This window comes from Rummeliibacillus suwonensis (genome assembly GCF_007896435.1).
Taxonomy (GTDB): domain Bacteria; phylum Bacillota; class Bacilli; order Bacillales_A; family Planococcaceae; genus Rummeliibacillus; species Rummeliibacillus suwonensis.
Map to the genome: position 1 here is coordinate 2448778 of NZ_VCBL01000001.1, position 57671 is coordinate 2506448.

Below are 57671 nucleotides of genomic sequence, written 5' to 3' on the forward strand. Positions count from 1 at the left end.
TATCTCCCATAAATACTTTTGCCGGGTTTGCATTAAAGATTAAGAACCCTAGTAAAGCACCTACAACTGCAAATGCAAAAATAGCAACATCCATTTGGTCATTTAAAAGTGCCAGCACACCATATGCAGCAAAAGCAATGGAAGCAGTCCCTGAAACTAGACCATCCAGTCCATCCGTTAAATTGACGGCATTTGAGAAACCAACTAGCCAAAATACCAAAAACAGTACATAGGCTAATCCTAGATGTATTGCAAAATCTGTAAACGGTATTTGAACTGTATTATGAAACGTGCCTAATTTCAATAAGAAATAGGCCGCAATCGAAATAACAATTTGTGCGATTAGTTTTTGTAAAGATGTTAATCCCAAATTACGTTTGAAGATGATTTTAAGTCCATCATCCAAAAAACCAACTACTCCGAAACCGATAAGTACAAGTACTAAAATAATGGTTTGAGATGTAAAGGCTCCCTTTACTAAACTCATCATAACGGTTGTTGCAATAATTGAAAGTAAGAAAATGACACCCCCCATCGTTGGGGTACCTGCCTTTTTCATATGTGATTTTGGCCCTTCTTCACGAATACTTTGACCAAATTTAAAGCGTCTTAATAATGGAATAACAATCGGACCTAGTATGACCGAAATAATAAATGAAATTGCTAAAATAATTAGCATTGTTGCGATTGACATGAAAAGATTCTCCTTCTATCCTTCTTTAGTACATGTACTATCATAGTAGTTTCGAATTCATTTTTAAAGACTAATATTACTGTTTTTCTAAATAAACGTGAATAGTCCCATCTTTAACAATTTGTGCATCTGCTTTTGGAAGTTGAGAAGCAATTTTTTCGCCTTCTCCATGCCACTCGATTCGGAAAGGATACAATAATTCTGTAATTTCTTCTTTCGTTTTGCCTACTAAGTTAGGGACTCGAACTTTTTCAACATCCCCCCAGCGATATTCTTTCTCCATCTGCTCTTTACGATCTGTAATCCCCACAGTCGTATGAATATCTTCAATAATCTGCCCAACAATTGGAGCTGCAATTACACCCCCGAATTGCGAGCCATGCTTAGGATTATCCACTGCTACATATACAACAACTTTTGGATCATCTGCTGGCGCAAAGCCGATAAAAGAAACAATATACTCGCCACTTTTGTAACGTCCATTTTCCGCCTTTTGGGCGGTTCCCGTTTTTCCACCAATTCTTAGGTGATCTTGATAAGCACCTCTCCCTGAACCATTTGCCACAACAGATTCTAATGCATTGCGAACTTTTGCGGATGTTTCTGGACGTATAACTTGACGCTTTAGAGTAGGCTCATATGTTTTTAAAGTTTTTCCATTTTCACTATTAATCACTTTCTTTACAATATAGGGGGTCATCAATTTTCCACCATTCACTGCTGCAGAAACAGCCTGTACTTGTTGAATAGGGGTTACAGATATTCCCTGACCAAATGAGGTCGTTGCATGCTCCACAGGGCCATAATTTTTAGGAGAAAATAGAATTCCTGTTGATTCTCCTGCCATATTAGAGCCTGTCACCTGTCCAAATCCGAAATCACGGATATACTGTTGAAGCTTCGTTGGACCAACACGTCGCCCTAACTCGATAAAACCAGGATTACATGAGTTCTCAACGACCTCAAGGAAGGTTTCTTGACCATGTCCTTCTCGTTTCCAGCATCGAAGTGTAGCTCCTTCTACATTGGCGTACCCCGGGTCAAAAAATTGATCTTTTTCCAAATCGACTACATTTTCTTCTAATGCCGCACTTAACGTGATGATCTTAAACGTTGAGCCTGGTTCGTATGTCATCCAAACTGGTAAATTCCGATTATAGATCTTAGAATCTACTTTTTGATACTCTGTTGGATTATATGTAGGAAATGAAGCTAATCCAAGTATCTCACCAGTTTTGGGATTCATAGCGATTCCTATTGCCTGATCCGCTTCATACTTCTCCATCGCCTGTGCTAACTCTCTTTCAATTACCTTTTGAACATCTACATCTATTGTAAGTTCTAACGTTGCCCCATCTTGCCCTTCTCTCCATCCATCTTCAACATGAGGTAAATTAGCCCCTTTCGCATCTGTAAATAAGCGAATGGCAGATTGCTTCCCTAATAACAAATCGTTATATTGATATTCTAACCCTGCTAAGCCCTGCATGTCACTTCCGGTAAATCCTAATAATCTCGATAATAAAACACCATATGGATAATCCCTGACGTAGTCTAACCCAGTGTAAAGCCCAGCAATTTGTAATTTCTGTATTTTTTCAGCTAACTCATAGGAAATATTTTTTCCTTCTGGTGCAATTTTTATAATGGTCACTTTTTTCTTCAATTGTTCTTCTAATTTTTTTTCGTCCATTTGTAACATAGGTGCTAACTGTGCCGCCACTTTTTCTGGTTCTCTATTTTGAGCAGGCATAAAATAAAGCGTAGGGGCTAATCGATTGCCCACTAAAAGCTTACCGCTTCGATCCACGATATTCCCACGTAAGCTTTTCATAGGTACTTCACGATCCCAATTTTCTTCCGCCTTCTTTGTTAAAAAATCATGTTGAAAAAATTGAACAGTAATCAATTTCCCAATAAGCAAACATCCTAAACAGATAAATATCATCATGACAAATTTTAATCTAACACTTACTTGTTTAGTTACCCACATTGTTCGACAATTCACACCTTTTTACATTCAAAATATGATTGTAAAAAGGTGGCTATGCTTGATCCTGGATATTCTTTTCTAACTATTTATATTGTTCTTGTGGTTTGACCATTTTTAAGATTAGCCTTTGATTTCCCTCATAGATCGTACCAGCCTTGATGTTTTGCTTTTCTACATAACCATCGCCTTGTACATCTATCTTAATCCCTGAAAGAGATTGATAGGTCAAAATATCCCGTAATGACCATCCACTGAAATCGGGTATTTTAATATTTCCTGATGTTTTGATAAAAGCATGGCTAGTAGCCAACACTGTTTGATCTTTTTTCGGATATTGATCTGTAATTTTACCGTCTGAACCGATTAAGACTGTTTGGATCTTTTTAGAAGTTAAATTGGCGATAGCGTCATTCGAATCACTTCCTACCAAATCATCCATTACAATTGTCTTCTCAGTCGTTGTTTTGGAAGGTGTAATATTTAAGTACTTTAAACTACTTTCCATTACGGTATTAAATACTTTGGATGTAGGTTCTGAACCAACTTCTGTGACACCTAAATGTGGTTTCTTAATCGCAATATACATAATTAGTTTTGGGTTTTTGGCAGGAGCCATTCCTAAAAAGGAATAAAGGAAATTATTTTTCCCCCAATAATATCCCCCTGTAGATTTTGGGATTTGGGCAGTACCTGTTTTACCAGCCACCTCATAGTCCTTACTTGCAAAGTTTTGTGCAGTTCCTTTTTCAGAGGTAACAGTTGTTGCTAAAATTTCTCTTACTTGTTTAGCTGTATCTGCCGAAATAGGACTGCCTTTTACAACAGGTTTATGTTCTTTCACTATTTTACCTGTGTTGGGATCTACAATCTTGTCAATGACATATGGTTGCATCATTTTCCCGTCATTTGCAACTGCAGTCAATGCCTGTATTAATTGAATTGGCGTCACAGTAGATCCTTGTCCATACGTTGTTGTCACACGATTGATCGGATAATCATCTAAAATTTTCCCTGTTGCTTCGTTTGGCAAATCGATTCCTGTTTTTTGTCCGAATCCAAATTTTTTCATATACTGGATGAACGTCTTATCGCCAATTTTTTTCAATAGATTCGCCATCCCAACATTGGAGGAACGTTGGATTCCTTCTAAATATGTGATCCTCCCCCAACCCACTTGATTGGCATCACGAATCGTCCGATCATATACTTTGTATTGACCCGATTGATAGGTATCATTGGGATTCCATTTACCTTCTTGAATGGCTGTAGAAAGTGTAAATGTTTTCATTGTCGATCCTGGTTCTAATGTTGTTTCTGTCATTTCGTTCATCCAGCTAGTATCTAATCCCTCACCAGTTTGCGGATTAAAAGTAGGACGTTGTGATGCTCCCAATATTTCTCCAGTTTTAGGATTAGCAACAATAGCAACCATCGATTCTGGATTATATTGTTTGTACACTTTACTCATTGAATCTTCTAAGAAATTCTGAATCGTCTTATCAAGAGTCAAGTAGACATTATCACCATTTTTAGCTGGTTGAACCATCTCTTTGCTATTGGGTAATAGATAACCAAATAAGTCACTTTTATATTGAATATGACCGTTTACACCCGAAAGCTCTTTATTATAAGTTGCTTCTAAACCCATTTTACCTACAGTCGGAGCTTGGGCCTCATCCTCATCTTCTTCTCGAGCAATGCCGATTAAATTAGATGCAAAAGTGCCATTTGGATAAAATCTTTTTTTATCTTCCATAAAATTAATCCCTGGTAATTTCTCGGCCTTTATCTTTTTCATAGTAGCATGACTGATATTACGACCTGCAGTCCCAAATTCAACTTGATATATATCCTTTTTTTCAGGTATGAGTCTCTTATAGATTTCTTCTTCATCCATGTTAATGTATTTAGCTAAAATAACGGCTGTTTTTTTAGGATTCACAACATGCATTTTCTTTTTGGTTCCATCAGATGCACTTGGATCAACAACAGCTATTAAGCGATAGCTAATGGCGTCTTTAGCAATGACTTGTCCTTGCTTATCAAAAATATACCCTCTATTTGCTGTAATTGTTTTTGTTTTTTCATATCTTGCTGCTGCTTTTGCAGCTAATTTTTGTCCTTCCGCTTGCCCAGTTACTTGAATATAAAAAATTCTAAAAAACATTAAAAAAAATAGGAGCCCATAGATGATTAGCATCATAGAGGCCCCCCATTGAAATTTACTCTTTTTCATTGTCCTGACACTACTTTCACGTTTTTTTCGTTCAGTTTTAAGCCCATCGCTTTAGCTTTTTTCCAAATACGATCATATGTTGAAAGTTCGCTTACTTCCATTGACAATTCAGAGTTTTGCTTTTTGATCTCATCTATATTGTTTTCAGTCTTTTGCATTTCAACTGAAGCACTATTAATAGATGATTGAACGTTTAAATTCATGACAGCAATCCCGGTAATTACTGTAACCATGCCAATCATCAGTATTTTTTCGATTTTTGTGACTCTATTTTTAAATGGTTTTTGGGTAGCCCTTTTTTCAATTTTTTCAGGCGCAATTGGTTGCTGTTGTATATATACATGCTGTTCACTTCGATCTTGTAATGCCATACTTATCAACTCCTTTTAGTCTTTAATTCTCTCTATAATGCGAAGTTTTGCAGATCGCGCACGATTATTTGTTGCTAACTCTTCATCTGTTGGTAATATTGGTTTTCTCGTAACCAATTTAATAGCTGGCATTAATTCTTTGGGAATTACAGGTAAACCCGGTGGTAGTTCCGGCAAGGAAGAAGCTTCTTTAAAAATAGTCTTGCACAAACGGTCCTCAAGGGAATGAAATGTAATCACACTAACTCGTCCACCAACACGAATGACTTCTATCGCTTGTTGCAAGGATTCTTCTGTTGCTCCTAGCTCATCATTTACAGCGATTCGAATGGCTTGAAAGACACGTTTTGCAGGATGCCCACCTTTTCTTCTTGCAGCTGCTGGAATCCCCTCTTTAATAAGTTCTACCAACTCCCCAGTTGTTTGGATCGGCTTCTTTTTTCTAGCCTCTTCAATTTTCCGAGCAATCTGTTTAGAAAATTTTTCTTCACCATAACGGTAAAAAATTCTTACTAAATCGTTGTACTCCCATTCATTAACAACGTGAAAGGCAGTTAGTTCTGCTGTTGTATCCATCCTCATATCAAGAGGTGCATCTTGGTGATAGCTAAAACCTCTTTCAGCGTTATCTAATTGTGGGGATGAAACCCCTAAATCATATAAAACCCCGTCCACTTTAGATATTCCTAGATTTTCTAGTTGTTCTTTTAAATAACGGAAATTCGAATGGACAAACGTTACACGATCTATGTAAGGGGCTAATCGAACTTTTGCATTGTCAATAGCAGATAAATCTTGATCAAAGCAGATGAGGCGTCCTTCATCAGACAATTGACTGACGAGGTACTCACTATGTCCTGCACCACCCAATGTACAGTCCACATATATACCGTCAGGACGAATGTTCAATCCATTAACGGTTTCTTTCAGTAATACGGTCGTATGATTGAACAACTGAAATCCTCCTCTTTGTTGTTATATATCAAAGTCAATCATATTCTCAGCAATCTCATTAAACGAATCTTCAGATGTTGTAAAATACGCTTGCCAAGATTGCTGTGCCCAAATTTCAATTCTATTGGAAACACCGAGAATGACGCATTCTTTATCTAGCTGGGCATATGAGAGCAGACTCATGGGAATATTAATACGACCTTGCTTATCAAACTCTACTTCAGTTGCACCTGAAAAGAAAAATCGTGTAAATGCACGAGCATCTTTTTTAGTAACAGGCAACTTTTTCAACTTTTCCTCAAGTTTTCTCCATTCTTCCATAGGATATCCAAATAAACATTGATCTAACCCACGTGTAATGACAAAACCTTCTTGGAAGTGTTCGCGAAATTTTGCTGGTATGATTAAGCGGCCCTTGGCATCGATGTTATGTTGATATTCCCCCATGAACATGGCTCTCACCCCACTATATGAAAATAGATTACCACATTCCCCCACATTCCTCCACTAATTCATGAACATTTCAAAGCCAAATTAAAAAAATACGCAAATTGTCCTTATAATCTTGTTCTAATCTACATTTTTAAATGAGATTATCTAATTTACGCAACTCTATCATTTCTACAGAGCTTATTTTTTTAAAACGCAAGAAAACTTCTATTACTTTTTTCACACAAAAAGGATATCTCAATGAGATATCCTTTTTGTTTTTAGTATTTTTTTGTGTTGAACATTCTGATTCATATAAAGTAAAGCTTCCATCAGTGGAGGTTTTCTTCATCCCTCACTGAACTAGAGGAACGGAAGTGAAAAGCACCACGTCCTGTGGCAACACCTGAGTGACCAACATCTTGTTGACCCGAACCAATCGGGCGCATGCGGTGTTGTTCCCGACTCTTTATCCTCTGCTTGTACTCGGGACTTAATGTAGAAACTTACTGCCTTTTTATGCGGGAAAAAGTGAATTGATTTTGATCAAGCAATACTACAAATAGATGACATTATGTTGACCATTTATTTTGAATGGTAATGTTATCATATCCTTTATTAGCTCTTCTCCGTATTCATTCATAAATTGAAATGGATTGAAGACTCTTTCTTGCAGCCCTCCGCCTGGCAAAATCCGATCTTCAATCGTACGGTATTTCCTTAGTTCTACATCATGTTTTAACAAAACTTCCTGTTCAATCTTACGCATTAGGAAATCTAGTTGTGTTTCATGGATCGATAAGTTTTTATCTACTAATTTTTCTAAATGAATATTTAATTTATACAAATGTCCTTGTATAACATCATATTGCGATTGTAGTAATTGCCTTGTTTGTTCCACCATTTCTTTTGATTTTTCATCATATACTTTTTCTTCAAAAGAAGTTTTATACGTGGTAGTTTTCCCTACAATAGCGTCTGTGACAGAAATCTGTATTTCTTTAAGTAAAGTCTGAACTTGTCGATCGATAATGGTCATATTCATACGTGGTACAAATACTGGTATTTTCATACCTAACGTTTCAAAGGCACCCTTTAATGTAGACCAATACGCTAATTCACCAGGGCCTCCAACAAATGCAAGAACAGGGAATACCATATCCTGCATCAATGGTCGAGTAATCACATTATTGCTTAAACAAGTAGGTTTTTTCCTAGCTAGTTCTAACATGTCGCTTTTCGTAAATTGAACATTTGCCATACGATTGATAAATTTACCGTCATGACGTTCCAATAAGAAACGTTCACCATCTCTTATGTAGAAAAGATTAGCTGCTTCCTTCGTTGCACCAACAGGCATACCATATCCTAATTCAGCTAAATCCGCTTCACGAATAGTTACAATATCCGCAATTTTTTCTGCATTTTGAACCAATTGCTCAAAATAGGGTGATTCATATTCACGTAAACTTGAATACGCCGCATCAATAAATAACAGACCTTCCTCTTTAAACAACCAGTTCATAAGTCGCACAAAAAAATCTGTATATGTTTTGCTCTTTAACAATATAGTATCAATTTTCGCCAATAATTTTTCTGTATGAGCTGTTTCTCCATATTGTTTAAATATCTCATAGATAAATTGTCTTGTAGCGTCAACATCAAGTGGTGTCGTAGAAGCCATCGTTTTCTTTTTTGAACGCTTGCCATAAATATGTTTTTCCAAACGACCATTAACTGCTGTAAATGTATGATTAATCTCATCAATATCATGGTCTTCTCCAGCGATCCAAAAAATAGGCACAACGGGAACCTGTAAACTCTCACGTTGTTGTTTTGCTAACAAAATAACAGAAATCGCTTTATGTACTGAATATAAAGGACCTGTTAGCAACCCTGATTGTTGTCCACCAATCACAACAACCGCGTTATTTTCTAATTCTCGAAGATGTTCTTCTGCCTTTTCAGAGATTTCTAAAGGCTCCATAAACTTACGAATAACCATTACTAATTGTTCACGACGTATAGGATGATTTTGTAAATCTTCTAATCTTCTTGTAAATGATTCTTCCCTATTCGGATAATGAAAAAATGATAAAATTGACGATTTTTCATTTCTGTAATCTTCCAGTAAAGGATTCGTTATAGGAATCTCGATTTGTTCCAATTTCATAATATTGTAAACTCCTCTATGATAGTTAACTATATTGAAGTATAACATTTACCCTACGTTTATTTGAAAAAATACGCTCATTTAACGATAAGTTCGATTATTTTCAAAATCAATGCTGTAAACCATATGGCTATGTATGTAAATGATAGAACTAAAAATAGAAAGCGCCATATTTTACGAAATAACGGCTTTAACTCGATTTCCTTCGTTGTTCTCCATTCAATAGTAGTAAAGATGATCGCTGTTACACTAGCGATGATTAAAACGATGAACCCTATATCAAAAGACCATATAAATTTTAACGATGCTGGTATCGAAAAAAACAATAGGATGGTCGTTATATCTGCCGCTTTACTAAATATGTCTTTTTTCTTTTTAGAAAACTTTTTTAAAAATAGATAGATGATACCTAACAATAAAAAAGGACATAAGATGAAAATTTTTGTAATAATTGATAGAATCCCCATCAATTACTTCCACCACCTTCTTGCATTGCTTGTAATAATGAATAACAAGTTGATAGCATGGGTACAGTATAGCCTCTTTGTTGAGCTAATTCTATGATGCCACCTATAATTGTATCAATCTCCATCACTCTTCCATTCATATAGTCTGCAAGCATTGAAGAAGTATTTTGTGCCGTATTTTTACATACATTTTCCACATCTTCAAAGGTTAATTGAGACTTTTGCTCAGGAAAGGCGGTCATGACTTCTTGATATAATTGTCGCAAAATTTTTACACAATATGGATGACGAATGAGTTCTCCATTTTTTACTCTTAGTATAGTAGTTAACGTATTCACAAAGCAATTTAATAGTGCTTTTCGTACTAACATTTTACTGTAATCATCCATTATGGCAACAGGAAAATATTCAGTTGCTATGTTCGTAAGCTTTTCAATAGCAGATGGATGTCCTTTAAAACGAGCTATTTTTAAAGGTCCAATTCCACGATGAATGACCGTATTAAGATTCTTTTTTTCAGCACCAAATTCTACAGAACCCAAAAAAATAGTACGTTGTTTGAGGGCAGTCGCAAATTTTATATGTTGAATGCCATTTTGGATAAATAACAGCTCTGTATCTTCTGGTAGTTTTTCAAATACTGATTGCAATCCATTTAAATGATGATATTTTACAGCAATGATCCAAATGGCTTTATGTTCCAAATCTTCTGCACTTGTACTTACTTTAAAAGGGACAACACTTTTTTGCCCAAGATGATTGATAAAATTTACGCCGCTAGTTTGGATTTTCCTTTTTTGTTGTTCAGAATGGACAAGGAGTTCAACTAAGTGACCTTGTCGAGCTAGGCAATTAGCCATTACTAGTCCAACAGCTCCTCCTCCAATGATTACGAAATGCATTTCTACACCTTCTTTGTATTCTACACTTAAAGTCCCTACCATAATGGACAGATTACGCATCATCATTATTATACTGAATATATTGGTCATTTTCGATATAGAACATAAGTCTAGATGTTAGGAGGAGGTTTCTGCTCGTTCATGCTGGATAAAAAATGGTGTAGTTGTTTAAGGACCTTTGTCATAGAAAACCTAGCCATACAAAGAGCACAGAATGTTATTAAAACGGTATTCTGTGCTCTAATTTTTCACAGGATGAAGCTGAATCTCTATTTTTCGGATACTTTCTTTAAGAATCCCAAAAACATTTATTCAGATATATCCTTTTTTAAAAATTGCGTTCCTGTTTCAATCCAATGGATCAGTTCCAAATAATTTTGTTGGAGTTGATCATATTCATCTTTTAACTCATAATAGGCTTCTGATAATTGGTCAAAACTTGTTAACGCTTGCTTCAGATGCGTTCTCATCATTTGTTTAGGCTGAGATTTTGCATTTTCTAAATCTTTTTCATATATTTTGCGTAATGTTTTATTCCATCTAAATCCGCATGCTTGTTTAGTCCTACCTAAAGCTTCTGCCGCCTCTTGAAAGCCTGCTAATTGCGAGCGTCCCTCACTGACTGCTTGCAGCACAATTTGCGCAAGACGGTCATCATCTTGTTGTAACCATTGATCTTTACGTTTTTTTACTTCCATACATATCACCTCGCATTTTTTACTAATATATGCGAGTTTTTTAAGTTTAGAAGTTATTTTGTTTTTGATAGAAACTGTTTAACAGCTTGCTGGTGTTCTTCACTTTCCCATAATTTTGCACAGGTTTTGACTTCATCCATTACACGATCAAATAGATGTCGTTCACGCCATTTGCGTAATTCCATTTCCTTATATGCCTTATGGACATTTGGATGGATTTTTTTCATATCTTCTATAAATTCAGCTAATGCTTGTTCTTTATCATTTTCAAAGATGCGCATAGCAAAGCCAATCTCGTATAGTAAATCTGCAGGATACGCCTTTGCATCTATCAACATTTTCAAGGCTCTATCGTGACGTAATCCTCGTTCAAATAGGTAAGTTCCGCCGCCCCATCCAGAAGTAATCCCTAGAGTTCCTTGTATAAAGCCGCATTTTGCTCCTTTTTTAACTAATCGGAAGTCACAAGCGGTCGCTATCTCGCATCCCCCACCAACTGCTGTTCCATTTACTAATGCAATTGTAGGTACTGGTAAAGTTGCAAGCTCATATAAAATTTTGGCCATTTTACTCAGCATACCAAAAGCTTGCTCCTCCGTATGAAGATTATGAAATTCAGCTAAATCTCCCCCCGAGCAAAAAGCCTTCTCCCCTTCACCAGTAACGACTAGAAAGCGTACAGAAGCATGATTATGTACGTACGTAATAACTTCTTTAAATCCTTCCATAACGGCGTCATTGATAGCATTACGCTTTTCTGGACGGTTAATAGTAAATGTTAATACCCCATCAGTTTCTGAAAAATAATATGACATATCATAGTCCCCTTTGTGTAATAGTTGAAATTATCAATTATTTTATCATAAACGTAAACATTACGCCCTAAAAAAAGGACTACTAGAGAGCCATGGTCTCTCTAGTAGTCTCTTTTAGAACAAATACTGAATTATTTGTTCACAACTTCTTTACCTTTGTATTGTCCACATGCTTTACATACATGGTGAGCCAATTTTAGTTCACCACAGTTAGGGCAAGTAACCATACCTGGTACAGCTAATTTAAAATGTGTGCGACGTTGACGTTTCGCAGTTTTAGAAGTTCTTCTAAATGGTACAGCCATTGATGGCACCTCCTTACAGATCGGTTATTCGTCTGTTTGATCAAAATACTTAGCTAAAGCAGCCAGTCTTGGATCCGTCTTTTGTATGTCTTTTTCTTTTTGACTTAAAAACTCATCTTCCGTTAGATAAGACCAATCGGCATTATTTGGGGGAGCTGGCTTTTCGACACCTTCTTTGAACACTTGCATAGGAATTTCTAATAGGATGAGTTCCTCTAATACAGGATCAACATCGATAACCTCACCTTTTACAGGATGAACATTATCGTATTCATCTGCATTGATAGTATCTGACCAGCTGAATACTTCATCTGATTCAATATCATAAGGAAACTCAACATCTTCCCAAGTTCGCGAACAAGGAAGTACAATCGTGCCTGTCAAATGAAAATGACAGTTCATTCGTTCTGCACCAAACGTGCAGAATCCTTCTACATGAACGGGTGTACTACGGCGAATATCCGTATTACGACGCATAAGTCCATCCAATTGAACAATTTCGTCAATTGGCATCCCGTTTTGGCGATATTTAGATAATTGTGGGATTGCCCATTTCATACATTTATCACCTCAAGACAACAAAGTTGATTATATAATGCGAATTTACAGATGTCAAGATATTTTCTTGTCACCAGGCGAAAGTACTCGTATAATCATATTACTAAGTATAAAGTGAAGCTTCCATCAGTGAAGGGGTTTTCTTCATCCCCCACTGATGGTTAGCTGAACCAATCGGACTTTTACGGGCAGTTCATCCCCCACCTACTTTTTTTCGTTTCTCTCTCAATCTTGAGGTGGGGGTCTTACTGCCCGTTAAAGCGGGATAAACGGGGTGAAGATTTGATTGCAACAGGTGTAGTCGTTGAGTACAATCCATTTCATAATGGACATCTCTATCATATCAAACAATCAAAGAAACATACAGATGCAGATGTAATGATTGCAGTTATGAGTGGTCATTTCTTACAGCGCGGCGAACCAGCATTTATCGATAAATGGACAAGAACGAAAATTGCGTTAGCAAATGGTGCCGATCTAGTCATTGAATTACCCTATAGTTATGCAACAGCTCAAGCAAGCGATTTTGCAAAGGGTGGCGTTCTGTTATTAGAAGCCTTACAATGTGACTTTTTATCTTTCGGTAGTGAACAAGGGGAAATTACACCCTTTTTGGATACCTACAAACTATTGGAAGACCATAACAACGAATTACAACAGAATGTGAAGCAATTGGTTCAAAGGGGTTTAAGCTACCCTCAAGCATTAAATACAGCTTATCAACGGCTTATTCCTAATAACCAGCTTACATACGCGGATTTAACAAAGCCCAACAATATTCTTGGCTATCACTACGTAGAAGCTGTTCAAAAATATCACACAAATGTGAAACCAATTACCATTCAACGAGTTCAAGCTGGTTACCATGATGCGATTCAAAATGGTACAACAATTGCCAGTGCCACAGGAATACGTCAAGCGATTCAAGAGCACCATTCCCTACAAAATGTTTCTTCTTTTTTACCTAAGGCAACTTTCCATGCATTGACAGAGTGGTATGATGAACACCATCATTTTGCTAGTTGGGAACTTTTTTGGCCATTTTTACGATTCTCTATACTTCGTCTATCGCCAAAAGAAATTGCATCATATGCTGAAGTTACGGAAGGAATTGAATTTTTGATTATACAGGCGGCAAAGGAATGTCCTGATTTTAATGATTTTATGCAAAAAGTAAAATCGAAACGATATACATGGACAAGAATACAACGGATGTTAACGCATATTTTCACCAATTTTACATGGCAGCAACTAAAATCATCGGATCTTCCTAACTATATTCGCTTACTTGGTATGACCCAAAACGGACAACAATATTTATCTGAACGAAAAAAATTATTTACGCTTCCTGTGATTAGCAGAGCCGCAAGCTCGAATGATCCGATGTTATTACAAGATATTCATGCCACAGATTTATATATGCTAGCACTTGGGAAAAATAAAATAGGGATGGACTATAAAATCCCGCCCATCCGCATCTAATTATTTCTTTTCTGGAAGCTTTTCTAAGTAATTCAAAGCATCATCTATATTTTTTACAGGTACGATCTTCATCTTCGTACCTATTTTTTTGGCTTCTTGTACAGCTTCTTGATAATTTGTTTGAATACCAGGATTCTTTTTCTTTACAGCTTCGGGTAATGTATCGTTGGGTGCAAAAAAGATTTCCACTCCTGCATCATTTGCAGCAATGACTTTTTTATCAATTCCTCCAATCCTACCAACATCTCCTGTTTCAAGCATTTCGCCTGTTCCAGCAATATTGTAGCCTTTTGTTAAATCACCTTTTGTCAATTGATCAATAATCTCTAAAGTAAACATCAAACCAGCCGAGGGTCCACCAATATCTTCAGCATCAATCTTCACTTTAGGCTCTGTAGTAATAGATGTACTGTCAGCAAATGTGATACCAAGACCAATTTTCCCGCCTGTTCCAGGTATTTTTTTTAATTTTATCTTTTTCACCATCGTTTGATGATCACGCTTAATTTTTACTTTAACTTGATCACCCTTTTTCTTATTAGCTAAGTAATCAACAAGTTCTTTATGTTTATGAACTTCTTTCCCATCTATTCCAATCACTTCGTCACCTGTATTTAAAATATGATCGGCTGCACCGTTTGCTACGACGTAGTAAACGTAGACTCCATTGTAATGGATCTTATAGTTAAGGTTTGCTTTTTTAAAAGCAACATATTTTGCATTAAATTGTGAGTCCGTCATCAGTTTGAGCTGACGGTTATTATAATCCTTATCACTTTCGTTTGGATTACGTACTTGATTATCTTTTAAAATTTCCTTTTCATCGCTGAAATGGGCTAGAGCATAAGTAAATGGTGTAGCAACAGACATAGAAACTGTCATCATATTTAGTTTTCCTTTACTAGGTTGATCCGCATTTTCAACTTTTACATAATCACCTAAATCATATGCACCGCCTGGTTGCATAATATAATAATGCATTGGATAAACAAAACCTAATATGATAAGCACTATTAACATAGTTAATGTAAAAAATTTTTTTAATTTCACCGTGACACCTCCAAAATAACAACCATCTATTGACATATGATATGACGCAATTACAGTAAAATTGTTCTCCAACAATTGTTCAATTAGTTTATCACTAGTTTCTTTTTTCATAAAGTGTGAAACTTCCCCTAGTGGAGTTCTTTTTCCCACTAGGGGTTAGTTGAACCAATCGGGCTTTTACAGACAGTCTTTCCCGCACTTAAACTCTGCTTGTTGGTGAGTTTACTGCCTGTTTAAGCGGGATAAAGTGAAACTTCTCCTAGTGGAGTTCTTCATCCCACTAGTAGTTAGTTGAACCAATCGGGCTTTTACAGGCAGTCTTTCCCGCACTTAAACTCTGCTTGTTGGTGAGTTTACTGCCTGTTTAAGCGGGACAAAATAATAAGAATGGATGATGTGCATCGTATTACATTACAGCAATATATTGTTATGCTGGCTTTTTATACTACTATTATTGTTGCAACCCGGACTAGCCCATGAAGGTGCCGATACGGGAATAAAAATTTTCATTGATCATTTATTTCCATATTTACTTCCATATCTCATATTAACTCAATGGTTATTACGATTAACAAACGTATCTAGTATACCACAGCATACAAAATGGAAATTTTACTTACAAGTTTATTTTCTAAGTGCATTGGGTGGATTTCCGACAGGTGCTGCCACAATTAACTTTTTACTAAAATCCCAACAAATCACTAAAAGAGAAGCACCACTATTATTAGCAATCTGTCATGCGCCAAGCCCACTCTTCGTGGTTGGTTTTGTAGGAGTTGAAATATTAAAGAATCCAACGAGTGGATGGTATATGCTTTCTTTGATCCATTTTGTTAATATAGTCATGCTCTTTATATTTATGCTTAAATTTCGAAAAACAAATACAAAACCAATCGTCACTCATCAATCAGAGGTACTTTCGACATCTCCACTAATAGAAAGTATCAAAAATAGTTTGCCTACTGTTCTTCTCGTAGCTGCTACAGTTATTTTCTTTACGACAATTAGTTTTGTGATGACAGAAACTATATTACGTTTTGTTCATCAGTTACCAGATATCGTTATGCTAGCACTTTATAGTGTTCTTGAAATGACTTCAGGCTTAGCTGTTTCCCAAAACTTATTTACACATTCAAAATGGTTAGAGCTCATTGTGATAACCATTTTAACGCTACAGGGCCTAAGTATACATTTACAAGTTGCGGTATTAGCAAAAGAGGCAAAAATTTCGATGGTTCCATATGCATATACAAGAATTTTCCAAACATTTCTAATTCCACTCTTGTATTGGTTAATCTTTCTCCCCCACCGCTAACGTTTATACTAGAACTGCCAACTATAAAGTAAAACTTTCATCAGTGGAGTTTTTCTTCATCCCCACTGATGGTTAGCAAAACCAATCGGGCGCATATGGACAGTTGTTCCCCCACCTATCTTTCTCGTTTCTCTCTAAAACTTGAGGTGGGGATCTTACTGCCCGTTCATGCGGGATAAAATTAAAAGAGTACAATTCAGCTCAACGCTAAATCGTACTCTTCTTATTTGCTATGCTATTTTCCTATCATTTTCTATCTAATTTTTGTTTATATTTCTCTTTTAAAGCATCTTCGACAAGATCGGGTACTAACCCATGGATATTTCCACCATATTGCGAAACTTCTTTTACAATACTAGAACTTAAAAAAGAATGTTTATTTTGTGTCATAATAAAAAATGTCTCAATATGCTCATCTAAGAATCGATTCATCGCAGTGATTTGCATCTCATATTCAAAGTCTGATACTGCTCGCAACCCTCGAATAATCGCATTTGCATTTTTAGACTTTGCATAGTTGATGAGTAACCCTGATGAAGATTCTACTTTTACATTTGATAAGGAATTCGTCACTTCTTTAATCAAATCCATTCGTTCTTGTACATCAAATAGCGGACGTTTGCTTGAATTATTCATAACAGCCACATAAACAATATCAAAAATATCCGCAGCACGTCTAATAATATCTAAATGGCCATTCGTAATCGGATCAAAACTCCCTGGTACTACAGCAACTTTATTCAACACAATCTCCTTCTTCCTCAACTAGACGATAGAATGTAATAATGGTGCCACCATATTTTTCTTCCCGAACTTTATGAAAATTAATAAATGCATCCGGTAATACAGTTTCTGTGTCATGTTCGCAAACAATCGTACCATCTTTTGAAATTATCCCATTTGCGACAATGTCTTTCACCATCTCATAATATTGATGCTTTTTATAAGGAGGATCTAGAAAAATCAAATCTGCTTGTGTTTCTTTTTTCATCAATATTTTTAAAGCACGTGATGCATCGTTGCGATACGCTTCCGTACATTCTTCGTAACGACATTTTGCGATATTTTCTTTTAAGTTTTGGAATGCACGTCCATCTTTTTCAATGAAAATAGCCTTGTCCATTCCTCTACTCAAAGCTTCAATACCTAGGCCACCACTTCCTGCAAATAAATCCAGCACAATTCCTCCATCAAAATAGGGACCTAAAATATTAAATAGAGATTCCTTTACTTTATCTGTTGTCGGACGTGTTGTCATACCACTTACAGCCCTTAACGGCATACCTTTACGTTCACCTGAAATGACTCTCATTAATATATCAAACCTTTATATATCTTAATATTGGCGTACCTTATGATTCGTTTTTAGTTGTTTTTATATCGATGCGCTTATCTGATTTTTCAACATTTACAAGGAATAATCGAACTAACCATGCCTCTTCAATGTAGTATTGGTTTCCATATTTCTCAATTGGCTGAGAAACAATATCGTATCGATGCTCGTTGTAAACATAAAACGGTTCATCCATTGGAAATCTAAATGAACGAGTCTCACTTGTAATGTAGAAGCCATGTGGTCCTACTTTTGAAGTATACCCAAGTTTCTTCAAGATTGGCTTAATAGAATATAAAATACGCCCATCTTTAAATATAACTTGCACGTTATTTTGTTGCAATCCATTTATATAGATTGGACGATTATCTTCAAATAACAAAGGTGCTATATTCTTTCCGTTATTGGCATTCATATCAAAGAATGATGTTTTTAAGCTTAGGGAATCTGATAAAAGATTATCCAGTTTTGTTGTCGTCACTTCTTTACCCTGCATATCTTCTAAACCTTTTTTCCATTCTGCCAATTGATCTTGATTCATGTAATTCTTTAATATACCTATCATTTTCTGTGCCTTGGCAGTACCTAAAGTACGCTCTGTTAGGAATGATGCCACAACCTCTGGTACCCATGATGGAGTCGTATTAAATTTATACTTTTGGTGAATTTGAGATAGGATCACTTTTTGCTCTAATGTTTTTTCATTGATTTCGGAGGTAAACAAAATACGTCCCGCAGAATGTCTCTTTTGATTTGTTTCTATAATCGCTACATGTTCAAAATCTTCTAATTCTAATCCTTTTAATGATTTACTTAAATCACCAGATATATTATTTTTACCATAGAGTGTCATTTGATCATTTGTGAATACTTTTTTCATTTTATTTTTTTGCCAATATAAAGAAGTTACAGGACCATTTCCACTAAACATCGTATATTGGACTAAAACCATTTTCTTACTATCTATTTCTGGTAAACCTGTTATCCATTGTCCCCCTGTATGTGTTTCATCCGTAATATGTACTGTCGTATGCACAGGTGTCCCTTTTGGCAATGTTAAGAAAATATTCCGCAAAATTTGTCCGGATTTTAAACCCTTTTTTGAGACAGGAATAACATAGGATAATGTCTGTTCTTCCGTTTTTCCTTTTTGTAAACCAGTTAGTGTTTTATTTAATCGATTACAATTATTTTTGTCATCCGAAGAACAAGCTTTTTTGATACTTTTAGCAGGCCATATAAGCTTTATACTTTCTTCAGGTAAAGAACTAAGATGATGATGAACGATCAGCTTTCCTTTTTGATAAACAACATCTATGTCCTGATTATAATGAAGGGACTCATCTTCTGATAACTGATCCGAATAAACATGGTACTGAAAAGCCAACATAACACCATTTATTACTAACAATATGGAAAATAAACTGGCTGCAAATTTCATGTGCTAATCCCCCAAATCATGATACTATGTGTAAAGAAAGGACGTGTATGATAATGATTCAACAATTTATAGAGCTTGGAGAAGGCTATGGTGACGTTTACGAACTTTGCGAACTTATGAAAACAAATAAGCATCGTATTCATCGTACTTTTGTATTTACCGCAACTGGTAACGAGCAAAAAGTCGCATCTATTGCAGTAGTATTGAAGCCAGTTGGAGACAGTAAGTTTACACCCATTTATATTTGTCGAGAAGGAATTCCTTACTCAACTGAAAAGCCTTCAAAACGATTAGAACTATTTGAGGAAACCGCAAAAGAGCTAAATCAATTACTGATTACATTAGATGTAAAACATTCCTCAATTTATGCTGAAAAAGAGCTATATTATCAATATTTGATTGGAATATTACGCCTTTATCACTATATCCCGTCATTGCACTAATTACTTATTTTCGCAACAAAATTATATTGTTACTAGATATAAATTACTATCTTTTTTTATATCGACAGGGATCATCAATACTTTACTTAGAGACCTGTTTTATAATCATACTCTTTTGCTTTATCTGGTTTGGCATTTTCAAACACAGTTGAAACAAATGGGCGATAAGATGGTAAGACTTCTCGCACATAAGGGAGACGGGTCAATTTTGCAATAGTATTTTCAATATCTTCTTGATTGCAATATAAAACGACATATTTAAGTTTTCTTGAAATATAATGTACATGACCATATCGTCGCAAAGATTTTGCCTGTTTTAAGTGATGTACATATACGATTAAGCCTTGTCGGTCTTTCATATAGATTCCCTCTTTTCTTATCTTAAAGATAACATAGCAATGAATTTACACGCAACCAAGTTTAGCTGACAGGCTGGAGGGTAATCCGTTATAATAAAGTGAAACTCCATCAGTGAGGGTTTTCTTCATCCCCACTGGACTAGAGGAACTCAGTTTAGTAGCGCCACATCCTGTGGCAACACCTGAGGGACCAACATCTTGTTGGCCCGAACCAATCGAACTTTTATGGGCAGTTAATCCCACATCTATCTTTATCGTTTCTCTCTAAATCTTAAGATGGGGGGCTTACTGCTCATTAAAGCGGGATAAAAGAACAAGTCTGCATTTAGAGGAGGACTACTATGGGAAAGAAAACGAAAGTGGCAATCGCAATTGCTGCTGCAAGTGCTGCAGCTTGGGCAGGTTCTAAAGCCCTTTCTAAGCCACAAAAGCGCGACAGTAAAGATGCTTTAAGCTATGAGCATCCTGTAGTGTTAGCGCATCGTGGTGGATCACAATTAGCGCCGGAGCATACTATGGCCGCATTTCGCAAGGCCGCAGAATTAGGTGTAGACGGTTTTGAAATTGATATTCGCTTGACAAAAGATGAAGAAATTGTTGTGTTTCATGATGATTATATCGATCGTACTAGTGATGGCACAGGTCGTGTAGCTGATTTAACTTTAGAAGAATTACAAAAATTTAATTTTGGCTATCAGTTTGTTGATCTAGATGGCTATCTCTCTTATCGTGATGATTTTGAATCGATCGTCACATTACGCGAGTTGTTAACTGAATTTCCGAATATGTTTGTAAATATGGATATGAAAGATGCGCCCGATACATACGAAGGTGGTCTTATGCCTTCTAAACTATGGCGTTTAATCGAAGAATTGAATGCTGCTAATCGTATTGTCGTAACAAGTTTTTATGATGAACAAATTGATCGTTTCAATCTTTATGCACAAAATAAGGTAGCTTTAGGCGCTGGACAAGCTGAAGTACGAAGGGCTTATACATCATTTACAAGTCAATTTGGGCATTTGTATCATCCAAAGGTTGATGTGTTCCAAATTCCAGAAAAACACGGTGTTTTTACTTTAAATAGCCAAGGCTTTATACACTTTTTAAGTGACTTAAATATTCCAGTCCACTATTGGACAATTAATGACGTATTGTCGATGAAAAAATTAATCGATATAGGTGCACGAGGGATTGTCACAGACCGACCAGATCTGGCAGTTCAAGTGATCAATAACAATAAGTAAGCGAGGTTTCATACAGTGAGATCTTCTGAATGTTAATGAGAGCTTATAGCCAACTTGATTATTAGAAGAGAAGATCAAACTCTTTTGTTCATTCAAATATCTATTTCAGCCAAAAATAGATTTCGATCGCTAGCAATAGAGATGGCGATTTCTCTTAAAAGAATTTTAAAGTATAAATTCATCCTATGAAAAAGAGAGCACAGAATGCTGTTCCATCAGCATCTGTGCTCTTTGTATTAGCATAACCCTAACTATTTGATATAAATTCTAACATCATGCTGAACATGAACAACTACCACCCGATCCACATCCACCACTACTACAAGATGATTCAGAATGGAAAAATGGATTACTTACTGGCACTTTGACGGATTCAGAAACAGTCTTTCCGATTAAAAGGCCAATTTTGTCCAATAAATCTTGATAATCATTTTCTGCCAATCTAAGAGCAGAAACTTTATCGTCAATGTCTAGTTCACGTTTTTTGGCGCGAATTGATTGCATGATTGTTTGATAATCTGGGTGGTATTTTCCAAATCGTTGAACATCTTCATACTGATCCTTCATCCGTTGAAAATCATGAATTTTACGAACAAGGCTGGCATCTGTATAAACCGCCGTATGCGCCTTTTGTAGATTCGTAAATTGCTCGGAGGAACGGATCATCGCATTCAATACTTCCACTTCTTCAAGAATCAAAGCCCAGTCAGAAGTCATCATCATCGGTAATTCCCCCAATCTACTCTTATCATAACAGATTTATCTCCATTTTGTATGATTGGAGGATTAAAAGAATTACTTATTTTCATTTTTCATATCGGATAATATTTCTTTTATAACTTTTTCATCTGAAAAAGGAAGTATCTTGCCTGCTACAATTTGCCCTTCTTCATGACCCTTTCCAGCAATCACTAAAATATCTCCTGATTTGCAACTATTGATCGCATTCTGAATGGCTTTTTTTCGATTGGGTTCTATTTTATACGGCTTCATATGAATGCCTTTTACAATAGAATTTAAAATAGCTCTTGATGATTCACCTCTAGGATTATCATCCGTAATCCAAATTTTATCGGCATAAGTATCTGCTATGATTCCCATTTCAACTCTTTTCCCTTGATCTCGATCACCACCACATCCAAACACAACGACCAAATCTTCTTTAGCCTGCAACCGTAATGCATTTAATAATGCTTCTAATGCACTTGGGGTATGTGCATAATCAATAAAAATTCGAAAGCCAAGAGAATTCGGAATTTCTTGCATTCTTCCTGCTGGCAATGTCAATGTATCCGTATGTTTAGCTATTTCTTGCAAGGAAAAACCTAATTCTGTAATAGCTGTAACAGCCGCAAGGACATTATATTGTAAATATTCACCTTGAAAAGGAATAAGGACATCAGTTGGTATGTCATCATTTTGTATTAATAGCTGCGTGCCGTTGTCGATGTTCTGTTCGTGAATAATACTACAATCTGCTAATAGACTTTTGCCAAAACTTTTTACGCTAGGATATTCTAATCGTAATTGCTTACAAAATGGATCATCAATATTAACAATAATTTGTTCAGATAAGAGACACAATCTCTTTTTAGCTGCTAAATAATACTTTTCACCACCATGTTCTTCATAATGATCTCTACTAACATTTAAATAAACGCCAATATTTATATTACAATCGTCAAGACGATGTTCAGATAATGCAAGTGATGATGCTTCCATCACAATATGAGTAACCCCCTTGCTGATACAATAAGCAAAAATCTGATATAATTCTGTCGCCAAAGGAGTTGTTAATGGCTCTAGTCTTATGTTTTGTTTTTCTCCATTTATAAATAATCCAACGGTTCCAATAACCGCCACATTCGTATTTAATGATTGCAGTAATTGACCGATAAAATGAGTCACTGTCGTTTTTCCATTCGTCCCCGTTACTGCAACAATTGTCAATTTTTCATCGTAAGCACCATATATCTTTTTACTAGCATATGATAGAAAAGTTGAACAATTTGGAACCCAGATAACTGGAATCTGTAGATTGACTTTGGCTTCGTATCTATTATGTACGATAGCTACAGCCCCATTTTGTATAGCAAGATCCTTATAATCCCATCCATCAAATTTTTTTCCTTTACGGGCTACATATAGGTCACCCGGTTTTACATCGCTCGCTCTATCTGTTATTCCTTTAATCTCAGTACGAATCGAACCGTATTCTAATTCACATGGCCATTCTTTTAACAGTTCTGCCAAGATCAACTATGTTCCTCCTGCACCTTTTAGTTAATTATGAATACATTACTATAACCCCTTCACCACTTGTATCGTATGAAAAACATGCGGAATATGTCACGAGGAGATAGGAGTCACAAAATGATTATTCAAAAATTTGGTGGAATTGCTATGCAATCAAAAGCTTCGCGTAAGCATTGCCTTCTCCATATTAAAAGGGCTCTGAAAAAACACGGTAAAACTGTAGTTGTTGTTTCTGCAATGGGAAGAGTTGGTGATGCTTACGCTACTGATACTTTATTGGATATAACAGATGCATTAGGCACTTCAGCAAAAGCAAAAGATTTAGTTGCTGCATGCGGAGAACTAATTGCTGCTGCGGTTCTATCATCAGAGCTAAAGCAATCCGGAATAGATAATCTGTTGCTTTACGGAGCTCCACTTGGAATAATAACAGACGATAACTTTGGAGATGCTGAAATTATCGATATTCGCAAGGAAACACTCTTATCCGCTCTAGAATGTCATGACTGTCTAGTTATTCCTGGATTTCAAGGAATAACGGAGGATGGAGAAATAGCCACTCTTGGTAGAGGTGGGAGTGATTTAACTGCCGCTATTTTGGGTGCGACCTTACCCACTGTAGCAATAGAGTATTACAAGGATGTCCCTGGTGTTATGACTGGCGACCCTCATCTCGAAAATGATGTAGAACTTATTAGGGCCATTCCTTATTCTAAGTTTCTAGCAATGTTAAATAATGTACGTCCTTTAATTCAAAAAAAAGCAGCTGAAATGGCACAACAGCACCATCTCAAGCTGCATATTCGAAACGTTTTTTCTCTCGAATCAGGAACTTTTGTATTTCCTGATGAAGATCAATAATTCTCGGTTTCATTACGTTGGATAAAAACTTGTGTGAAATGTTTACCAAAAGCACCCGTACCAATTTGATTGAATTGCTCATTCAATAAAGTGTTGCGATGCTTTTCAGAATTCAAAAGTCCATTAATTGCTTCTGGCGCATCCAAATAATCCTCTGTAACATTTTCTCCTGCAGAATCAAATTGAATCTCCGCATTTTTTAGTCGATCTTTAAATGCATCACTTTCCTGTTCTTCTTTTGAGATTTTATTGACTGCAAGCTTTTCACTATGCGCCATTGCCAGCTTATTTAAATCTTCCGCAGATAGTAATGCCGGTAAACCCTTTTGAACTCGATATACATTCGTTAGTTCAAGCAATTGTTTTTGATTTTCCAAATCGATTTCTTCCTGCTTATATGAAGATGGAACAGATGGAGTAATCAAATCCCCCACATATGTCATGTCGTATGGATGCTGTTTAACAAGTGTTGGGCCATCAATATACCGTACTGCTTCTAATGTCTTGTCAATTGCATCAAAATACAATTGTGCATACAGCCCATCATACATGACCAAAATACGCGTCTGTAAATCGTCTTCATTTAAGATAAAGGTATAAATATTATGTTGGATCTTCACCGTTACTTCCGTATCTGTAATTGTGTTACGATACAATTCATCAATCCCTTGTCCGATTTTAAAAGGAGATGCATCGGCTTCAGAACCTGCCATATAAACTTGCTTGATCTTATGATTTTTCACCCCAACCAGCAAATAATTACTTGGTGATTTCTGATAGACCCACCAATCAAAATCATATGCTGATGGACTTTTTCGGTCAGGGTTTCCTAATTTTTTTGTCAATTTTCTAGTCGACTGACCAACTAAAGTTGATAATCCTTTAGTTGGTCTTTCAACGGCTGAATCATTTACATCAGGTGCCACTTTTTGAGGAATGACCCTTCCTTCTGAATTAGGCGCTTTAAGGGGTTCATTTTCTTTCACAGGCTGATTCAGATAGAAGAAAACAACTAATAACACTGCTAAAATAATTAAAACTCTATATAAGACTTTCACATTAATCTCTCTCCATTTTTTTATTAGTTTTATTATACCAACTACATAAAAGGATTCACAATGTTGTCATTGCAACCGGTGCCATTTTGCTCTATTATAAAATGGAACGTATTTGTACGAAAGTGTCGAAGGAGGATTATTAGAATGTATTTCGAAAATACTGGACTTGAAAACAAAATTGCTCATATTACTTTACTTGATGACCTTATGGGCAAACATGGCTTAATCCGTGCCACTGGATGGGATTATGAACGTATCACATGGGATAGAAGATTCGATGTTAACGAAGGTACTTATTATCTACGAGTTTTTGGCTATACAAAAGATGGAGATAATGGAACAAATGATGCTAACATCACACTTCTAAAACCTGTTCTTGGAAAACATTATTTTCCACATGGCGTTGAATATGGTGAAGACGAAATCTATCCAGCTCAATTAGTAAAAAATTGCCAAAATATTTTAGACTCCATTTCAAAAGAACTAGATCAATTTCATCAATAAGATTCATGCACTAATACTTGGAAGTCATACAAAGGTTAAATAAACTTTTTGTATGGCTTTTTTGTTAGCCCTCTTCCAATCACGTCGTTAGCCTTTAAACACTAAAAGCTAATCTGTGACTCACCATTGAAAACCCACCTCCACTAAAGCATATAAATATCTTTATAGTCATTCATGAAGAATAAATGAAACTTCATCCTTACTGTGTATAAGTTAGACCAAAAAGGCCTTTACAGATCAGATAACTGTTCTTCACACTTTTTTACCGGAATCCTGATGTGGAGGATTTGATGTTTGCTTATGCGGGATAAAGTAAAACTTCTCACAATGGTTGTTTTCTTTTTCCCCCGCTACGTTCATCGAACCAAGCGAGGAATAAATATAGAAAAAATTTTTTATCTAGCATGATTTTCAAAAAACTCCTCATACTATCACTGTCAAATATATATGGGTGATTAGGATGACTTTACATCGAATTTTTTCAAAATTTTTACCTTGGTTTATTTTTGCTTTATGTTTACTATTTTCAGTGTTCTATGCAAAGCCAATACTTTTAGCGTTTCTTACCGCTCTTTGCTTTAATCCTCTTATTATTAAATATGAAAAACAATGGAGTAAATCGCGTCGCTTTATCGTCCTTGTTTTTTTCTCTACTTTTAGTATTATTGTACTCCTAAGCTGCTATTTGTTATACATGTTACTATTATTAAAATTCAGTGATTTTTCTCAGTGGGTTCCCCATCTTATCGATACCATGAATGAAAGATGGATTTATTTTCAATCGAAGTTAACCAATATTACACATGATTTACCACGCTCCATTATCCTTTCCATACAACAATGGATTGAAGATATGTTAACTGGTTTACAAAAAGTTGGAACTACATATTTTCAAGCTGACTATCTTCTCAATCTATTTCAAAAAATACCTTCAGCAATTTTTAAACTATTCATTTATTTTTTAGCTCTCTATTATGCGATGCTAGAAATTCCGAGTATATTGAAATCACTTAGTAAATGGCTACACTTCGAAAATAATTCTACAGTTAAAGTGTTTCTTCAACATTTAAAAAAAGGGACCCTTGATTTTTTAAAAGCGCAATTGATCGTTAGTATCTTTATTTTTTGTATTACATTATTTACTCTACTATGGATTACACCGCGTTATGCGTTTCCAATGGCTTTGTTAGTTTGGTTTGTCGATTTACTTCCTGTGTTAGGAGGAATGATGGTTTTAATTCCTTGGGCAATTGTCAGTTGGATTAGCGGGCAAAATTTCGAAGGAACGATATTATTTATTTTAGCCATTGTGGTCATTCTTGCACGTCAGATTTTAGAAACAAGAGTAACTAGTAATCATCTTGGACTTCCGCCACTTACAACGCTCATTTGTATGTATGCCGGATTTGAAATGTTTGGATTTGTTGGATTTCTTATAGGCCCACTTGTTGCCATTTTAATCGTCGTCATTGGACAATTTAGAAAAAGCTGGGTTGAGATCAATAAAAAAAGCTAATTCCTACCTGAGAGGAATTAGCCTTTTTATTAATGATTATTTAATATCGCTTTTATAACAGAAGTTGTAGGACCACCACTGTAAAATACATAAAGTAATAAATAGACAGCAACACCTGTAATCGCAACAAAGAACCAAATAATACTAGTAATTGGTGCTATTTTACGATGTCGTTCTAATTTATTTGTAAAACCTGCAATCAAAGTAACAATTCCAAATACGGCTCCAACAGTTGCTAAAATAATATGGAATACAAGGAAAATTGTATAATATACCTTTAAGTCGTCAGGACCACCGAAAGCTGTATTTCCAATAAACACTGTTCTTGAAATATAAATAAGGAAGAAAAGCAATGCCGAGATAGCTGCAGCAATCATCGTTTTTTTATGTGCTGCAATTTTCTTTTGTTTTATAAGCCCCCAACCAATCGCTATTAGTATTGCACTAAGAACGATGAAGGATGTACTAATTGTAGGTAAGATAGGTACATTCATACTTTTTACTCCTAACACTCTAATCTAGTTTCGTTAACGATATTGGTTTTGCGACAAACGTTGTCTTTCCTTTAGTGCTTCTTCTGTCATTCTATCTGCGTTTTTTTGATCATTTCTATACCACATGATAAATACGCGACCCAAAATGACTGCGAAAATAATTTCTTGTATGATTTTCATGATGACACCACCAAGCTGCTGATCTTCAAGTGGTGTCATATCTGTAAATAATTCTGGACCTGATAATGTTAATCCTTGTAAAGTAGAACTAGGAACGCAAAGTGCCATCGCTTTCATCCATGTTTCTCCATCTGTATATGTTGCATATAATGGATGAGAAGAAAACATGATTAACGCGCAAGAAGGCGTAATAAGTATTGCATTGGCAATAATATAAAAGAACTTTTGCAAATCTTTCATGCGCGGCTCGCCTTCAACTGTATTCAGCAAAGGCCAGTACATAAATAAAGCTGACATAAACAAAACAAACGTATAAATACCATGTGCAGTCTCATCTAGTTTAATATAATCTAATACAACGGGTATATGATAAACCGAAAACATAAATACAAAAAAGAAAATGGCAAATATCGGCCTTGTCATAAAATGAAAGAAAGGTTTCACATAGGGCAAGTTAATGGTCGTTTTCCATAACCAATTTGGAATACCTATGATCAAGAAAATGGGAATAAACAATAGTAAGAAAGCCATTTGAACCATGTGCATTGTAAACATGATATGAGACATCAAGTCAATGGGTGATCCAATAATGACATATATCATAATCATCGCAAAGACAAATGATATTGCCTCTCCCTTTTTTAAAGGTTCACTATATTTAAAGTCTTTTCTCCATGTTGTTGTGATTAAAAAATATAAAACAGTAAAGAACGCCAGAACTCCCATTAATCCGGGGCTCCACATAGCTCGAAATCCGAAAATACTTAAAGGCATTGAAATTCGCTCCTAACTTACATCAATACCAACATTATAAATGGATTCTCGCAAAACTACAATGAACGAATCTTGACATTTAAGTTATGTCATTTTCAATGGATATAAAAGTCCTGTTGATTTGAAAAAATAGGAGCTGATCATAAGCCTTGACCACCCATATGAGATAAAGTGAAACTCCATCAGTGGGGGTTTTCTTCATCCTCCACTGAACTAGAGGAACTCAGGTTAAAAGCGCCACGTCCTGTGGCAACACCTGAGGAACCAACATCTTGCCCGCCCGAACCAATCGGACTTTTACGGACAGTTTAATCCCCCACCTATCTTTCTTGTTTCTTTCTAAACCTTGAGGTGGTGTGGGTTTTACTGCCCGTTAATAATAAGGAATTAAAAAACCGAGCCTATTTTAAATAGACTCGGTTTTTTCCTTTTTGGTACTAAATCCAAACGATTGTAACAAATCCAAGCACCATTGTAAACGCAACAAGTGCACCTGAATAAATAAAGAATTGCATAATTCCTGTACCTTTTTCGCTTAGATGCATGAAATAATACAATTGAAGCCCTACTTGAACACCAGCGAACAATAAAACCAATGGTACAACAAGGTAAGCTGAAAATCCAGCTTGAACCGCTGCAAATGCGATAAATGTCAAGAAAATCATGACCGCAAAAACAGTCACTTGATTGCGCATTGCCTGACCAGCTTTGCGGCGAGAATGTTGATATTCTGCCTCATTTCTAGCTTCTACGTGTACGTCATGTGACATTATTTTATCACTCCCATCAAGTAAACTACAGTGAAGATAAATACCCATACAACGTCGATAAAGTGCCAATATAAAGACGCGATGAAGAATTTAGGTGCATTATAAAGGTTTAAACCACGCTTAGCATTACGTAACATTAATAGGATGATCCATCCAAGACCAATGACTACGTGCAAACCATGTGTTCCTACTAATGTGTAGAAAGAAGAACCAAATGCACTTTGTGTAAAAGTAAATCCTTCATGAATATAGTGTGTAAATTCATAGATTTCAAACCCTAAGAATCCAAGACCTAAAAGAACGGTAATGAATAACCATCCTTGCATTGCTTTAAAGTTATAGTTTTTCATGTGGTACATTGCATACACACTTGTTAAAGAAGAAGTTAACAATAACATTGTCATTATGAATGCAAGTGGTAATTCAAATAGATTTTGCGTAGAGAATTCCATACCACTTGGCCCTTTATTTTTAAGAGCTAAGAATGTTGCAAACAAAGATGCGAATAAAACTGTTTCACCGCCAAGGAAAATCCAGAAACCAAGAACTTTATTTTTGCCTTCTACAGTTGCTGCCTCTGGATGTTCTGGCCATGATTGTGGGGTAAATTTAGTTTTTAAATCCATTATTCGTTACCCCCTTTTTCATTCATTAATTCTTCTTTAGAAATATGATAACCTAAATCATCTTTAAGTGAACGTACAATCATAGATCCAAAAGTGATTGCTAAGCCAATAATCAATACAGCTAGCGCCCATGGTTTATCTGCATCTGGATTATATAATGCACCAAAACCAGCTACGAATAAACCAAATACCATGACAAATGGAATAATAGAATTATTTGGCATATGGATATCTGAAATAGGTTCAGCATATGACATTCCTTCTTTATTCCCTTCCATCTTTTCAATCCAATAAGTATCTAGACCACGAACAAGTGGTGTTTGTTTAAAGTTATAATATGGTACTGGTTGTGGAATTGCCCATTCAAGAGTACGTCCATCTCCCCATGGATCGCGTCCACATGGTTTGTTTTGAATAGTTGTAATAATAACATTGACAACTAACAGCACAACACCGATTGCCATTAAGAAAGCACCGATTGTTGAAATAAGGTTATACGTATCCAAACCTTGGTTTGGTAAGTAAGTGAATACACGGCGAGGCATACCCATTAGTCCTAAGAAATGTTGTACAAAGAATGTCATGTGGAAACCAATAAAGAAGACTACAAATGTAATTTTTCCTAATGTTTCATTTAACATTCTATTAAACATAATTGGCCAATAGAAGTGTGCACCAGCAAATAATGCTAATACGATACCACCAACAATAACGTAGTGGAAGTGAGCAACGATGAAATATGAATCATGTAATTGGTAGTCAAGTGGAGCTGATGCTTGCATAACCCCAGTAACACCACCGGCTACAAATGATGGGATGAAACCAAGTGCATAAAGCATTGGTGTCGTTACTTTAATCGAACCGCCCCACATTGTACATAACCAGTTAAATACTTTCATACCTGTTGGAACAGCGATTGCCATTGTTGCAACGGCAAAGATAGCATTGGCAGTTGCACCTAGACCTACAGTGAACATATGGTGAGCCCATACCATGAAGCCAAGGAAACCAATTAAGATTGTTGCAAATACCATTGAAGAGTAACCAAATAAACGTTTACGAGCAAATGTCGGAATGATTTCCGAATAAAGACCAAATGCAGGAAGTACTAAAATATATACTTCTGGGTGTCCAAAAATCCAGAATAAATGTTCCCAAATAATTGTATTACCACCCATAGTATGATCAAAGAAGTTTGATCCAAACATACGGTCGAAAATCATAAAGAATAATCCCACTGTTAATGGAGGGAATGCAAATAAGATTAATGAACTTGATACAAATGTAGTCCATGTAAATAATGGCATACGCATAAATGTCATACCAGGAGCGCGCATATTAATAATCGTAACGATAAAGTTAATACCTGAAATTAACGTACCAGCACCTGAGATTTGTAAGCCAATTGCATAAAAGTCAATACCATGACCAGGTGATGCTAAAGATAGTGATGCATAAGAAGTCCAACCAGCATCAGGAGCTCCACCTAAAAGCCATGAAAGATTGAGGAAAATTCCTCCCCAGAAGAATAACCAAAAGCCAAGTGAATTTAAAAATGGAAATGCAACGTCACGTGCACCAATTTGTAATGGTACAACGGCATTCATAAAAGCGAATAGCAATGGCATAGCAGCAAGGAAAATCATCGTTGTACCATGCATTGTTATTATTTCATTAAAGAGTCCCGCACTTACAAAATCATTGTTTGGTTTTGCAAGTTGGATACGAATGAGCATTGCTTCAATACCACCGATAACAAAGAACAATGTACCGGCAATAAGGTATAAAATGGCGATTTTTTTATGGTCTACTGTTGTTAAATAGTCCCAAATAGTTGCGCCAAAACCTTTTTTCTTTGCAGTTGAGCTCAAAACCTTAACCTCCTTCAAAATGTTTCAAATCAAATTTACTTTATTTTTCTACAGATAGACCCATTAAGTAAGCTGCTAATGCATCAAGCTCTTGATCTGTGAATTTTTTACCTTTATTAATTTTTTCAGGTTGAGGCATTGTATTACCTGGTTTAACGGATTGTGGATCATTTATCCATTTTTTGATATTTTCAGTATTGTGATCTAGCACGCCAGCAACGCGATTACGATCGCCAAATGTAGCAAGGTTAGGCGCTAATCCTGATCCTTTACCTACACCAGATGTAGCATGGCATGAAATACAGCTAGTTTTAAAAAGTTGTTCCCCTTGTTTTTCAAGGTCACCTGTAGCAACTTGTTTATCAGAAGCTTTCATTTCTTTAACCCAATTGTCAAAGTCTGATCTACTTAACGTTTTAACTTTAAAGTCCATCAATGCGTGTGAAGGACCACACAATTCAGCACATTTACCATAGAATACGCCGTCTTTAAGATCTTTTGATTCTTTGTCGAAAGTTAAGTAAAATTTATTAACATTGTCGACATTTGTGTCCATTTTACCGCCAATAGCAGGAATCCAGAATGAGTGTTTTACATCCCCAGCAGTTAAATTGAAGTATACTTTTTCACCTGTTGGCACTACCAATTCTTGAGATGTAACAATTCCTTCATTTTTGTATTCAAATTGCCACCAATATAATTTAGCAGTTACATTAACTGTAACAGGTTTTTCCTGTCCTTCAGCAACTTTTGCGTCCATCGCCTTTGTATCAGCGAATTTATAAGTAAGAGCAACTGTTGGTACAGCTAAAATTAGAAGTAGGACAATTGGAATAACCGTCCATAAAACTTCTAGTGCAGTACTACCTTCTACTTGTTTAGGGATCACGTCTTCCCCAACTTTTTTGCGTCGGAATTTGACAATTGCAAGTACATAGATAATTACTACTACCAAAATAACTAGCGTCATAATAGCAACCGCTAATAACATTAGGTTATGCTGTTCTTTACCAACTTCACCCGCTGGAGTTAAGGTTGATAAATAATTTTTACCACAACCAGAAAGGAAAACGATAAGTGCTGTTAGCAATGCAAATAGACGCCACTTTTTAAGCCCTTTCATCATAGCTTAATTAAACCCCTCTTTCTTTGTTGTATTTCATGTGTAACCAGGACTGTGGTTGTTCTATATGAATTCTTTAAAAGAAAGAATCCCCAAATTAGCTTAAGACGGAGAAAATAATCATTGAAACAAATAAAATAGTCATATAATTCAATGAATATATGAACATTCTGTTTGCCCATTTTAGATCGTCTTTCGCTTTAAAACCTTTCAATGCAAGCATGAGCCAACCAAGGTTCAATACAGTTGCAAGAATAATAAATCCTAATCCCAACTTCGTTAATAAAAATGGAAGTGGGCACAACAGCACTACCCAAAATAGCATAGACTTTTTCGTTCTGTCAAAACCTTTTACAACAGGTAACATCGGGATACCTGCTTTACGGTATTCTTTTGTTCGCTTCATCGCAAGCGCATAAAAATGCGGAGGTTGCCAAGCAAACATAATACAAAATAATGCTAAAGGTTCAACACCTAGAGAAGGATCGACAGCAGCCCAACCAATAAGTGGAGGAATTGCACCGGAGATACTCCCTACAATTGTGTTACTTACATATTTTCTCTTTGACCACATTGAATACAAGACTACATAGCTTATAATTCCCGCAAGTCCCCAAACACCGGCAGCAAATGATGCCATAAATAACAAAATTTCACCCACAAATAAAAGGAGGAGGGCAACTGTCATGACAAACCGAGGCGAAAATCTACCAGTAACTGTTGGTCTTGACTTTGTACGCAACATGACAGGATCAATATCTTGATCAATATAATTATTCATCGCTCCTGATCCAGCAATAATAAACATTGCACCTACAAGGGCATAGAACATTGTATCTAAATCCTGTAAAAAATGCCTACCTGTAAATTGATATGCTAACCAAAGTCCCGTAAAAGTAGTCACTAAATTTGAATTAACAATTCCAATTTTAATAAGTGCTAAGAAATCTTTTACGAAAGAAGTTGCTTGTGGTCCATTATCTCTACTGGCAGATAATACCCGACTATTAGACATTATACCCCTCCTTTCAATTTGATAAGCATAATCTGTTACCCTTACTATAACTAAAAACTATGATTATTTCTAGACGAAATATGAAATAAATATGAAATTTTGGGTTCACAACTATAGGGAACTTCTAACCTCTAATACAACATATATATAGTAAATCATTTTTTCTGTCGAATTGTGAAGGTTATAATACGAAATTATGAACAATTTGTGAAATGGTTTTCACGCACGAACATCCATACTTATTACAAGTTGTTTTTTCGCTCTATTTTCGATATCATCAAAACTGCAGGTATCACAAAAAGTGATTACTATATTCAAAGTAGGTGCAATTATTTATGCAACAAAGTAAATACATGAAATGGTTTGCTGTTGCTGCAACAATTGGAATGGTGCTCATTTTATTGGGTGGGGCACTCGTCACAAAAACTGATAGCGGTATGGGCTGTGGTAGAAATTGGCCTGATTGTAACGGTTCTTTAATACCAAAACATATTACTCCTGAAGTATTTATAGAGTTTTCTCATCGTGTGGTGACTGGCTCTGTATCTATTTTAATCTTAATCTTGTCAGTTTGGTCTTGGAGAAAACTTGGGGCTGTCCGTGAAGTGAAATTTCTTTCCTTTATGGCATTATTCTTCTTAGTAGCTCAAGCACTAATAGGTGCTGCACAAGTTTTATGGGGACAAGGCGACTTCATCTTAGCACTGCATTTTGGTATTTCTCTAATTTCTTTTGCAGCAGTATTTTTACTAACTTTAATTATTTTTGAGGTTGACCAGAAATTTAATGCAAACAATGTACATATTGGTCGTACATTAAAATGGCATACAATTGGTGTTACGATATACTCCTATCTCGTAGTATATACAGGAGCACTTGTACGTCATACAAATTCAAGCTTAATTTGTCGAGATTGGCCGTTTTGTAGAAATGATGATATAGGACTGCCGGAGAATTTTTATGAATGGGTGCAAATGGGTCATAGATTTGCTGCTGGTATCATCTTCATTTGGATATTGATCATCACAATCCATGTAATCAAACATTACAAATCCCAAAAAGTCCTTTATTGGGGATGGATTATAGCACTAATAATTGTTTCGCTACAAGTAATAGCAGGTATGGGCATCGTTTTGTTACGCTTAAATATTGTTGTTGCCTTGCTGCACACTTTCTTTATATCATTACTATTTGGTCTGCTATGTTATATGATTATGCTCATTTCTAGAAGCGATCAGAATCAAAAAAAATAGGAAGTGAACCAAATAACTTAAAGACAATCCCAACAAAAGTAAAAATAGTATGCGTGGAAATGATCCAAGCATACTATTTTTTATATACCAGATAAAGTGAAGCTCCATCAATGGGGGTTTTCTTCATCCCCCACTGATGGTTAGCTAAACCAATCGGACTTTTACGGGCAGTTCATCCCCCATCTTTCTCTCTATATCTTGAGATGGGGGTCTTACTGCCCGTTAAAGCGGGATAAAAACTCATGTGAATTTCTATAGAAAAAAGCAAGAAATCGTCCCAGTTTTTCATTTATTCCATTTCAATCAATAAATCCCCTGTTGAAATAGCATCTCCTGATTCAACAAATATTTTTTTAATGACGCCATCTTTTGGAGCCTGCACAGTTGTTTCCATTTTCATCGCTTCCGTGATTAATAGATGTTCCCCTCGTTTGACTGGGCTTCCCGGTGAAATAACTACTTTCAATACAGTACCCGGCATTGTTGCACCAATCTGATTGGCATTCGATGGATCCGCTTTTGGTTTACGTTCCCCAGCCACTTCAACTGTCATGTCTTGGATCACAATTTCACGAGGTTGTCCATTTAATTCAAAATAAAGGACGCGTGTACCATCATGCTGTGGTTCCCCAATCGATACTAATTTAATGATCAGCGTTTTTCCTTTTTCAATTTCAACTTCGATTTCTTCACCAAGTCTTAACCCATATAAGAAAGTAAGCGTATCCAAAACTGACACATTATCGAATTTTTTGATGGTTTCCATATACTCTTCAAAAACTTTTGGATATAAAGCGTATGCCAAAATTTCATGGCTCGTAATCGGCCTATTATATTTGTTAAACAATTGATCTCGAATCGCTTTTATATCTATCGGCTCTAATAATTCGCCAGGTCTTACTGTAATCGGCTTACGACCTTTTAACACGACTTTTTGCAATTCTTTAGGAAAACCACCATATGGTTGTCCCAAGTAGCCCTGGAAGAATTCAATCACAGAGTCTGGAAAGTCAATCGTTTTTCCACGTTCTAATACAGATTCTTCATCCAAATCATTTTGGACCATAAACAATGCCATGTCCCCTACAACTTTTGATGATGGTGTTACTTTGACGATATCACCAAACAATAGATTCACTCGTGAATACATCTTTTTGACTTCTTCCCAACGGTCTCCTAGCCCAACGCCTTTTGCCTGTTGTTGCAAATTGCTGTATTGACCACCCGGCATCTCATGAACATAAATTTCTGAATGTGGACTTATCATGCCGCTTTCGAAATCTTTATAATATTTTCGAACATCCTCCCAATAATAGGACAACTTTTCTAACCCTTCAATATTCGCTCGAACCTGACGCTTGTTCCCTTTCATAGCATAGTACAAACTATTTGAACTTGGTTGAGAGGTTAAGCCAGCCATTGAGCCTAATGCTGTATCAACAATATCTACTCCCGCTTCTGCTGCCTTTGCATATAAGTAAATACCATTGCCACTCGTATCATGTGAATGTAAATGAATCGGTAAATCTACAGATTCTTTTAATTCGGATATCAATCGATAGGCTGCTTCTGGTTTTAGTAAGCCGGCCATATCTTTTATGGCAAGAATATGGGCTCCAGCTGCTTCTAATTCCTTCGCCATATCTTTATAGTACTTTACAGTATACTTTGCTCTACTATCATCTAGAATATCTCCTGTATAGCAAATAGCCGCTTCTGCTATCTTTCCAGCGTTTCTTGTAGCATCGATGGCTACCTCCATCCCTTTGATCCAGTTTAAACTATCGAAAATTCGGAAGACATCGATCCCTGCATCTGCAGATTTTTGAATAAACTCTCTAATCAGATTATCTGGGTAGTTTTTATAACCTACTGCATTTGCTCCTCGTAATAACATCTGGAACAATACATTTGGAATTTGTTCACGCAGTTTAAGTAATCGTTCCCATGGATTTTCTTTTAAAAAGCGATAGGCAACATCAAACGTTGCACCTCCCCACATTTCAAGAGAAAAGTAATTACTCATAATACGAGCTGTATCATCAGCGATGTCATGCATATCATATGAACGGACACGTGTAGCAAGTAATGATTGATGTGCATCGCGCATGGTTGTATCCGTTAACAATAGATCATCTTGTGCTCGAATCCATTTCACTAAACCTTCAGGACCTTCTTTATCCAAAATCTGTTTTGTCCCAAAAGGAATGGCTTGAGAACGATCGATTTGCGGTTTATGTGACTTCGGATAGATCGGTTTTTGTTTCTTTTCAATCCCCGGAAAACCATTTATCGTCACATTACCGATATAACTAAGTAATTTTGTCCCTCGGTCACGCACTGGTTTAAATAAAAACAACTCCGGTGTAGAATCTATAAAACTCGTATCAAATTGACCATCTAAAAACTTTGGATGCTTTACCACATTCTCTAAGAACGGGATGTTTGTTTTGATGCCACGAATGCGGAATTCTTGTAGATTTCGATCCATTTTGGCTGCTGCTTCTTTAAATGTGTTTCCCCAAGTCGAAACTTTCACCAACAATGAATCATAATGTGGGGAAATAACTGCACCTTGGAAACCGTTCCCTGCATCCAAACGAACACCGAACCCTCCACTTGAACGATATACCGTTAGTTTTCCTGTGTCGGGCATGAAATGATTTTGTGGATCTTCCGTTGTCACACGTGATTGAATAGCAAATCCAAATAACGGTATTTTGGATTGCTCAGGAATATTAATGGTATCATCATGTAATGTATGACCATTGGCAATATTGATTTGTGCATGGACAATATCAATTCCTGTCACCATTTCCGTAATCGTATGTTCTACCTGAACACGAGGATTGACTTCGATAAAATAAAAATGATCATCAGATACTAGAAATTCAACAGTACCTGCATTGATGTATCCAACATTCTTCATCAATTGAACGGCCGCATTACAAATTCTTTTCCGTAAATCTCGGGAGATCGAATTAGATGGAGCGATTTCTACGACCTTTTGATGTCTCCGTTGAATAGAGCAATCACGTTCGTATAGATGAACGAGATTCCCTTCTTTATCTCCAAGTATTTGAACTTCTATATGTTTTGGGTAAAGAATGCATTTTTCAACATAAACTTCATCTGATCCAAAAGCCGCCTTTGCCTCTGATTTTGCACGTTCATATGCTTCCTGCGCTTCTTCTGCATTATGTATAACGCGCATTCCTCGACCACCACCGCCAAGAGCAGCTTTAATCATCAATGGATATTGATGTTTGTCACCAAATGCTAAAACCTCTTGCAGAGACTCTACAGGGCCATCTGTACCTGGAATAACTGGTATTCCAGCTAAAACCGCTTGTTCTCTTGCTTTTACTTTATCCCCAAACATATCTAAATGTTTGGAAGTTGGACCGATGAAAATAATCCCTTCCTCTTCACATCGTTTTGCAAACTCTAAATTTTCCGCTAAAAAACCATAGCCTGGGTGTATAGCATCTACACCTGACTTTTTGGCGATTTCTAAAATCCCTTCAATGTCAAGATAAGCATCAATCGGCTTCTTGCCATCCCCGACAAGATAAGCCTCATCTGCTTTATAACGATGAAACGAACCGCTATCCTCTCTTGAATAGATTGCCACTGTGTGAATGTTCATTTCTGTACAAGCACGAAAAACACGAATCGCTATTTCGCCACGATTGGCAACTAGAATTTTATGAATCGGCATATAAAATCCCCCTTATTGATGATTATCTTTTTTTACAATCATGGAGATATTTGATAATATCCCCATAGCTAAAGATAACAAAATTATCGAGGTTCCGCCATAACTAATAAACGGAAGTGGTACACCAGTTAATGGTATAAGTCCGCTAAGTCCTCCTACATTAACAAAAGTTTGAATACCAATCCAGCTACCAATACCTGCAGCGATCATGCGAGCCAAAGGATCTTTCGCCTTTATCGCAATACGCATTGCTTTATAAACAATAAATCCTAATCCAAATAACACTATAGCAATCCCAAAAGTTCCTAATTCTTCAGAAATGATTGCTAATATAAAGTCTGTTTGAGGTTCTGGTAAATAGCCCATCTTCTGTATTGATTGTCCCAATCCTAGACCTTTCACACCGCCTGATCCGATAGCATAATAACTATTGACCATTTGATAGCCGAATTGATCTGCATCTTTAAATGGATCAAGGTACGCTTTTAATCTTCCTACTCGTCGTTCTGTAAAAAACGAATCTTTGAAAATAAAGAGCACTAAAAGCCCCATAACCCCCAAGCCTATTAAACAACCCATGATTTTACTAAATGTGGAGAATTTCATGCCACTGGCCGCCATCACTGATAAAACAATAATTGTTATTAAACCAATAGCCCCTAAATCTGGTTCTAAAGCAATCAAAAACAAAGCAATCATTAAAATAAATAAAGGAGGAACAATCGATTCATTGATCAAATCCAGCTTTCCTGTTTCTCTCTTTTTCGCAAAAAAGGCTGCGAAATATAAAATCATTCCTAGTTTTGTCAATTCTGAAGGCTGCAAATTAGCAAAACCAAAATTGAGCCAACTTTTAGCACCTGAATTTCCCGGACTATATCCAAATAAAAAAACAGAGATTAGCAAACCAAGCATCATTGCAATAATGAATACCATCATACCTCGGTCACGATATCGTTTATAAGGAATAATCGCGCCCACTAAAAATGCAACTGCGGCAAGTATTAAATTCATCAGTTGTTTTTTATAAAAAAAGTCAGGTGGGTAATGTAATGTATTTACAGCCCAAAACATACTCGCACTATAAATCATCACCAAACCAAACAAACACAGTAATACGTATGTAAAAAATAACGGATAGTCAAAATATTTCGCATATTGTTTTAAATATGTTTTCATGTTTCTCCCTCATTCATTCTTTAGCAAAAAAACCCAAACAACTTTGTGTTTGAGTTTTTTGCTTACTTCTTTGTGTATGCATCATGCAACGCAGACAACTCTTTTTCCAGTGAATCAAGGATTTTTCTTCCCTTTTCACGTTCAAGCAAACCTAGTTTAACCGCAAAATCAATTTCGCGTGATAAACCAAACATTTGCGTATCTAATACTTCTTCATACAATGGGCATTGCGGCATTGTAAGATGATCCATTTGTACCCTTATTAATTTTGCTATTTTATCCGCATCGGCAATTAGGAGTTCCAATGCTTTCTCCTGATACGAACTTTGTGATTTTGTATCCATGAGGACGCCCCCATTACCTGATATTTCTTCAATTCTATCTTATCTATCTTAATAAAGTTTAGCTTTTGCAAAAGAAAATTGCAAGTATCTATATTTCAAATTAAGAATCATCGTATTAATTCTTTCTATCTGCCTGCAAAAAGCGTTATACTTAGATGAAGTGCAAATCGGAGGAGGAAGAACTTATGGAATCCATCATTCAAATTAAAGGTGCAGTAAACTTTCCAATAACATTGGATTCTTCTGTTTGGATTTTTGATGATCGTAAACTAGACTTAGAAACTTATTTTGTCGAAAAACCAAAAGAAATAGATCCAGATGAAGAATATATCGAAAAGGCAGGAAAGTTCTGGTCCCGCGAAATTATGGAAGGTGCAACTTTCCCGCCAACCTTAAAAACCGAACGTAAATTTGATCGCAAAAAAATGATGAATGGTACCTTTGGCATCAAAATTGCCCCCTTTATCGTCAATGCAGAACCAGCAGCCGATGCTACGACTGTCGTATTTGAAACAGCTGATGGATCGCAACATCGTTTTAAAATAGACGAAGCCCAAAAACTTATTTTCCAATTCAGTAAAGAAGGGAAAATGCTGACAGAAGATGGTCCTGTCTATTTATTACTAGAAGACGGTTCCAACTTTGAAAATCCTATAAAAGGAATCGTTGGCATACAAGTAGAATAAGGGGGAAATTACTATGCGAGTAAAGTGTGTTATCTGTGATAGTCTGAATGAAATTCCAGACTTTTCACCAATGGCTAAAAAGCTGCGTAATCGTCCTATTCACACTTATATGTGCCCTGCCTGTCACGATCGTATTACTGAAAAGACAATTGCAAGACTGGCAACTGGTAAATTTCGTTTTATTCGAAATGCTGTTCAAGAAGAGGAAGAATTCTAAAATTTAGAAACTATCTCGTAAAAGAAACAGAGCCCGTTGCCACATCCTGTGGTAACAGCTCTGTGACCTAACCTGCTGTCCTCGAGGAGACACAAGCCATGCCCGTGGAAAATGCGGCTGAAATGGAAATCAACTAACCCTATTTCCTAAACAATTCAATTTATTTTAATTAAAAAAACTGTAGACAAACTCGAAATTTCAAGTTTATCTACAGGCTGAAAGTCCGGATGCTGTTCTAACATCCGGACTTTTTATATGACAGGCTACTTGATAGAAATGATTTTCTTATGAAGTAGTCCCTTTTTTCTTATCTCTACGCAAACGTACTTTGTAGACGATTAGCACTAAGGCTGCAACTATCAATCCCTCTACCATTGGCAAGAAGAATGCTAGAAAGGTTAATATTATACATCCTAAAAACAAGAACACATAAATAACAGCTGTTTGCCATGGTTTAAGTGAGGATCTTGCAAATCCAAGATGGTACACAATTGCAGTCAATACAAAGATAACCGCTAATAGAATATAACCTGCCGTCTTATAATTCGGTGAATTCTCATAAATATAGCGAGCAACACCGGACATACGATTAAATACTTGAGCGTGACCATCTGTAGAAGTAGATGTAGCGACTTGCATAAAATTCAGTTTTAATAGGAAACCGGATTTAAACAAGATTAACCTCCTCCCCGTCTAGTGAAAATATATTATTCAGCACTACGTTTCTTTTTAGCAGTTTTTTCACGTTCGTTTTTGTTAAGAATTTGTTTACGAAGACGAATAGATTCTGGTGTAACTTCTAGATATTCATCATCATCTAAAAATTCTAGTGCTTCTTCTAATGTTAAGATTTTTGGTGTTTTAATAACGTTTGTTTGGTCTTTTGTTGCTGAACGGACATTTGTTTTTTGTTTCATTTTTGTAATATTAACTGTAATATCATTGTCTCGAGAATTTTGACCAACGATCATTCCCTCATAGATTTCTGTACCTGGTTCAACAAATAATACACCACGGTCTTCTACTTGCATCATACCATAAGTTGTTGATTTACCTGTTTCCATAGAAACAAGTGCACCATTTCGACGACCACCTACACGACCTGATGCAATAGGTTGATAAGAATCAAATGTATGATTAATAATACCAAACCCTTTGGTTAATGACATAAATTCAGTTGTATATCCGATCAAGCCACGAGCTGGTACCATGAAGATTAAACGAACTTGTCCGTTCCCTTCATTGATCATATCTTGCATTTCACCTTTACGATCTCCCAACGACTCAATGATAGAACCAACCGAGTCTTCTGGCACATCAATTTGGACGCGTTCAACCGGTTCACATTTTACACCATCAATTTCCTTAATAATAACTTTCGGTTTGGATACTTGTAATTCATAGCCTTCACGACGCATATTTTCAACAAGGATTGATAAGTGCAATTCACCACGCCCTGATACTGTCCATGCATCAGGAGAATCGGTTGGTTCGACACGTAAAGATACATCAGTTTGTAATTGCTCATTTAAACGTTCTTCGATTTTACGAGCAGTTACCCATTTTCCTTCACGACCAGCAAATGGCGAGTTATTTACTAAAAATGTCATTTGTAATGTTGGTTCATCGATATGCATTGGAGGTAGTGGTTCCAAATGATCTTGTGGACAAACAGTTTCTCCAACGTTGATTTCTTCCATACCAGAAACTGCGATTAAATCACCTGCATATGCTTCTTGGATTTCCTCACGTTTTAAACCAAAGAAACCAAAGATTTTCGTTACACGGAAGTTTTTCACTGAGCCATCTAATTTTGCTAAAGATACAGATTGCCCTACATGGATGGTTCCACGGAATACACGACCAATACCGATACGTCCTACGAAATCGTTATAATCAAGTAAAGCCACTTGGAATTGTAGTGGTTCCTCTCTAGTATCCACTGGTGCTGGGATATGACGAATAATTTCTTCAAATAAGCATTTCATTGAAGGTTCTTGTTTTGTTGGATCTGGATCTAAAGAAGCTGTTCCATTGACACCTGAAGCATAAACAACAGGGAATTCTAGTTGGTCTTCATCCGCACCTAATTCGATTAATAAGTCTAGCACTTCATCGACAACTTCTTCTGGACGTGCTGAATCTTTATCGACTTTATTGACAACTACAATTGGTGTTAGTTTTTGTTCTAATGCTTTTTTCAGTACGAAACGAGTTTGAGGCATACAACCTTCATAAGCATCTACTACAAGTAATACGCCATCAACCATTTTTAAGATACGTTCTACTTCACCACCGAAATCGGCATGTCCTGGTGTATCTAAAATGTTGATTTTCGTATCGCCATAGTGAACTGCTGTATTTTTCGCTAAAATTGTAATACCACGTTCACGTTCAATATCATTAGAGTCCATTGCACGTTCTTCCACATGTTCGTTTGAACGGAATGTACCTGATTGTTTTAATAATTGATCGACCAAAGTTGTTTTACCATGGTCGACGTGGGCAATAATTGCTATATTTCTGAGATCTTCTCTTAGTTTTGTCATTGTTCCACTCCACATTCTTTTTTCAAGTCCATAACTTTGTTATTATAGCATAAAAAGAAAAAATTGTCTTACTTCACTTTATTTTTTCAAAATTTTTATCGATTCCATATGAAATCCTTGCTAAACTGATGATTTCGTTCAACAATAGAATCATAATATATTTTTTGGAGGCTTATAATGAATAATAAAGCAAAAATCGTCATGGCTATCTTTGCTCTAGCAGGTATTTTAGCTATGTGTTCCATCGGTTGGGCTATAGCTGTGGGTAGCGTTTCTGGAATTATCGGAGGAATCGTTGCAGTATTTGTCGTTTTTGGCTTAGCATTTAAAACCAAACGCCAATTTCGTGACAAAGGGTTATTATAAAGTGAAGCTTCCATTGGTGGGGATTTTCTTCGTCCCCACACTGTATATAAGTTGAAATAATTAGGATTTTACAGACAGGCGCAGACCTCCACTAATCTCTTGCTTTTACAGGGATTTACAGTGGGGGTCTTCCTGCTTACTAAGGTGAAATAGAATTTTCTATTTTAACTTTATATAATTCTCAATGATTTCCTGATGAATCCCAGGATTCGCAACGATAAAGGTATCCTGATTTGATAGATTAATTGATTCGTTTTTGAGGCTGCTAGTAATCGCGCCTACTTCTTTCGCAATGATGGCCCCACCCGCAATATCCCATGGAGATAATCTTAATGATATATATGCATCCATTCTTCCACACGCAACAGATGCTATTTCTAAAGAGGCGGACCCATAAGATCTTGTCCCCCGAATCCTTCGTATAAGATCTGTCATAGGCTCATGCTCAATCTTCTTATTAGGAGTTACCCAAATAGCATTCATTCCTATGATCGATTTTTCTAAAGAAATAGGTTTGAGCGGCTTTAATGGTACTTCATTCATAAAAGCACCCTGTCCATCTATCCCATAATATAACTGGTTTCTCATCACGTCATACACATAGCCAAGCTTTCCGATTCCGTCGACATAAACACCGATTGAAATAGCAAAGTTCCTGTGCTGGCGTATAAAATTCATGGTTCCATCTATCGGATCAACTATCCATACGACACCATCTAACGAATCAATTTTTTCCCCCATGCCCTCTTCCCCCAAAATTTTAAAGGAGGCATCAAATTCTTTAATCTTTTTTATGAAAAATAGTTCTGTTTCTCGATCTATATTGGTGACCAAATCATTGGCATCAGCCTTTGTTTCAATTTTCCACTTTTCAGAAAATGAATGACGGATACGTTCCCCTGCTTCCATAATGATCGATTTTGCAAATGGATGAACTTCAGCGATCCCCATTTTTTTCACACCTTTCCACCCAAAAAAGTCATCTTTGTTTTTTTCATTATAACAAAAAAAACACCTGCTTCTCATAATGATAAGCAAGTGTCACTGCAAATTTTTTGCACTTTTTCTAGGCGAACGCATGGAATGCCTCCAGTTCCGTATGAATTTCAGCCAACCTCGCCTTACTTTGAGCAATTTGTTCCGTATCATTCAATTGCATCGCGTCATATAGTGTGGCTAATTCATAATCCACTTCTAATTGAAGACCCTTGATGTATTGTTTTTCAAAATCCACTTTACGAATAATATGAACGACTTGTTTCATGTTGATCAGCTCCTTTAATTTGAGGTTATTACGGTTGAAAAATAAATTTTTTCTAACCATTTTCTACATTATATTCATTTTGCAATAAATAGTAAGTCCTTCTACAAGATTTTTTTCCACTTTTCAAATAAAATAAACATAAAGTTAAAAAAGGAGAGAAAAAAGTGACTGTAAAATGGACTAAAAAAGACTTTGATGTCTTTACAATACCAGGACTTGAACAACGTATGTCATCACTTATCGAGAACGTACGTCCTAAATTTGAAGAGTTAGGAACAACTTTTAGTACATACTTTTCAACTAAAATAGGCGATGAATTTTTCCCACATGTCGCCAAACACGCTAGACGAAAAGTAAATCCCCCTATTGATAGTTGGGTAGCGTTTGCCCCCAGTAAAAGAGGCTACAAAGCACTCCCTCACTTCGAAATTGGTCTTTTTCAATCGCATATTTTTATCATTCTATGCGCTATTTACGAAGCACCTTCCAAACAAAAAATAGCGGTAAATTTACTGGAAAATCTAGATCTCTTCAATGAACTTCCAGAAAACTTCTATATTTCTGGAGACCATTTTGATCCAACTGGCATATCTCTAGGTGAAGCAATTCATAATGGTTCACTTGAAAAACTTTTGACTCGCTTACGTGATGTTAAAAAAGGCGAGTTCTTAATTGGCTTGCAAATTCCTAAAGAAAAGGCAGTGAAATTATCCTCTGAAGAATTTGCCAAACAAGTAGAAGATACATTTAATGCATTGTTACCTATTTACAATACTATGGTAAATAAATAGTGGAAAAGCAATCGGCTGTTTCTCGTATTCTGAGTAAACCGATTGCTTTTTAATTATCTTCTACGTTTGCCTGTTGTTCCTTTAATAATTGTACCATTTTGACTCAATTTTGTCTGCTTAACGATTTCATAGCTACCATAACCACTTTCATCTTCAAATTCTCGGAAAATAGTTTTTTCTTCTGCCATAGATGGAACAATCTCTTTAAAACGGCGATATTTTGATAATACTTCTTCTCGCTTTATGCCTTGTTCATATGCCTTTTCAATTGTCTGAAAAAATGCAATAACATCCACGATTTCTTCTGTAGACCAATCGATCGAAAATGGATATGAGTATTCCATACGCTGTCCCACCTTTAGCTCGATATTAAGTAAAGAGATGTACAGTATTATTGTAAACTGTATCGGGAATATACTGCAACTTTTCTTTCCTGAGAATAGTATATTCCCTGGGAAATGACTTTATTCTAAAAAAATATTATGACTGCTATAGGTATTAAAATTGCCCCTAATAGTGCTGTTAATGTCATGGAAACAGATCCCATGGATACTGTTTTCTCCCCATATTCTGTAAGTTTTCCTACACCGATGCCATGAGCACTGCTCCCCATTGCGACTCCCTTAGCAATAGGTGTATCGATTTTGCAAATCTTATAGAGAAGCGGTCCAACTATTGCACCGATGATTCCCGTAATGATCACAAATACTGCAGCCAATGTTGGATTACCATCTATCACTTTACTAATCTGCATAGCAACAGGTGACGTGATTGACTTTGGAATAAGTGTTCTCAAATACTCATTTTTAAAATGAAACAAGCCTGCAAGTGCCACTGCACTACCAGTCCCAACTATTAAAGCTACTACAATCCCTGTTAAAATCGCTTTATAGTTTTTGATGATCAGCTTTCTTTGTCTATATAAAGGCAAGGCTAGACTAACTACTGCTGGACCAAGCAAACGGTTAATCCACTGTCCACCAACCATATAAGTTTCGTATGGAATATGAAATAATAATAATACACCAATGATAATAATGGCACTTGTAAATACAGGAAAAAATATGGGATGATAAAAGCGTGCATACATTTTCTTCATAAGAAAAAATACAATGACCGTTGCAACACAAATAGTTATTGCTAACATTTTATGCCTCCCCTTTTTGCTGTATTCTTTCTAAACCTGTTTCGACAATTGGCTCCAACTGATTTTCAGATGGTTTCTCTAAATATTTTTCTACAGCTTGTGTTGCTTTCCCTGAAATTACAATGGACAAAATCGTAGTTACGAAAATAACACCAAAAATCAGCAATCCTTGCCAAGATATTAACTCAGGGTAATCTACAATACCAACTGTTACGGGGATAAAAAACAATGTCATGTTCGTAAGTAATGTATCCGCCCCATTCGCAATCCAATTTTCGGGAATAATCTTCGTTATAAGTAAGATCAACAAAATGATCAATCCAACGATACTTCCAGGAAATTTAATATGTAATAACGTCATGATCCAATTTCCGCATTCAGATAGCAAATATAAGATTGCAACCTGCCCCAAGACTTTCAAACACAGCAGTCCTTTCTGTTGCATAACAAAACCCACCCTTTCCATCTAATATAGTACAATTTATCAAAATTTTCTAAATTTGTCTAGACTCCTTTTTACAAGAAAAAGATTTTATCTAGAAAAACATCAGCTTTTAATAGCAAAAATCAACTAATTCTACACTGTATCATATCAATTATGTACTTTGCTATTGTCAATAGTTTGTTGCACTATATATGATATTTTATCCTGCATGAATAAGTCGCAAACTTCCAAGCAAGCCAACAGGATATCAATAAAGTGAAACTCCATCAGGAGGGTTTTCTTCATCCCCCACTGAAATAGAAGAACTCAGGCTAAAAGCGCCACGTCCTGTGGCAACACCTGAGGGACCAACATCTTGTTGGACCGAACCAATCGGACTTTTACGGGCAGTTTGATCCCCCATCTATCTTTCTCATTTCTCTCTAAATCTTGAGATGAGGATCTTTACTGCCCGTTAAAGTGGGATAAATATTCATGAGTGATTGCTCTCATTTATGCATAAAAACATATAAAAAAAGCCAGCTCTTGTAGATTATTCTACAAAAGCTGACTTTGTGAATGGTGATCATTTAATCTTCTTTATTTTCATGAGCACGATCTTTTTTCAAGATCCTTGAAATTAATTCATATACCAAAGGTACAATGACCAGTGTTAAAATCGTTGAACTGATCAATCCACCAATAACAGTTACACCAACACCTTTAGAAATAAGACCGCCACCTTCTGCACCTACTGCTAACGGAATTAATGCACCAATTGTTGCAATAGCAGTCATCAAAATTGGACGTAAGCGAGTTGCTCCTGCCTCTAAGATTGCCTCACGCATCGGCATACCAGCGTGTTCCATATGAATAATTCGATCTACTAATACAATCGCGTTGGTTACGACGATACCGATTAACATCAACAAACCAATCATAGATGATACACCAATCGTTTCTCCTGAAATATATAAGGCAACTAATGCACCGATTACTGTAAATGGTAGTGAGAATAGGATGGCGAATGGTGCTAGACCTTCACCAAATGTAACCACTAATGTGAAGTAAACAATCGCGATTGCAGCAACAATCGCTAAGCCTAATTTTGTGAAGGCTTCTTTCATATCTTCTGTAACGCCGCCCGTATCAACTTCTACACTATTAGGTAAATCTAGTTTATCAATATTTTTTTGGACAGCTGACGATGCTTTTGTAATATCTTTAGAAGTTACAGTAGCTGTTACACTAGCATAGATTTTACCTTTACTACGATTAACTTCAGCTAAAGTTGTTCCTTCTTTTACATCCACTACGTCAGAAACTTTTACTTTTTTGCCCACAGGCGTATCAATTTCTTCATCTAAAACTTCTTGGAATTTATCTGGAGAAGCTGCTTCCTTATGCACATTTACATCTAGTTCTTTACCATTCTCTGTAACAGTAGTTAAAACTTCTGTTTGTGTGTTTGGATTAATCGCCATGGCAATTTGTCCAGTTGTTAAGCCTAGAACTTTTGCCTTATCTTGATCAATCACCAATGTTTTTTCATCATAGTTTTCGGCTAATGAAGATTTAACATCTTTTAGATTGTCTTGTTTCTTCATGATTTTTTCTATATCTTTGACAACCGGTTTGATATCTTCAATTGTATTACCGTAAACAGAATATGAAACTTCATTGCTTGAACCTGTTGATGTGAAATCTTGACTCTTCCATGTACCTTTTTGACCGCTATCTTGAACTTCTTTGACAAGTTTTTCTTTTACATTTTCAAAATTGTCTGTATCTGAATCATAGATAACATAGACTAATGCTCCGTTAGATGCACCTGGCATCATTGGATTAGAGCCACCGATAGAAGATTGAACGGTTTTAACATTCTTCTTTTCCATAACCATTTTTTCGATTACTTCAACATCATCAATCACTTTATCACGCGTTTCACCTGGCTCAGGAGTATAGGTTAAGTACACCATTTTCTGTTCATCATCTGGTAAAAAGCTAAAACCAACAAGTGGAGCCAAGAATAAGCTTGCTACTAAAATAACGATAGAGCCAATAGATGTGATCCATTTATGATTTAATACCCATGATAAAATACGTTTATATCCTTTTGCCAGTTTGCCATGTTCTTCTTTTTTCGTTTTTCTCTTACCATATAATTCTTTTTTGAACAGTGTATGTGCTAAAACCGGAACAATTGTGATTGCAACGATTAAGGATGCAATTAAAGCAAATGCCATTGTTAAACCAAATGGCAAGAATAGCTCACCAACCATTCCTCCTACTAAACCAAGAGGTAAGAATACAGCAATTGTTACAACGGTTGAAGCTAAAATTGGTTTGAACATTTCGATCGTTGCCTCACGGATTAATGCACGTCCATGCAGCTTTTCGCCTTCAAGATAAATCCTTCGATAGATATTTTCAATGACAACAATCGAGTCATCGATTACCCGCCCAATCGCAACGGTCATCGCACCTAATGTCATCATATTCAATGAAATATCCATTTGTTTTAATGCAACAACTGCGATTAATAATGACATTGGAATAGAAACAACAGAAATAATGGTTGAACGAATATTACGTAAGAACAACATGATGATGATTACTGCAAAAATCGCACCAAATAGAGCTTTATCAAGCATCGTTTGAACAGATTCCTCAATTGGTTGTCCTTGATCGAGTGTTACCTCGATATCCATTCCTTTGTTTTCTTTTTCAAACTTCTTCGCAGCATCTTTTACATCATTAACAACATCAACTGTATTGGCGTCCTGTGCTTTGACTACTTGAACAGCGATCGCTGATTGTCCATTTGTACGTGAAACGGATTCCACTTCCCCAATCTTTTTGATAGAAGCGATTTCTCCTAATTTTACAAATGGTTTTGCTTGTGGAACTTGCTGTGCAACCTGGGTTCCACCTTGTGCTTGTGAAGCTTGCCCTTGAGCTCCTGAAGCAGCACTTTGTGTTGCTACTGGAATCTCTAAATCTTTCAAATCCTTTATCGTTGTCATTTTTCCATCAACAATAACTGATTGTTCTTCATTTTTAAATTGGAAGATACCTAATGGAACTTTTGTATCCATTGCTTGGATATATTGTTTGATGGAATCTTCGGTTAAGCCATATTTAGCTAATTGTTTTTGATCATAAGTAAGTTCTACTTTTTCAACTTGTTGGCCTGATACTGTTACAGATGCAACATCATCAACACCTTCTAGTTTAGGTACAAAATAGTCTTCAGTCGTCTTTGTTAACTCTGCAATCGACTGATCCTTATTGGCAACACTTAATGCAACAACTGGGAAAGCATTAATATTAATACGGTCAACAGTTGGTTTCTCAGCAGTATCTGGAAGCTCTACTTTTTCAAGTACTTCTTTAATATTACTTACTGCTTCTTTCATATCAGTCCCATACTCAAACTCTATTTGTAGACTAGAAGCATTTTGATATGAATTAGAATAAACAGTTGCAACACCTTTTAAATGGTTAACTGCTTTTTCATACGGAATCGAAATATCATCGGCTACTTGTTGAGGTGTTGCCCCTGGATAAACAGTTGTTACTGTTGCGACAGGAACTGAAATATCAGGGATCGTTTCTAATTTCATTTTTGATCCTGCATATACCCCAGCAGCTGCAATAATAATCGTTAACAACCATACTGCAAGCTTATTCTTTAATACAAATTTAATTAGCGAATTCATTCATACACCGTCCTTTTTATACTCATTTATCACGATTTTTGACTTACTGGTCACAATTCAATATAATAATGACTAAAGAGTCAAAAGTCAAACCATAGTATAGCTATCATTATAGAAAGAGTGAAAATATGTCAAAACGGGATCTTATTATTGAAAAGTCTATAGAGATTTTATTTGAACGTTCGATTGCCTCAACTTCTATTCAAGACATTACAAATGCATGTGGCATATCAAAAGGCGCTTTTTATCTTTCTTTTAAATCAAAAGAAGAACTGCTCATCGCGATTTTTGAGTACCTTATTCAAGATATGATATCAAAATATCAAGAGCTTATAAATTTGCAAACGGAGCCTAAGGAGAAACTAAGACAATATTTCGTGTTATCTTTTAAGTTATTTGAAAAAAATTATCCCTTTATCTCAACACATGCACGTGAGCTTATCAATATTGTTGATAAAGAAGTGATCAATAACATTCAAACACAATGTAAAATTGCCGATCAAATCACTTTACTGCTTTTAAAAGACATATATGGTTCAAAAATAGAAGAAAGTAAATATGATCTATCGATATGTATCCGTGGTATGATGAAAGGTTATGCTGAGTTTATTGTACTACAAAAACAGTCCGTAGATTATTATGAATTGAGTAAATTTTTGGTAAATAGGATTGATGTATTGGTTCATGCGGATTTGACACCATTGATCACAAAGGAAATGTATGAACAAGATCCTAAAAATCATGTTCTTATCAAAAAAGAAGATATCCTAGATGAAATAACAAAATGTAAAGAGCAGTATATAGATGATTCCTTTATAACGGATACTTTCGAGTTAATCATGGAAGAATTGCAAAAAGAACATCCTCGCAAGGCTATACTATTAGGCATGTCATCCAATCTTGTTACAAATAACTTAAATTGGCTTGCCATATTACTAAAACAATATATCAATAATATGTGAAAAGAAAGCAACTCAACACATGCTGAGTTGCTTTTTCTTTGTCGATTTACATGTATCCCCAAACCATTGCTAACAATGTACCAAATACAGTGATTAAACCAACTAATACGGAGTAAATAATTGTGATATATAAAGATTTCTTATCTTCTGTTTCACCAATATGCATGAACAAAACTAATTGAACAAGTGCTTGAGCAGCAGCTGTTACAATCAGAATAGTCAGAGCAACACCGTTCGACATTCCTTTAAACATCACTACGGTTAAGGCTGCGAGTGTTAAAACAAGAGAACCGATAAAGCCCATTACATGTTCTTTTGGAAATAGTTCTTTCATTTTTACAACACTCCTTTCAAGTAAACAAAACTGAAGATGAAAATCCATACAACGTCAAGGAAGTGCCAATATAATGAGAAGATAAACGCTTTATTGGCTGTTTTAGCATTCAAACCTCGTTTTTTAATTTGCAGTAAGATACCTGATCCCCATAGAAGACCAAATGTTACGTGGGCACCGTGAGTACCAAGGAGTGTCATTAACGACGACATGAAAGCACTTGTTTGGATCGTAGCACCATCATGGATATACGTTAAAAATTCATTGATTTCTACACCAAGGAATACAGCACCTAAAACTAATGTTAAGATATAGAATACGATCATTGCCTTTGTACGTCCGATACGCATGGCATGAACACCTAAACCAATTAAAAAACTACTAGTGAGCAAAACAAATGTTTCTACCAATACAGGCGGTAATTCAAATAATTCCTTGCCTATAGGACCTGAACCTGTACGATCCACTAACGCAAAGTACACACTAAATAATGTCGCAAAGAGAAGGATTTCGGCCCCAAGGAAAACCCAGAAACCAAAGATTTTTAATTCATTTTCTTCTGTACTGTACTCTAATGGAACTGATTTGTTTTCTTTTGACATTATAGTTCACCTCTCAATCGGCGTTCAGTTGCTTCGATTTCTGCCACTTCAATATGGTGACCTTCATCTTTTTCAAATGAACGATAAGCCATAAATCCTAATGTCGCAATTCCAAATACAATCACTAGAGACCAAACACTGAATACAAAGAAGAATGAGAATAGGAATAGTACACCAGCCATCCACATGGGGGCACCACTATTATTTGGCATATGAATCCGTTCATATTGACCAGCTGTAATATCTCTACCTTCTTTTTTCGCATACCAGAATTCATCTAATTGATTGATATGTGGGACGATCGCAAAATTATATTCTGGAACTGGACTTTGTGTTGCCCATTCAAGAGAACGTGCATCCCATGGATCACCAGTCAATTCACGTGGACTATGACGGAAGCTATAGTAAATGTTATAGCAAAGTAGAGCAAAACCTACAGCTAATACAAGAGCTCCTATGAATGATACCATGCTCAATGGTCCATAACCTGTATCTGCAGAATAAGTGTACATACGACGTGCATAACCATCTAAACCTAATATGAATAGAGGGAAGAATGCAACGTTAAAACCTACCACAATACACCAGAAGGCTGATTTACCGAGTTTTTCATTTAATCGGAAACCAAAGATTTTTGGCCACCAGAAATGATAACCTGCTAGAACGCCAAACACTGTACCTGGTATTAACACATAGTGGAAGTGAGCTACTAAGAACAAGGTGTTGTGATATTGATAGTCGGCACTCGCCATGGCAAGCATAACCCCAGTTACCCCACCAATTGTGAAGATTGGAATAAATGCTAATGCGTAAAGCATAGGTGTTGTGAATGTAATTTTCCCATGTCTCATGGTTAACAGCCAGTTGAATATCTTAACACCTGTTGGAACAGCGATCAGCATGGTTGTTATTGAGAAAATACCATTGACCATGACACCATGCCCCATTGTATAGAAGTGGTGAACCCATACCATAAATGATAATAATGAAATGGCAATCATACTAAATACCATTGACGTATAGCCAAATAAGTTTTTACGTGAAAATGTTGAAATTACCTCACTGAAAATACCGAATGCAGGTAAAATAACGATATATACTTCAGGATGTCCCCAGACCCAGAACAAGTTAGCCCAAAGCATATCCATTCCACCATCTTGCATCGCGAAGAATTTCGTGCCAAATTGACGATCTAAAGTCATCAATGCAAGTGCAACTGTTAGCACTGGAAAGGCAAATGTAATGATGATATTAGTGATTAATGCTGACCAAGTAAACATTGGCATTTTCATCAATGTCATACCAGGTGCACGCATTTTAACGATCGTTGTAATGAAGTTAATACCTGTCATCAAAGTACCCAAACCAGAGATTTGTAAAGACCAAGCATAATAGTTGTTTCCCACATTAGGGCTAAATTCTATGCCTGCTAATGGAAAATAAGATGACCATCCAGCATTAGGTGAACCACCAATTATGAATGATATATTTAATAATCCTGCACCAGCTGCAAATAACCAGAAGCTTAGTGCATTTAATCTTGGAAATGCCACATCACGGGCACCAATTTGTAGAGGAATGACGATATTCATCAAACCAATAATAAATGGCATTGCCATGAAGATAATCATGATCAAACCATGTGTTGTGAAAATTTCATTATAGTGTTCGGCATTTAATAAACCATTTTCTGGAATAGCAGTTTGTGCACGCATTAACAGCGCATCAATGCCGCCTCTAAATAGCATAATCAATGCAACAAAGATATACATAACACCGATTTTTTTATGGTCAACAGTAGTAAGCCAGTTTTTATAGAGCCAGCCCCACTTTTTGAAGTAAGTCAAGCCAACAACAATAGCAATAGCACCAACTAAGATACTGATACCAGCGCCAAAAATCATCGGCTCTTTCATCGGCGCGAATAATTCTTTCATGCTCATGAATGTAACTCCTTTCTTGTCTCAATACTTAAAAACTACTTTGCTACTAAGTTAGTGAGACATATGCATTCCTTTCATATCGTGAGAATCATGTGAATCATCTTTTTTTGATTTACTATCACTATGTTCGCTCATATCCATTGGAGCTGGGCTAAATGATAAATGTGTAGAAGAGAAACTTTCTCGTCCCACAAAAGATGTTTTTAGTAATTTATTAAATTTAGCTTCTGTCAATTTTGGTTCATGTGCTTTTACGTCTTTAGCCCATTGATCAAAATCATCTTGTGACATCGCTTGAGTTTCAAATTCCATTTTCGCAAAGCCTTTACCATTGAAGTTTGAATTACGCCCCATATATGAGCCCTCTTCATCAGCAGCTAAGTGGATTTTCGTGACCATATCACTCATAGCGTATTTTTGACCGGCTAATTGTGGAATCCAAAAACTTGTAATGGGTCCAAAAGAATATAATCTAAATTCAATTGGTCGATCAGTTGGAATATTAAGATAGTTAACGGTTTCTATTCCTTGTTCTGGATAACTAAAATGCCATTTCCAATCAGATGATGAAGCATAAATGACGAGCGGCTTTTTATCACCATAGCCTGTTTGTTGGTTTTCAACCTTTGACGTTGTAAACACTGTGACAATAGCTAAAACGGTTACAATAATAATCGGAATAGCTGTCCACGTAATTTCTAAAGCTTTACTACCTTCTTCATGAGGTGGTTCATAATCTGCTGGTTGTTTTGATGCGCGATATTTTGCCAACATATTAATCAGTAATACATATACGACTAATAAAATAACAGCCATCACTATTATGGAAAAGATGATTGTGTTCGACAAAGTCTTAGCATTTGGCCCCTTTGCATCGAATACCATCAAAGGTTGGCATCCGGACAATATGAATGTCAAGAAGGCCATAACCGCCGGCATAATAAGAACTTTTTTCTTCATAATGTACTCCCTTCTCAAAAAACAATTAAAATCCAATCATTTAAAATGTTTTATTGAAGTATTCGTTCTTCTAATATTTAAAACTATCTTTGAATTCATTGAGATTGAAAATTGCTGCAATATAAATTGTGAGTATATAACATTCACTCAATAATTTAATAACCACAAACATGTACGAATGCAATATACTATTCTCACAATTTATATAGTGAAAAATAGAAGTCCTAATTTTTGTAATTTTTTCTTCCAAGCTTTTCGATCTCCGATTAAATTCACATGAATTATACCTCCATATTTTTAATAAAAAAATAAAAAATACTCCAATTACAAAATAAATTTGTCTTTTTTTGAACGTTTTGTGGACATAATTTGTATAAAATGTGTACGTTGTTTCAATATAGATCTAAAGAAATATAAATATGGAAACTATTATGAAATATTGATATATTTCAAAACTAAATGACTTGAATTATCTGAAAGAATCCGCTTTCATTACATAAAAAAAGAAAATCGCCTCTACCTAATTTTGTAAAAGGTGATTTTCAAAAAACGATAATACAATGACGGAACCTTATCGATGATGAAAATGATTCTATATTGTTTTCTTTTTTTATAAAGCAGGCGCAGAACCACCATCAATATTGATAGAAGTACCACTTACATAAGATGCTGCATCAGAAACCAAAAATGTGATTACATTTGCAGCTTCTTCTGTTTCTCCAATGCGGCCAAGTGGAATAGATTTTCCTACTTTTCGAGAATACTCTTCCCAAGTCAATTCTGGAAACTTTGTTTGCCACATACGTTCAATTTGAGCACTACGGATAAACCCAATGCAAACAGTATTAACACGAATATTCATCGAACCAAGATCTTTGCTCATCGCATTTGTCA

At 36.0% G+C, this 57671-nt stretch carries 59 protein-coding genes (2 of these 59 only partly in view); 13 read left to right on the forward strand and 46 right to left on the reverse strand.

Annotated elements, in window-relative coordinates:
• The 13 genes from mraY to FEU33_RS11270 form a co-directional block, all read right to left on the reverse strand.
• A protein-coding gene (gene mraY, locus FEU33_RS11210) for a phospho-N-acetylmuramoyl-pentapeptide-transferase (protein ID WP_146549449.1) crosses the window boundary here: on the reverse strand, positions 1-694 show its 5' portion. The gene continues 278 nt to the left of window position 1, outside the view; the window shows 694 of its 972 coding nt (coding positions 1-694); its start codon is at positions 692-694; its stop codon lies off the left edge, out of view.
• 76 nt (positions 695-770) lie between these two features.
• Positions 771-2687: a stage V sporulation protein D gene (locus FEU33_RS11215; RefSeq protein WP_146549450.1), complete on the reverse strand. Its 1917-nt coding sequence runs from the start codon at positions 2685-2687 to the stop codon at positions 771-773.
• Positions 2688-2769: 82 nt separating this feature from the next.
• Positions 2770-4887, reverse strand: a complete 2118-nt coding sequence (locus FEU33_RS11220; RefSeq protein WP_244951012.1) for a penicillin-binding transpeptidase domain-containing protein — start codon at positions 4885-4887, stop codon at positions 2770-2772.
• Positions 4888-4919: 32 nt separating this feature from the next.
• The gene (gene ftsL, locus FEU33_RS11225) at positions 4920-5294 is read right to left on the reverse strand and encodes a cell division protein FtsL (protein WP_146549452.1); all 375 of its coding nucleotides are present in this window, start codon (positions 5292-5294) and stop codon (positions 4920-4922) included.
• A gap of 15 nt (positions 5295-5309) precedes the next feature.
• On the reverse strand, positions 5310-6248 hold the full coding sequence (gene rsmH / locus FEU33_RS11230; RefSeq protein ID WP_146549453.1) for a 16S rRNA (cytosine(1402)-N(4))-methyltransferase RsmH: 939 nt from the start codon (positions 6246-6248) through the stop codon (positions 5310-5312).
• A gap of 21 nt (positions 6249-6269) precedes the next feature.
• Complete coding sequence (gene mraZ, locus FEU33_RS11235; protein WP_146549977.1) at positions 6270-6701, reverse strand: division/cell wall cluster transcriptional repressor MraZ; 432 nt, start codon at positions 6699-6701, stop codon at positions 6270-6272.
• Positions 6702-7233: 532 nt separating this feature from the next.
• Positions 7234-8850: a bacillithiol biosynthesis cysteine-adding enzyme BshC gene (gene bshC, locus FEU33_RS11240; protein ID WP_146549454.1), complete on the reverse strand. Its 1617-nt coding sequence runs from the start codon at positions 8848-8850 to the stop codon at positions 7234-7236.
• Positions 8851-8927: 77 nt separating this feature from the next.
• Positions 8928-9317 carry a DUF3397 domain-containing protein gene (locus FEU33_RS11245; protein WP_146549455.1) on the reverse strand — a complete coding sequence of 130 codons (390 nt, stop codon included), beginning with the start codon at positions 9315-9317 and terminating at the stop codon, positions 8928-8930.
• Complete coding sequence (locus tag FEU33_RS11250; RefSeq protein ID WP_186731386.1) at positions 9317-10219, reverse strand: ketopantoate reductase family protein; 903 nt, start codon at positions 10217-10219, stop codon at positions 9317-9319. Before FEU33_RS11250 ends, FEU33_RS11245 begins: the two co-directional genes overlap by 1 nt.
• Positions 10220-10527: 308 nt before the next feature.
• Positions 10528-10917, reverse strand: coding sequence for a transcriptional regulator (locus FEU33_RS11255; RefSeq protein WP_146549457.1), 390 nt, complete (start codon positions 10915-10917; stop codon positions 10528-10530).
• Positions 10918-10970: 53 nt separating this feature from the next.
• Entirely contained in the window at positions 10971-11732 is a 762-nt protein-coding gene (locus FEU33_RS11260) for an enoyl-CoA hydratase/isomerase family protein (RefSeq protein ID WP_146549458.1), read from the reverse strand.
• 131 nt (positions 11733-11863) lie between these two features.
• Entirely contained in the window at positions 11864-12037 is a 174-nt protein-coding gene (rpmF, locus tag FEU33_RS11265; RefSeq protein ID WP_146549459.1) for a 50S ribosomal protein L32, read from the reverse strand.
• A gap of 24 nt (positions 12038-12061) precedes the next feature.
• The gene (locus tag FEU33_RS11270; RefSeq protein ID WP_146549460.1) at positions 12062-12595 is read right to left on the reverse strand and encodes a YceD family protein; all 534 of its coding nucleotides are present in this window, start codon (positions 12593-12595) and stop codon (positions 12062-12064) included.
• 282 nt (positions 12596-12877) lie between these two features.
• On the opposite strand from FEU33_RS11270, the gene FEU33_RS11275 reads away from it, so the two are divergent.
• The gene (locus tag FEU33_RS11275; RefSeq protein ID WP_146549461.1) at positions 12878-14077 is read left to right on the forward strand and encodes a nucleotidyltransferase; all 1200 of its coding nucleotides are present in this window, start codon (positions 12878-12880) and stop codon (positions 14075-14077) included.
• Here FEU33_RS11275 and FEU33_RS11280 read toward each other — a convergent pair whose 3' ends face one another.
• The gene (locus FEU33_RS11280; RefSeq protein ID WP_244951013.1) at positions 14078-15127 is read right to left on the reverse strand and encodes a SepM family pheromone-processing serine protease; all 1050 of its coding nucleotides are present in this window, start codon (positions 15125-15127) and stop codon (positions 14078-14080) included. It lies immediately after the preceding gene.
• A gap of 394 nt (positions 15128-15521) precedes the next feature.
• On the opposite strand from FEU33_RS11280, the gene FEU33_RS11285 reads away from it, so the two are divergent.
• Positions 15522-16442 carry a hypothetical protein gene (locus tag FEU33_RS11285; RefSeq protein ID WP_146549462.1) on the forward strand — a complete coding sequence of 307 codons (921 nt, stop codon included), beginning with the start codon at positions 15522-15524 and terminating at the stop codon, positions 16440-16442.
• 246 nt (positions 16443-16688) lie between these two features.
• Here the strand turns inward: FEU33_RS11285 and coaD are convergent, their stop codons facing one another.
• Genes coaD through FEU33_RS11300 form a run of 3 tightly spaced genes read right to left on the reverse strand, consistent with a single transcriptional unit; the run spans position 16689 to position 19216 of the window.
• Positions 16689-17189 carry a pantetheine-phosphate adenylyltransferase gene (coaD, locus tag FEU33_RS11290; protein WP_146549463.1) on the reverse strand — a complete coding sequence of 167 codons (501 nt, stop codon included), beginning with the start codon at positions 17187-17189 and terminating at the stop codon, positions 16689-16691.
• On the reverse strand, positions 17179-17754 hold the full coding sequence (gene rsmD / locus FEU33_RS11295; RefSeq protein WP_146549464.1) for a 16S rRNA (guanine(966)-N(2))-methyltransferase RsmD: 576 nt from the start codon (positions 17752-17754) through the stop codon (positions 17179-17181). Before rsmD ends, coaD begins: the two co-directional genes overlap by 11 nt.
• A gap of 40 nt (positions 17755-17794) precedes the next feature.
• Entirely contained in the window at positions 17795-19216 is a 1422-nt protein-coding gene (locus FEU33_RS11300) for a hypothetical protein (protein ID WP_146549465.1), read from the reverse strand.
• A gap of 53 nt (positions 19217-19269) precedes the next feature.
• On the opposite strand from FEU33_RS11300, the gene FEU33_RS11305 reads away from it, so the two are divergent.
• On the forward strand, positions 19270-19659 hold the full coding sequence (locus FEU33_RS11305) for a DUF7147 family protein (RefSeq protein ID WP_146549466.1): 390 nt from the start codon (positions 19270-19272) through the stop codon (positions 19657-19659).
• Between the two features lie 86 nt (positions 19660-19745).
• On the opposite strand, the gene FEU33_RS11310 is transcribed toward FEU33_RS11305, so the two are convergent.
• Both FEU33_RS11310 and FEU33_RS11315 read right to left on the reverse strand, forming a co-directional pair.
• Positions 19746-20018, reverse strand: a complete 273-nt coding sequence (locus FEU33_RS11310; protein ID WP_146549467.1) for a YlbG family protein — start codon at positions 20016-20018, stop codon at positions 19746-19748.
• Between the two features lie 45 nt (positions 20019-20063).
• Positions 20064-20261, reverse strand: a complete 198-nt coding sequence (locus FEU33_RS11315; protein WP_146549468.1) for a hypothetical protein — start codon at positions 20259-20261, stop codon at positions 20064-20066.
• 98 nt (positions 20262-20359) lie between these two features.
• Between FEU33_RS11315 and FEU33_RS11320 the strand changes: the two genes are divergently transcribed.
• Entirely contained in the window at positions 20360-21265 is a 906-nt protein-coding gene (locus tag FEU33_RS11320) for a glycerophosphodiester phosphodiesterase family protein (RefSeq protein WP_146549469.1), read from the forward strand.
• Positions 21266-21538: 273 nt separating this feature from the next.
• Here FEU33_RS11320 and FEU33_RS11325 read toward each other — a convergent pair whose 3' ends face one another.
• Positions 21539-21988, reverse strand: coding sequence for a YlbF/YmcA family competence regulator (locus FEU33_RS11325; protein ID WP_146549470.1), 450 nt, complete (start codon positions 21986-21988; stop codon positions 21539-21541).
• Between the two features lie 72 nt (positions 21989-22060).
• Positions 22061-23524: a UDP-N-acetylmuramoyl-L-alanyl-D-glutamate--2,6-diaminopimelate ligase gene (locus FEU33_RS11330; protein ID WP_146549471.1), complete on the reverse strand. Its 1464-nt coding sequence runs from the start codon at positions 23522-23524 to the stop codon at positions 22061-22063.
• Between the two features lie 114 nt (positions 23525-23638).
• Here FEU33_RS11330 and FEU33_RS11335 point away from each other — a divergent pair, with 114 nt between their 5' ends.
• Entirely contained in the window at positions 23639-24382 is a 744-nt protein-coding gene (locus FEU33_RS11335; RefSeq protein ID WP_146549472.1) for an amino acid kinase family protein, read from the forward strand.
• Here the strand turns inward: FEU33_RS11335 and FEU33_RS11340 are convergent.
• Positions 24376-25440 carry a CAP domain-containing protein gene (locus FEU33_RS11340; RefSeq protein WP_146549473.1) on the reverse strand — a complete coding sequence of 355 codons (1065 nt, stop codon included), beginning with the start codon at positions 25438-25440 and terminating at the stop codon, positions 24376-24378. The two genes, FEU33_RS11335 and FEU33_RS11340, sit on opposite strands and share 7 nt — an antisense overlap.
• A 144-nt stretch (positions 25441-25584) precedes the next feature.
• Between FEU33_RS11340 and FEU33_RS11345 the strand changes: the two genes are divergently transcribed.
• Positions 25585-25944 carry a YugN family protein gene (locus FEU33_RS11345; RefSeq protein ID WP_146549474.1) on the forward strand — a complete coding sequence of 120 codons (360 nt, stop codon included), beginning with the start codon at positions 25585-25587 and terminating at the stop codon, positions 25942-25944.
• A 460-nt stretch (positions 25945-26404) separates the two neighbouring features.
• Positions 26405-27460 (forward strand): sporulation integral membrane protein YtvI, encoded by a 1056-nt coding sequence (gene ytvI / locus FEU33_RS11350; protein WP_146549475.1) that lies wholly within the window; start codon positions 26405-26407, stop codon positions 27458-27460.
• Positions 27461-27489: 29 nt separating this feature from the next.
• Here ytvI and FEU33_RS11355 read toward each other — a convergent pair whose 3' ends face one another.
• The 7 genes from FEU33_RS11355 to cyoE form a co-directional block, all read right to left on the reverse strand.
• Complete coding sequence (locus tag FEU33_RS11355; protein ID WP_146549476.1) at positions 27490-27954, reverse strand: DUF420 domain-containing protein; 465 nt, start codon at positions 27952-27954, stop codon at positions 27490-27492.
• A gap of 33 nt (positions 27955-27987) precedes the next feature.
• Positions 27988-28908, reverse strand: coding sequence for a cytochrome c oxidase assembly factor CtaG (gene ctaG / locus FEU33_RS11360; RefSeq protein ID WP_146549477.1), 921 nt, complete (start codon positions 28906-28908; stop codon positions 27988-27990).
• A gap of 437 nt (positions 28909-29345) precedes the next feature.
• Positions 29346-29678: a cytochrome C oxidase subunit IV family protein gene (locus FEU33_RS11365; protein WP_146549478.1), complete on the reverse strand. Its 333-nt coding sequence runs from the start codon at positions 29676-29678 to the stop codon at positions 29346-29348.
• Complete coding sequence (locus FEU33_RS11370; RefSeq protein ID WP_146549479.1) at positions 29678-30304, reverse strand: cytochrome (ubi)quinol oxidase subunit III; 627 nt, start codon at positions 30302-30304, stop codon at positions 29678-29680. The genes FEU33_RS11365 and FEU33_RS11370 overlap by 1 nt, the downstream gene beginning before the upstream one ends.
• Entirely contained in the window at positions 30304-32175 is a 1872-nt protein-coding gene (gene ctaD / locus FEU33_RS11375) for a cytochrome c oxidase subunit I (RefSeq protein WP_146549480.1), read from the reverse strand. The genes FEU33_RS11370 and ctaD overlap by 1 nt, the downstream gene beginning before the upstream one ends.
• Before the next feature lie 40 nt (positions 32176-32215).
• Positions 32216-33301 carry a cytochrome c oxidase subunit II gene (gene coxB / locus FEU33_RS11380; protein WP_146549481.1) on the reverse strand — a complete coding sequence of 362 codons (1086 nt, stop codon included), beginning with the start codon at positions 33299-33301 and terminating at the stop codon, positions 32216-32218.
• A gap of 94 nt (positions 33302-33395) precedes the next feature.
• Entirely contained in the window at positions 33396-34313 is a 918-nt protein-coding gene (cyoE, locus tag FEU33_RS11385; RefSeq protein ID WP_146549482.1) for a heme o synthase, read from the reverse strand.
• 335 nt (positions 34314-34648) lie between these two features.
• On the opposite strand from cyoE, the gene FEU33_RS11390 reads away from it, so the two are divergent.
• Positions 34649-35566 (forward strand): COX15/CtaA family protein, encoded by a 918-nt coding sequence (locus FEU33_RS11390; RefSeq protein ID WP_146549483.1) that lies wholly within the window; start codon positions 34649-34651, stop codon positions 35564-35566.
• Between the two features lie 289 nt (positions 35567-35855).
• Here FEU33_RS11390 and pyc read toward each other — a convergent pair whose 3' ends face one another.
• From pyc to FEU33_RS11405, 3 genes are all read right to left on the reverse strand, one after another.
• On the reverse strand, positions 35856-39287 hold the full coding sequence (gene pyc / locus FEU33_RS11395; RefSeq protein WP_146549484.1) for a pyruvate carboxylase: 3432 nt from the start codon (positions 39285-39287) through the stop codon (positions 35856-35858).
• Between the two features lie 12 nt (positions 39288-39299).
• Complete coding sequence (locus FEU33_RS11400; RefSeq protein WP_146549485.1) at positions 39300-40466, reverse strand: FtsW/RodA/SpoVE family cell cycle protein; 1167 nt, start codon at positions 40464-40466, stop codon at positions 39300-39302.
• Between the two features lie 62 nt (positions 40467-40528).
• Positions 40529-40810, reverse strand: coding sequence for an Fpa/YlaN family protein (locus FEU33_RS11405; RefSeq protein ID WP_146549486.1), 282 nt, complete (start codon positions 40808-40810; stop codon positions 40529-40531).
• A gap of 185 nt (positions 40811-40995) precedes the next feature.
• On the opposite strand from FEU33_RS11405, the gene FEU33_RS11410 reads away from it, so the two are divergent.
• Positions 40996-41496, forward strand: a complete 501-nt coding sequence (locus tag FEU33_RS11410; protein ID WP_146549487.1) for a peptidyl-prolyl cis-trans isomerase — start codon at positions 40996-40998, stop codon at positions 41494-41496.
• Positions 41497-41509: 13 nt separating this feature from the next.
• Complete coding sequence (locus FEU33_RS11415) at positions 41510-41713, forward strand: YlaI family protein (RefSeq protein ID WP_146549488.1); 204 nt, start codon at positions 41510-41512, stop codon at positions 41711-41713.
• Positions 41714-41998: 285 nt separating this feature from the next.
• Here FEU33_RS11415 and FEU33_RS11420 read toward each other — a convergent pair whose 3' ends face one another.
• Both FEU33_RS11420 and typA read right to left on the reverse strand, forming a co-directional pair.
• Entirely contained in the window at positions 41999-42391 is a 393-nt protein-coding gene (locus FEU33_RS11420; protein WP_370467683.1) for a YlaH-like family protein, read from the reverse strand.
• Positions 42392-42420: 29 nt separating this feature from the next.
• A complete protein-coding gene (gene typA / locus FEU33_RS11425; protein WP_146549489.1) occupies positions 42421-44262 on the reverse strand; it encodes a translational GTPase TypA in 1842 nt (613 codons plus the stop codon).
• Positions 44263-44439: 177 nt separating this feature from the next.
• Between typA and FEU33_RS11430 the strand changes: the two genes are divergently transcribed.
• On the forward strand, positions 44440-44628 hold the full coding sequence (locus FEU33_RS11430) for a DUF5325 family protein (RefSeq protein WP_146549490.1): 189 nt from the start codon (positions 44440-44442) through the stop codon (positions 44626-44628).
• A gap of 159 nt (positions 44629-44787) precedes the next feature.
• Here the strand turns inward: FEU33_RS11430 and FEU33_RS11435 are convergent, their stop codons facing one another.
• Together FEU33_RS11435 and FEU33_RS11440 are read right to left on the reverse strand one after the other, a co-directional pair.
• Positions 44788-45579 carry an inositol monophosphatase family protein gene (locus FEU33_RS11435; protein ID WP_146549980.1) on the reverse strand — a complete coding sequence of 264 codons (792 nt, stop codon included), beginning with the start codon at positions 45577-45579 and terminating at the stop codon, positions 44788-44790.
• A 115-nt stretch (positions 45580-45694) separates the two neighbouring features.
• Positions 45695-45892, reverse strand: a complete 198-nt coding sequence (locus FEU33_RS11440) for a hypothetical protein (protein WP_146549491.1) — start codon at positions 45890-45892, stop codon at positions 45695-45697.
• Positions 45893-46056: 164 nt separating this feature from the next.
• Here FEU33_RS11440 and FEU33_RS11445 point away from each other — a divergent pair, with 164 nt between their 5' ends.
• Positions 46057-46683, forward strand: coding sequence for a YktB family protein (locus tag FEU33_RS11445; RefSeq protein ID WP_146549492.1), 627 nt, complete (start codon positions 46057-46059; stop codon positions 46681-46683).
• A 53-nt stretch (positions 46684-46736) separates the two neighbouring features.
• Here the strand turns inward: FEU33_RS11445 and FEU33_RS11450 are convergent, their stop codons facing one another.
• The 5 genes from FEU33_RS11450 to FEU33_RS11465 form a co-directional block, all read right to left on the reverse strand.
• Positions 46737-47027, reverse strand: a complete 291-nt coding sequence (locus FEU33_RS11450; protein ID WP_146549493.1) for a UPF0223 family protein — start codon at positions 47025-47027, stop codon at positions 46737-46739.
• A gap of 125 nt (positions 47028-47152) precedes the next feature.
• On the reverse strand, positions 47153-47830 hold the full coding sequence (locus tag FEU33_RS11455) for an LrgB family protein (RefSeq protein WP_146549494.1): 678 nt from the start codon (positions 47828-47830) through the stop codon (positions 47153-47155).
• A gap of 1 nt (position 47831) precedes the next feature.
• Entirely contained in the window at positions 47832-48275 is a 444-nt protein-coding gene (locus tag FEU33_RS11460) for a CidA/LrgA family protein (protein ID WP_186731388.1), read from the reverse strand.
• Between the two features lie 247 nt (positions 48276-48522).
• The gene (locus FEU33_RS18835) at positions 48523-48678 is read right to left on the reverse strand and encodes a hypothetical protein (protein ID WP_186731389.1); all 156 of its coding nucleotides are present in this window, start codon (positions 48676-48678) and stop codon (positions 48523-48525) included.
• Positions 48679-48844: 166 nt separating this feature from the next.
• Positions 48845-51976, reverse strand: a complete 3132-nt coding sequence (locus FEU33_RS11465; protein ID WP_146549496.1) for an efflux RND transporter permease subunit — start codon at positions 51974-51976, stop codon at positions 48845-48847.
• Positions 51977-52104: 128 nt separating this feature from the next.
• On the opposite strand from FEU33_RS11465, the gene FEU33_RS11470 reads away from it, so the two are divergent.
• Complete coding sequence (locus tag FEU33_RS11470; RefSeq protein WP_146549497.1) at positions 52105-52938, forward strand: TetR/AcrR family transcriptional regulator; 834 nt, start codon at positions 52105-52107, stop codon at positions 52936-52938.
• Positions 52939-52984: 46 nt separating this feature from the next.
• Here FEU33_RS11470 and qoxD read toward each other — a convergent pair whose 3' ends face one another.
• The 5 genes from qoxD to FEU33_RS11495 all read right to left on the reverse strand — a co-directional run.
• Positions 52985-53272 carry a cytochrome aa3 quinol oxidase subunit IV gene (gene qoxD, locus FEU33_RS11475; RefSeq protein WP_146549498.1) on the reverse strand — a complete coding sequence of 96 codons (288 nt, stop codon included), beginning with the start codon at positions 53270-53272 and terminating at the stop codon, positions 52985-52987.
• A 2-nt stretch (positions 53273-53274) separates the two neighbouring features.
• Positions 53275-53874: a cytochrome aa3 quinol oxidase subunit III gene (gene qoxC, locus FEU33_RS11480; protein WP_146549499.1), complete on the reverse strand. Its 600-nt coding sequence runs from the start codon at positions 53872-53874 to the stop codon at positions 53275-53277.
• Entirely contained in the window at positions 53874-55817 is a 1944-nt protein-coding gene (gene qoxB / locus FEU33_RS11485; protein WP_146549500.1) for a cytochrome aa3 quinol oxidase subunit I, read from the reverse strand. Before qoxB ends, qoxC begins: the two co-directional genes overlap by 1 nt.
• 51 nt (positions 55818-55868) lie before the next feature.
• A complete protein-coding gene (gene qoxA, locus FEU33_RS11490) occupies positions 55869-56777 on the reverse strand; it encodes a cytochrome aa3 quinol oxidase subunit II (protein WP_146549501.1) in 909 nt (302 codons plus the stop codon).
• Positions 56778-57387: 610 nt separating this feature from the next.
• On the reverse strand, positions 57388-57671 hold the final stretch of the coding sequence (locus FEU33_RS11495) for an SDR family NAD(P)-dependent oxidoreductase (RefSeq protein ID WP_146549502.1). 499 nt of this gene lie beyond the right edge of the window; only the last 284 of its 783 coding nucleotides appear in the window; its start codon lies off the right edge, out of view; its stop codon occupies positions 57388-57390.

Excerpts from the sequence above, each read along its gene's own strand:
- FEU33_RS11215 (WP_146549450.1), bottom strand. The coding sequence starts at position 2,687 with ATGTGGGTAACTAAACAAGTAAGTGTTAGATTAAAATTTGTCATGATG.
- FEU33_RS11220 (WP_244951012.1), bottom strand. The coding sequence starts at position 4,887 with ATGCTAATCATCTATGGGCTCCTATTTTTTTTAATGTTTTTTAGAATT.
- ftsL (WP_146549452.1), bottom strand. The coding sequence starts at position 5,294 with ATGGCATTACAAGATCGAAGTGAACAGCATGTATATATACAACAGCAA.
- mraZ (WP_146549977.1), bottom strand. The coding sequence starts at position 6,701 with ATGTTCATGGGGGAATATCAACATAACATCGATGCCAAGGGCCGCTTA.
- bshC (WP_146549454.1), bottom strand. The coding sequence starts at position 8,850 with ATGAAATTGGAACAAATCGAGATTCCTATAACGAATCCTTTACTGGAA.
- FEU33_RS11245 (WP_146549455.1), bottom strand. The coding sequence starts at position 9,317 with ATGGGGATTCTATCAATTATTACAAAAATTTTCATCTTATGTCCTTTT.
- FEU33_RS11250 (WP_186731386.1), bottom strand. The coding sequence starts at position 10,219 with ATGCATTTCGTAATCATTGGAGGAGGAGCTGTTGGACTAGTAATGGCT.
- FEU33_RS11255 (WP_146549457.1), bottom strand. The coding sequence starts at position 10,917 with ATGGAAGTAAAAAAACGTAAAGATCAATGGTTACAACAAGATGATGAC.
- FEU33_RS11260 (WP_146549458.1), bottom strand. The coding sequence starts at position 11,732 with ATGTCATATTATTTTTCAGAAACTGATGGGGTATTAACATTTACTATT.
- rpmF (WP_146549459.1), bottom strand. The coding sequence starts at position 12,037 with ATGGCTGTACCATTTAGAAGAACTTCTAAAACTGCGAAACGTCAACGT.
- FEU33_RS11270 (WP_146549460.1), bottom strand. The coding sequence starts at position 12,595 with ATGAAATGGGCAATCCCACAATTATCTAAATATCGCCAAAACGGGATG.
- FEU33_RS11285 (WP_146549462.1), top strand. The coding sequence starts at position 15,522 with ATGTGCATCGTATTACATTACAGCAATATATTGTTATGCTGGCTTTTT.
- rsmD (WP_146549464.1), bottom strand. The coding sequence starts at position 17,754 with ATGAGAGTCATTTCAGGTGAACGTAAAGGTATGCCGTTAAGGGCTGTA.
- FEU33_RS11300 (WP_146549465.1), bottom strand. The coding sequence starts at position 19,216 with ATGAAATTTGCAGCCAGTTTATTTTCCATATTGTTAGTAATAAATGGT.
- FEU33_RS11305 (WP_146549466.1), top strand. The coding sequence starts at position 19,270 with ATGATTCAACAATTTATAGAGCTTGGAGAAGGCTATGGTGACGTTTAC.
- FEU33_RS11310 (WP_146549467.1), bottom strand. The coding sequence starts at position 20,018 with ATGAAAGACCGACAAGGCTTAATCGTATATGTACATCACTTAAAACAG.
- FEU33_RS11320 (WP_146549469.1), top strand. The coding sequence starts at position 20,360 with ATGGGAAAGAAAACGAAAGTGGCAATCGCAATTGCTGCTGCAAGTGCT.
- FEU33_RS11325 (WP_146549470.1), bottom strand. The coding sequence starts at position 21,988 with ATGATGATGACTTCTGACTGGGCTTTGATTCTTGAAGAAGTGGAAGTA.
- FEU33_RS11335 (WP_146549472.1), top strand. The coding sequence starts at position 23,639 with ATGATTATTCAAAAATTTGGTGGAATTGCTATGCAATCAAAAGCTTCG.
- FEU33_RS11345 (WP_146549474.1), top strand. The coding sequence starts at position 25,585 with ATGTATTTCGAAAATACTGGACTTGAAAACAAAATTGCTCATATTACT.
- ytvI (WP_146549475.1), top strand. The coding sequence starts at position 26,405 with ATGACTTTACATCGAATTTTTTCAAAATTTTTACCTTGGTTTATTTTT.
- FEU33_RS11355 (WP_146549476.1), bottom strand. The coding sequence starts at position 27,954 with ATGAATGTACCTATCTTACCTACAATTAGTACATCCTTCATCGTTCTT.
- ctaG (WP_146549477.1), bottom strand. The coding sequence starts at position 28,908 with ATGCCTTTAAGTATTTTCGGATTTCGAGCTATGTGGAGCCCCGGATTA.
- FEU33_RS11365 (WP_146549478.1), bottom strand. The coding sequence starts at position 29,678 with ATGTCACATGACGTACACGTAGAAGCTAGAAATGAGGCAGAATATCAA.
- FEU33_RS11370 (WP_146549479.1), bottom strand. The coding sequence starts at position 30,304 with ATGGATTTAAAAACTAAATTTACCCCACAATCATGGCCAGAACATCCA.
- coxB (WP_146549481.1), bottom strand. The coding sequence starts at position 33,301 with ATGATGAAAGGGCTTAAAAAGTGGCGTCTATTTGCATTGCTAACAGCA.
- cyoE (WP_146549482.1), bottom strand. The coding sequence starts at position 34,313 with ATGTCTAATAGTCGGGTATTATCTGCCAGTAGAGATAATGGACCACAA.
- FEU33_RS11390 (WP_146549483.1), top strand. The coding sequence starts at position 34,649 with ATGCAACAAAGTAAATACATGAAATGGTTTGCTGTTGCTGCAACAATT.
- pyc (WP_146549484.1), bottom strand. The coding sequence starts at position 39,287 with ATGCCGATTCATAAAATTCTAGTTGCCAATCGTGGCGAAATAGCGATT.
- FEU33_RS11400 (WP_146549485.1), bottom strand. The coding sequence starts at position 40,466 with ATGAAAACATATTTAAAACAATATGCGAAATATTTTGACTATCCGTTA.
- FEU33_RS11405 (WP_146549486.1), bottom strand. The coding sequence starts at position 40,810 with ATGGATACAAAATCACAAAGTTCGTATCAGGAGAAAGCATTGGAACTC.
- FEU33_RS11410 (WP_146549487.1), top strand. The coding sequence starts at position 40,996 with ATGGAATCCATCATTCAAATTAAAGGTGCAGTAAACTTTCCAATAACA.
- FEU33_RS11415 (WP_146549488.1), top strand. The coding sequence starts at position 41,510 with ATGCGAGTAAAGTGTGTTATCTGTGATAGTCTGAATGAAATTCCAGAC.
- typA (WP_146549489.1), bottom strand. The coding sequence starts at position 44,262 with ATGACAAAACTAAGAGAAGATCTCAGAAATATAGCAATTATTGCCCAC.
- FEU33_RS11430 (WP_146549490.1), top strand. The coding sequence starts at position 44,440 with ATGAATAATAAAGCAAAAATCGTCATGGCTATCTTTGCTCTAGCAGGT.
- FEU33_RS11435 (WP_146549980.1), bottom strand. The coding sequence starts at position 45,579 with ATGGGGATCGCTGAAGTTCATCCATTTGCAAAATCGATCATTATGGAA.
- FEU33_RS11440 (WP_146549491.1), bottom strand. The coding sequence starts at position 45,892 with ATGAAACAAGTCGTTCATATTATTCGTAAAGTGGATTTTGAAAAACAA.
- FEU33_RS11450 (WP_146549493.1), bottom strand. The coding sequence starts at position 47,027 with ATGGAATACTCATATCCATTTTCGATCGATTGGTCTACAGAAGAAATC.
- FEU33_RS11455 (WP_146549494.1), bottom strand. The coding sequence starts at position 47,830 with ATGTTAGCAATAACTATTTGTGTTGCAACGGTCATTGTATTTTTTCTT.
- FEU33_RS11460 (WP_186731388.1), bottom strand. The coding sequence starts at position 48,275 with ATGCAACAGAAAGGACTGCTGTGTTTGAAAGTCTTGGGGCAGGTTGCA.
- FEU33_RS18835 (WP_186731389.1), bottom strand. The coding sequence starts at position 48,678 with ATGGGGGATCAAACTGCCCGTAAAAGTCCGATTGGTTCGGTCCAACAA.
- FEU33_RS11465 (WP_146549496.1), bottom strand. The coding sequence starts at position 51,976 with ATGAATTCGCTAATTAAATTTGTATTAAAGAATAAGCTTGCAGTATGG.
- FEU33_RS11470 (WP_146549497.1), top strand. The coding sequence starts at position 52,105 with ATGTCAAAACGGGATCTTATTATTGAAAAGTCTATAGAGATTTTATTT.
- qoxD (WP_146549498.1), bottom strand. The coding sequence starts at position 53,272 with ATGAAAGAACTATTTCCAAAAGAACATGTAATGGGCTTTATCGGTTCT.
- qoxC (WP_146549499.1), bottom strand. The coding sequence starts at position 53,874 with ATGTCAAAAGAAAACAAATCAGTTCCATTAGAGTACAGTACAGAAGAA.
- qoxB (WP_146549500.1), bottom strand. The coding sequence starts at position 55,817 with ATGAGCATGAAAGAATTATTCGCGCCGATGAAAGAGCCGATGATTTTT.
- qoxA (WP_146549501.1), bottom strand. The coding sequence starts at position 56,777 with ATGAAGAAAAAAGTTCTTATTATGCCGGCGGTTATGGCCTTCTTGACA.